The organism is Ornithinibacillus californiensis (genome assembly GCF_001038485.1).
GTDB classification, from domain to species: domain Bacteria; phylum Bacillota; class Bacilli; order Bacillales; family Amphibacillaceae; genus Ornithinibacillus; species Ornithinibacillus californiensis.
This window is the reverse complement of the sequence record NZ_LDUE01000064.1, coordinates 1-51845: the sequence shown is the minus strand read 5'-3', so window position 1 is coordinate 51845 and position 51845 is coordinate 1. Positions and strand designations below refer to the sequence as shown.

The 51845-nt window shown below is 34.4% G+C and carries 49 protein-coding genes, 2 tRNA genes and 1 rRNA gene; 29 read left to right on the top strand and 23 right to left on the bottom strand.

What is annotated here, in order from left to right; translation table 11 throughout:
- Positions 1 to 69 precede the first annotated feature (69 nt).
- Positions 70 to 185, top strand: a 5S ribosomal RNA gene (rrf, locus tag TE34_RS17515).
- Positions 186 to 239: 54 nt separating this feature from the next.
- On the opposite strand, the gene TE34_RS17510 is transcribed toward rrf, so the two are convergent.
- From TE34_RS17510 to rfbF, 5 genes are read right to left on the bottom strand one after another with little or no spacing between them, the layout of a single operon-like run.
- Positions 240 to 1520: a glycosyltransferase gene (locus TE34_RS17510; protein ID WP_047986111.1), complete on the bottom strand. Its 1281-nt coding sequence runs from the start codon at positions 1518 to 1520 to the stop codon at positions 240 to 242.
- Between the two features lie 30 nt (positions 1521 to 1550).
- The gene (locus tag TE34_RS17505) at positions 1551 to 2450 is read right to left on the bottom strand and encodes an NAD-dependent epimerase/dehydratase family protein (RefSeq protein WP_047986110.1); all 900 of its coding nucleotides are present in this window, start codon (positions 2448 to 2450) and stop codon (positions 1551 to 1553) included.
- Positions 2447 to 3004: a dTDP-4-dehydrorhamnose 3,5-epimerase family protein gene (locus TE34_RS17500; RefSeq protein WP_201777707.1), complete on the bottom strand. Its 558-nt coding sequence runs from the start codon at positions 3002 to 3004 to the stop codon at positions 2447 to 2449. The genes TE34_RS17505 and TE34_RS17500 overlap by 4 nt, the downstream gene beginning before the upstream one ends.
- 16 nt (positions 3005 to 3020) lie before the next feature.
- Entirely contained in the window at positions 3021 to 4103 is a 1083-nt protein-coding gene (rfbG, locus tag TE34_RS17495; RefSeq protein ID WP_047986119.1) for a CDP-glucose 4,6-dehydratase, read from the bottom strand.
- A gap of 14 nt (positions 4104 to 4117) precedes the next feature.
- Positions 4118 to 4894 (bottom strand): glucose-1-phosphate cytidylyltransferase, encoded by a 777-nt coding sequence (gene rfbF / locus TE34_RS17490; protein ID WP_047986108.1) that lies wholly within the window; start codon positions 4892 to 4894, stop codon positions 4118 to 4120.
- 198 nt (positions 4895 to 5092) lie between these two features.
- On the opposite strand from rfbF, the gene TE34_RS17485 reads away from it, so the two are divergent.
- On the top strand, positions 5093 to 6295 hold the full coding sequence (locus TE34_RS17485) for a glycosyltransferase family 2 protein (protein ID WP_047986107.1): 1203 nt from the start codon (positions 5093 to 5095) through the stop codon (positions 6293 to 6295).
- Positions 6296 to 6811: 516 nt separating this feature from the next.
- Here the strand turns inward: TE34_RS17485 and TE34_RS21135 are convergent.
- Positions 6812 to 7261 carry a hypothetical protein gene (locus TE34_RS21135; protein ID WP_047986118.1) on the bottom strand — a complete coding sequence of 150 codons (450 nt, stop codon included), beginning with the start codon at positions 7259 to 7261 and terminating at the stop codon, positions 6812 to 6814.
- Between the two features lie 37 nt (positions 7262 to 7298).
- Here TE34_RS21135 and TE34_RS17475 point away from each other — a divergent pair, with 37 nt between their 5' ends.
- Complete coding sequence (locus TE34_RS17475; RefSeq protein ID WP_053075128.1) at positions 7299 to 7739, top strand: hypothetical protein; 441 nt, start codon at positions 7299 to 7301, stop codon at positions 7737 to 7739.
- A gap of 97 nt (positions 7740 to 7836) precedes the next feature.
- On the opposite strand, the gene rfbD is transcribed toward TE34_RS17475, so the two are convergent.
- The 6 genes from rfbD to TE34_RS17445 all read right to left on the bottom strand — a co-directional run bounded on the left by rfbD (position 7837) and on the right by TE34_RS17445 (position 13327).
- On the bottom strand, positions 7837 to 8682 hold the full coding sequence (gene rfbD, locus TE34_RS17470; RefSeq protein WP_047986106.1) for a dTDP-4-dehydrorhamnose reductase: 846 nt from the start codon (positions 8680 to 8682) through the stop codon (positions 7837 to 7839).
- A 10-nt stretch (positions 8683 to 8692) separates the two neighbouring features.
- Positions 8693 to 9667, bottom strand: a complete 975-nt coding sequence (gene rfbB, locus TE34_RS17465) for a dTDP-glucose 4,6-dehydratase (RefSeq protein ID WP_047986105.1) — start codon at positions 9665 to 9667, stop codon at positions 8693 to 8695.
- A gap of 16 nt (positions 9668 to 9683) precedes the next feature.
- Positions 9684 to 10229: a dTDP-4-dehydrorhamnose 3,5-epimerase gene (rfbC, locus tag TE34_RS17460; protein WP_047986104.1), complete on the bottom strand. Its 546-nt coding sequence runs from the start codon at positions 10227 to 10229 to the stop codon at positions 9684 to 9686.
- Positions 10226 to 11110 carry a glucose-1-phosphate thymidylyltransferase RfbA gene (rfbA, locus tag TE34_RS17455; protein ID WP_047986103.1) on the bottom strand — a complete coding sequence of 295 codons (885 nt, stop codon included), beginning with the start codon at positions 11108 to 11110 and terminating at the stop codon, positions 10226 to 10228. The genes rfbC and rfbA overlap by 4 nt, the downstream gene beginning before the upstream one ends.
- A gap of 128 nt (positions 11111 to 11238) precedes the next feature.
- Positions 11239 to 12270 carry a CgeB family protein gene (locus tag TE34_RS17450; protein WP_053075127.1) on the bottom strand — a complete coding sequence of 344 codons (1032 nt, stop codon included), beginning with the start codon at positions 12268 to 12270 and terminating at the stop codon, positions 11239 to 11241.
- A gap of 58 nt (positions 12271 to 12328) precedes the next feature.
- On the bottom strand, positions 12329 to 13327 hold the full coding sequence (locus TE34_RS17445) for a CgeB family protein (RefSeq protein ID WP_053075126.1): 999 nt from the start codon (positions 13325 to 13327) through the stop codon (positions 12329 to 12331).
- Positions 13328 to 13703: 376 nt separating this feature from the next.
- Here TE34_RS17445 and TE34_RS17440 point away from each other — a divergent pair.
- The 8 genes from TE34_RS17440 (at position 13704) to TE34_RS17405 (ending at position 18395) form a co-directional block, all read left to right on the top strand.
- Positions 13704 to 13780: transfer RNA gene (locus TE34_RS17440), tRNA-Met, on the top strand.
- Positions 13781 to 13828: 48 nt separating this feature from the next.
- Positions 13829 to 13905, top strand: a tRNA-Asp gene (locus tag TE34_RS17435).
- 133 nt (positions 13906 to 14038) lie between these two features.
- On the top strand, positions 14039 to 15010 hold the full coding sequence (gene thiL, locus TE34_RS17430; RefSeq protein WP_047986102.1) for a thiamine-phosphate kinase: 972 nt from the start codon (positions 14039 to 14041) through the stop codon (positions 15008 to 15010).
- 4 nt (positions 15011 to 15014) lie between these two features.
- A complete protein-coding gene (tsaE, locus tag TE34_RS17425) occupies positions 15015 to 15470 on the top strand; it encodes a tRNA (adenosine(37)-N6)-threonylcarbamoyltransferase complex ATPase subunit type 1 TsaE (protein ID WP_047986101.1) in 456 nt (151 codons plus the stop codon).
- Positions 15471 to 15498: 28 nt separating this feature from the next.
- Positions 15499 to 16203 (top strand): tRNA (adenosine(37)-N6)-threonylcarbamoyltransferase complex dimerization subunit type 1 TsaB, encoded by a 705-nt coding sequence (gene tsaB / locus TE34_RS17420; protein WP_047986100.1) that lies wholly within the window; start codon positions 15499 to 15501, stop codon positions 16201 to 16203.
- The gene (gene rimI, locus TE34_RS17415) at positions 16196 to 16642 is read left to right on the top strand and encodes a ribosomal protein S18-alanine N-acetyltransferase (RefSeq protein WP_047986099.1); all 447 of its coding nucleotides are present in this window, start codon (positions 16196 to 16198) and stop codon (positions 16640 to 16642) included. The genes tsaB and rimI overlap by 8 nt, the downstream gene beginning before the upstream one ends.
- The gene (gene tsaD, locus TE34_RS17410; protein WP_047986098.1) at positions 16639 to 17649 is read left to right on the top strand and encodes a tRNA (adenosine(37)-N6)-threonylcarbamoyltransferase complex transferase subunit TsaD; all 1011 of its coding nucleotides are present in this window, start codon (positions 16639 to 16641) and stop codon (positions 17647 to 17649) included. Before rimI ends, tsaD begins: the two co-directional genes overlap by 4 nt.
- Positions 17650 to 17939: 290 nt before the next feature.
- On the top strand, positions 17940 to 18395 hold the full coding sequence (locus TE34_RS17405; RefSeq protein ID WP_047986097.1) for a hypothetical protein: 456 nt from the start codon (positions 17940 to 17942) through the stop codon (positions 18393 to 18395).
- Positions 18396 to 18459: 64 nt separating this feature from the next.
- Here TE34_RS17405 and TE34_RS17400 read toward each other — a convergent pair whose 3' ends face one another.
- The gene (locus TE34_RS17400) at positions 18460 to 20382 is read right to left on the bottom strand and encodes an ABC-F family ATP-binding cassette domain-containing protein (protein ID WP_047986096.1); all 1923 of its coding nucleotides are present in this window, start codon (positions 20380 to 20382) and stop codon (positions 18460 to 18462) included.
- A gap of 191 nt (positions 20383 to 20573) precedes the next feature.
- Between TE34_RS17400 and TE34_RS17395 the strand changes: the two genes are divergently transcribed.
- Entirely contained in the window at positions 20574 to 21233 is a 660-nt protein-coding gene (locus TE34_RS17395; RefSeq protein ID WP_407944377.1) for a redox-sensing transcriptional repressor Rex, read from the top strand.
- Between the two features lie 61 nt (positions 21234 to 21294).
- Here the strand turns inward: TE34_RS17395 and TE34_RS17390 are convergent, their stop codons facing one another.
- Positions 21295 to 21495, bottom strand: a complete 201-nt coding sequence (locus tag TE34_RS17390) for a YdiK family protein (protein ID WP_047986094.1) — start codon at positions 21493 to 21495, stop codon at positions 21295 to 21297.
- Positions 21496 to 21501: 6 nt separating this feature from the next.
- Positions 21502 to 22215 carry a CPBP family intramembrane glutamic endopeptidase gene (locus tag TE34_RS17385; protein WP_157037667.1) on the bottom strand — a complete coding sequence of 238 codons (714 nt, stop codon included), beginning with the start codon at positions 22213 to 22215 and terminating at the stop codon, positions 21502 to 21504.
- Positions 22216 to 22467: 252 nt separating this feature from the next.
- On the opposite strand from TE34_RS17385, the gene groES reads away from it, so the two are divergent.
- Positions 22468 to 22752, top strand: a complete 285-nt coding sequence (gene groES, locus TE34_RS17380) for a co-chaperone GroES (protein WP_047986093.1) — start codon at positions 22468 to 22470, stop codon at positions 22750 to 22752.
- A gap of 44 nt (positions 22753 to 22796) precedes the next feature.
- Positions 22797 to 24422, top strand: coding sequence for a chaperonin GroEL (gene groL / locus TE34_RS17375; RefSeq protein ID WP_047986092.1), 1626 nt, complete (start codon positions 22797 to 22799; stop codon positions 24420 to 24422).
- Between the two features lie 82 nt (positions 24423 to 24504).
- Here the strand turns inward: groL and TE34_RS17370 are convergent, their stop codons facing one another.
- Positions 24505 to 25719 (bottom strand): tyrosine-type recombinase/integrase, encoded by a 1215-nt coding sequence (locus TE34_RS17370; RefSeq protein WP_047986113.1) that lies wholly within the window; start codon positions 25717 to 25719, stop codon positions 24505 to 24507.
- 172 nt (positions 25720 to 25891) lie between these two features.
- Between TE34_RS17370 and TE34_RS21130 the strand changes: the two genes are divergently transcribed.
- Positions 25892 to 26041: a hypothetical protein gene (locus TE34_RS21130; RefSeq protein WP_157037666.1), complete on the top strand. Its 150-nt coding sequence runs from the start codon at positions 25892 to 25894 to the stop codon at positions 26039 to 26041.
- A 131-nt stretch (positions 26042 to 26172) separates the two neighbouring features.
- Here the strand turns inward: TE34_RS21130 and TE34_RS17365 are convergent, their stop codons facing one another.
- The 3 genes from TE34_RS17365 to TE34_RS17355 all read right to left on the bottom strand — a co-directional run bounded on the left by TE34_RS17365 (position 26173) and on the right by TE34_RS17355 (position 28770).
- Positions 26173 to 27381, bottom strand: coding sequence for a tyrosine-type recombinase/integrase (locus tag TE34_RS17365; RefSeq protein ID WP_047986091.1), 1209 nt, complete (start codon positions 27379 to 27381; stop codon positions 26173 to 26175).
- A 145-nt stretch (positions 27382 to 27526) separates the two neighbouring features.
- Positions 27527 to 27757, bottom strand: a complete 231-nt coding sequence (locus TE34_RS17360; RefSeq protein WP_047986090.1) for a helix-turn-helix domain-containing protein — start codon at positions 27755 to 27757, stop codon at positions 27527 to 27529.
- Between the two features lie 305 nt (positions 27758 to 28062).
- The gene (locus TE34_RS17355; RefSeq protein ID WP_047986089.1) at positions 28063 to 28770 is read right to left on the bottom strand and encodes a tyrosine-type recombinase/integrase; all 708 of its coding nucleotides are present in this window, start codon (positions 28768 to 28770) and stop codon (positions 28063 to 28065) included.
- A gap of 214 nt (positions 28771 to 28984) precedes the next feature.
- Between TE34_RS17355 and TE34_RS17350 the strand changes: the two genes are divergently transcribed.
- The 5 genes from TE34_RS17350 (at position 28985) to TE34_RS17330 (ending at position 36426) form a co-directional block, all read left to right on the top strand.
- Positions 28985 to 30505 carry a type I restriction-modification system subunit M gene (locus tag TE34_RS17350; RefSeq protein WP_047986088.1) on the top strand — a complete coding sequence of 507 codons (1521 nt, stop codon included), beginning with the start codon at positions 28985 to 28987 and terminating at the stop codon, positions 30503 to 30505.
- 16 nt (positions 30506 to 30521) lie between these two features.
- Entirely contained in the window at positions 30522 to 31778 is a 1257-nt protein-coding gene (locus TE34_RS17345) for a restriction endonuclease subunit S (protein WP_047986087.1), read from the top strand.
- A gap of 12 nt (positions 31779 to 31790) precedes the next feature.
- Entirely contained in the window at positions 31791 to 34946 is a 3156-nt protein-coding gene (locus tag TE34_RS17340) for a type I restriction endonuclease subunit R (RefSeq protein ID WP_047986086.1), read from the top strand.
- Positions 34947 to 34958: 12 nt separating this feature from the next.
- Entirely contained in the window at positions 34959 to 35675 is a 717-nt protein-coding gene (locus TE34_RS17335) for a M48 family metallopeptidase (protein WP_201777706.1), read from the top strand.
- Positions 35676 to 35757: 82 nt separating this feature from the next.
- Positions 35758 to 36426, top strand: a complete 669-nt coding sequence (locus TE34_RS17330; RefSeq protein ID WP_047986085.1) for a hypothetical protein — start codon at positions 35758 to 35760, stop codon at positions 36424 to 36426.
- Between the two features lie 160 nt (positions 36427 to 36586).
- Here the strand turns inward: TE34_RS17330 and TE34_RS17325 are convergent, their stop codons facing one another.
- A complete protein-coding gene (locus TE34_RS17325; protein WP_053075125.1) occupies positions 36587 to 36778 on the bottom strand; it encodes a DUF7695 domain-containing protein in 192 nt (63 codons plus the stop codon).
- A gap of 234 nt (positions 36779 to 37012) precedes the next feature.
- Between TE34_RS17325 and TE34_RS17320 the strand changes: the two genes are divergently transcribed.
- The gene (locus TE34_RS17320) at positions 37013 to 37225 is read left to right on the top strand and encodes a hypothetical protein (RefSeq protein ID WP_047986083.1); all 213 of its coding nucleotides are present in this window, start codon (positions 37013 to 37015) and stop codon (positions 37223 to 37225) included.
- 139 nt (positions 37226 to 37364) lie between these two features.
- Positions 37365 to 37949 carry a hypothetical protein gene (locus TE34_RS17315; RefSeq protein WP_047986082.1) on the top strand — a complete coding sequence of 195 codons (585 nt, stop codon included), beginning with the start codon at positions 37365 to 37367 and terminating at the stop codon, positions 37947 to 37949.
- A 555-nt stretch (positions 37950 to 38504) separates the two neighbouring features.
- On the opposite strand, the gene TE34_RS17310 is transcribed toward TE34_RS17315, so the two are convergent.
- Positions 38505 to 39911, bottom strand: a complete 1407-nt coding sequence (locus tag TE34_RS17310) for a hypothetical protein (protein WP_047986081.1) — start codon at positions 39909 to 39911, stop codon at positions 38505 to 38507.
- A gap of 399 nt (positions 39912 to 40310) precedes the next feature.
- Here TE34_RS17310 and TE34_RS17305 point away from each other — a divergent pair, with 399 nt between their 5' ends.
- Positions 40311 to 40550 (top strand): helix-turn-helix domain-containing protein, encoded by a 240-nt coding sequence (locus TE34_RS17305; RefSeq protein WP_047986080.1) that lies wholly within the window; start codon positions 40311 to 40313, stop codon positions 40548 to 40550.
- A 1-nt stretch (position 40551) separates the two neighbouring features.
- On the top strand, positions 40552 to 40920 hold the full coding sequence (locus TE34_RS17300; RefSeq protein ID WP_047986079.1) for a hypothetical protein: 369 nt from the start codon (positions 40552 to 40554) through the stop codon (positions 40918 to 40920).
- 5 nt (positions 40921 to 40925) lie between these two features.
- Here TE34_RS17300 and TE34_RS17295 read toward each other — a convergent pair whose 3' ends face one another.
- Together TE34_RS17295 and TE34_RS17290 are read right to left on the bottom strand one after the other, a co-directional pair.
- A complete protein-coding gene (locus tag TE34_RS17295) occupies positions 40926 to 41216 on the bottom strand; it encodes a helix-turn-helix domain-containing protein (protein ID WP_047986078.1) in 291 nt (96 codons plus the stop codon).
- A gap of 16 nt (positions 41217 to 41232) precedes the next feature.
- Entirely contained in the window at positions 41233 to 43302 is a 2070-nt protein-coding gene (locus tag TE34_RS17290) for a site-specific integrase (protein WP_047986077.1), read from the bottom strand.
- 607 nt (positions 43303 to 43909) lie between these two features.
- On the opposite strand from TE34_RS17290, the gene TE34_RS17285 reads away from it, so the two are divergent.
- From TE34_RS17285 to istB, 5 genes are all read left to right on the top strand, one after another.
- Positions 43910 to 46858, top strand: coding sequence for a Helicase associated domain protein (locus TE34_RS17285; RefSeq protein WP_047986076.1), 2949 nt, complete (start codon positions 43910 to 43912; stop codon positions 46856 to 46858).
- Positions 46859 to 47424: 566 nt separating this feature from the next.
- Positions 47425 to 48786 (top strand): HIRAN domain-containing protein, encoded by a 1362-nt coding sequence (locus TE34_RS17280; protein WP_047986075.1) that lies wholly within the window; start codon positions 47425 to 47427, stop codon positions 48784 to 48786.
- A 64-nt stretch (positions 48787 to 48850) separates the two neighbouring features.
- Positions 48851 to 49225 carry a hypothetical protein gene (locus tag TE34_RS17275; RefSeq protein WP_047986074.1) on the top strand — a complete coding sequence of 125 codons (375 nt, stop codon included), beginning with the start codon at positions 48851 to 48853 and terminating at the stop codon, positions 49223 to 49225.
- Between the two features lie 252 nt (positions 49226 to 49477).
- Complete coding sequence (gene istA / locus TE34_RS17270; protein WP_047983503.1) at positions 49478 to 51046, top strand: IS21 family transposase; 1569 nt, start codon at positions 49478 to 49480, stop codon at positions 51044 to 51046.
- Positions 51043 to 51807, top strand: a complete 765-nt coding sequence (istB, locus tag TE34_RS17265; protein ID WP_047983502.1) for an IS21-like element helper ATPase IstB — start codon at positions 51043 to 51045, stop codon at positions 51805 to 51807. Before istA ends, istB begins: the two co-directional genes overlap by 4 nt.
- Positions 51808 to 51845 lie beyond the last annotated feature (38 nt).

The window sequence follows — 51845 nt, the reverse complement described above, 5'->3', positions numbered from 1 at the left end:
TTTGATAATCGTTGTTTACTCTTATTTAGTTTTTAGGGTATAAATTAAACTTTATATCTAAACCCATTATCTGGTGATGATGGCGAGAAGGTCACACCTGTTCCCATACCGAACACAGCAGTTAAGCTTCTCAGCGCCGATGGTAGTTGGGGCATTGCCCCTGTGAGAGTAGGACGTTGCCAGGCAAAAGTGAAAAGCTCTAAGAAGATATTTCTTCTTAGAGCTTTTTCTATGCTGATTTATAACAAAGGTTTTAATTGATTTTCCCAAATCCAATCAGGACTATAACGTTTTCTGGACATCGTTTTAGCATGAATTACTGGATTTTCACGCATTAAGTTAACAATAATTTCACCATGTTCTTTATAATATTCTTCCTCTGATGGCTGGTATTTTTCATGAGTATTGTATCCAAAATTTCTTGCATCCCACTTCATAAAGTAGGCATTTAATTGTTTACCTACTTCTTCTAACGCAGGGACTCTTTCATTTAGTACTAGAAAGTTCCCCTTGCTAGCTGCTTCTAATACTGTTAACCCAAATGATTCGGAAAAGGATGGACAAATAAAGAGATTAGATAAGGAAAATAAGTCCAATACCCCTTGTCTTGGAAACCCATATTTAAACTCTTCAATGTTAGAAGTGAAAAACATATCATCACTATCTAGACCAAAAGAAGAACCACTTGCTTTAATGATATGTTTATATTGTTTAGAAGAAATATCACTACTTGGAAAATCACAGAAAATAACTTTTACGGTTTTCTCACTATACCTTTTGATTGTGCCACAGAGGGAAGCTACTTTTTCAAACTTCTTCCCTGTGGTTAACCTTCCAGGATAAACAACTAAAATATCTGGGCTAAATATATCAACTTCCTCAGTTAATCTCTTTACACTTTGATCCAGATAATTTAACAAATCTAGACTATTGTTTACTGCACGGCAATATCCTTCTGCGACGTCATATTGTTTAGATAGTGCAGTGATACCGGATTGAGTAGGATAAACATAAATGGTGTTAGGCATAGGGGAATATCTAGCAGAGAATGGCCATTCGGTTTGAGTTGGACGATTTACAGGAGCGGAATGAGTAAAAGCGATGAATTTCAAATTTGGAAGTTTTTCTTGTGCTTTTCTAACAGCGATATTATGAAGCAGATGCCATCCTTGATAATGAATATCATGCATGATGCAGGTATCAACATCCGAAAGTTTCTTGACTAGATCAGCAGCAATTACGTCTACCTCTTTAAAGAAAGTATCATGTACCTTTCCATTTGCTTGAGAGTAATCCCGCCAATGAATCTGTTCTCCATCAATACTATTAACTACTTTTCTCCATTCAATCCGTTCATCTAAAAAAATTCCATATCTATCAGCAAGTGAGCAGTTTTCACTAACTAGCATAATTGGTTTTACATCGTCGTTAAGCATCATTCGAAGTTGTTCAGCAACTACATTTACGATGGAGTAGGTGCTATCTAACCCATTGAACATGGTTAATAGTGCTATTTTCATAATAAAACCTCGCTTTCTAACTATAAATTCTTAAACTAATCCTCTTAATCCTTCTTCTAAGGATAAAACTGGTTGCCAACTTGGTAGTGTTTTACCGTTATTCCACGGTATCATGACTTCACGGGAACGATATGGACGTCCGCCCCATTCGATTAATAATTGTTTACCTAGTACTGCTTCCACTGTTTTTACCAGATCCTTTAAGCGAATGGGGGAATTAGAGGTAACTGCAAACTCCTCCCATTGGTTTGCCTTTTGGTTAAGCATCCGATGAGCCGCCATAATATATGCCTGCACAACATCGTTGATATGAACGATATCAATTAATTGCTCTCCAGGAGATAATGCTAATGGTTTTTCTGTTCTAGCAGCTTCTAGTAATAGTGAAATTAGTTTAGGTCTGGGATCGTTTGGTCCATATGTGTCAAACAGCATTAGATTGACTACTTGTAAAGAAGACGCTTCTGTATAGTATGCAAGAATTGACTCATAAGCCTGTTTGGTCGCTGCATAAAGACATACTGGACTATAGGGTTTATTTTGATAATGTTGCCAAGATGTTCCTGTGTTGATTAATCGATATACATTATTTTCAAGCATAGCTTCTACTAGCATAGTTCCAAATTCAATATTACTTTCAATTAATGAAGTAACATCTGCTGGTTGATGTTGCGTTTTAACGGTGGAAGCTAAGTGAAACACTACGTCAGGTTTTGCTTTTTCCATAATGTTCATCATATGAGGTATGGATCCATCGTGCCGGTAGATTGAAATATCATCGATAGTAGAAGAGAGTAAATTTAAATTAGAAGAAGGCCTAGTAATGATGGAAACGTCCCAACCTTCTTGAACTAGTTGTTTCGTAAGGTGTGAGCCAACAAAACCTGTTGCACCAGTAATAAGTGCCCTTTGTTTACTAGAATTGCTCATTGTTCTTCGCCCCTATAAAGGAAAGGGCTATTAAATTCATCTAGACTAGGTAGCTCTTTGTCCTTTTTAGATAGTATTGGATTACGATTTGGCCATGGTATATCTAACGAATCCCAGCGGATACCACTATCACATTCTGATGAAAAGGTTGATGTTAATAGACAAACCACAACTGCTTCTTTGCTTGATACGTAAAATCCATGTGCCATACCTTCTGGGATGTAAATCATGTTTTTCTTCTCGCCGTCTAGGTGAAATAAATCGTAGTGTCCATAAGTAGGTGAACCAACTCTTAGGTCCACTACGGCATCTATAATATCACCTTTCATACAGTATACTAGTTTTACATGTTCTTTCGGTGGTGCTTGAAAATGTAGGCCACGTAACACCCCTTTCGTTGATGTAGAATAATATTGTTCCTTAATATCAGTTCTTAAATTATTATCCTTGAAGCTATCAAAATGAAAAGGTTTAACGAAAGTTCCTCGGTGGTCAGTTATTATTTTGGGGAAAATCTGTACACAGTCTACTAGATTTGTTTGGTTAACCTTCAAAACATAACACCTCCACTTACATGTTGCTATATTCATGGATCTGCTCTATACAGACAGAAGTCATATTTTTATTAGATTGGTATGCTTTTACCCAATCTATTGATTTTTCAATTGCTTTATCTAGATTCCATCTCGGGGTCCAGTTTATACGTTGCTTTGCTTTAGACCAATCAAGCTTCAGATATGTGGCCTCATGTTCTGTTGTACTGCTTTCAATCCTATACGAGACGTCATTCCCCCACATATCACAAATACTCATGACAATATGCTCTACACTTTTTGCATCGTTCTCTTGCGGTCCAAAGTTCCAGCTTTCAGCATAATTACTTCCATCTAGGTAAAGCCTCTGGGCTAAGGTTAAGTATCCACTTAGCGGCTCAAGTACGTGTTGCCAGGGTCGGATGGACTTTGGATTTCGTATTACAATCTCATCCCCTGATAGAATGCTTCTGATACAGTCAGGTAACAAGCGATCTTTAGCAAAGTCTCCTCCGCCAATTACATTACCTGCTCTAGCAGTTGCTACAGCAACCCCATGGTTAGTATATGATTTAGGGTTAAAGTAAGAACTCCGAAATGCTTGGGTGACTAATTCTGAACATGCTTTACTACTGGAATAAGGATCATATCCACCTAAAGAGTCAATTTCCCTATAACCCCATTCCCACTCTTTATTTTCATAACATTTATCCGTAGTTACATTTAGAATTACTTTTATATTGTCCGCTGAAGTATTTAGTTGTCTAACTACATCGAGCAAATTCACTGTCCCCATTACATTGACATCGAATGTTTCAATAGGCTGATGATAAGAAGTTCTCACAATTGGTTGAGCGGCCATGTGTATGATAATCTCTGGTTTAGCATCAGATATAGCTTTATAAAGTGAGTCTCGGTCCCTAATGTCTCCAGTCACAGAGTCAATAAGCTTATCTATTTCACAAAGTTTGAAGAGAGAGGGGGTAGTTGGTGGCTCCAATGCGTATCCCGTAACTTCTGCCCCTAAACTATGGAGCCATAAACATAGCCAGGAACCTTTGAAGCCGGTATGTCCAGTGATGAAGACCTTCTTACCTTTCCAAAATTCTGAATCGACCATTTCGTCACCTCGCATTATGTCCATGTTTTCCATGGAGCTTTTTCTTTTTTCCATAATTCTTCTAAATACTTCTTGTCACGGAGAGTGTCCATTGGATGCCAAAAGCTATCATGTTTGAATGCCATTAATTCACCATCATTAGCTAAGCGTTCTAACGGTTCTTTTTCGAAGATGGTGTCGTCTCCTTCTATATAATTGAAGACTTCAGGCTGTAACACAAAAAAACCGCCATTAATCCAACCGCCGTCACCCTTTAATTTCTCTCTAAAGGCTAATATCTGTTGGTCGTTTGATAATTCTAAGGCACCAAATCTGCCACTTGGTTGTGTAGCGGTAAGAGTCGCTAATTTTCCTTTTGTTTTGTGAAACTTCACTAACTGAGAAATATCAATGTCTGCTACTCCATCTCCATACGTAAGCATAAAGGGTTCGTTTCCTATATATTCTTGAATCCTTTTAATTCGCCCACCAGTCATCGTTTCTAATCCAGTTTCTACTAAGGTTACCTTCCATGGCTCCGCATTATGGTGGTGGATAATCTTTTCATTCTGTTTATTAAAGTCTACGGTTATGTCTGAACGATAGAGATAATAGTTAAGAAAATAATCCTTTATTTTATATCCCTTGTAGCCAAGACAAATTACGAAATCATGGTAACCATAGGAAGAGTAAATCTTCATAATATGCCAAAGTATAGGATAGTTTCCTATTTCTATCATCGGCTTTGGTTTTAAATAAGATTCTTCACTAATACGAGTTCCAAATCCTCCTGCAAGAATTACAACTTTCATAGATACACCTCTTTTTAGACTTAATACACACTTTTTCCTATAACGTATGTGAAGGCTAGGTGTTATGTATGTGCGATTGAATTAATAACGGACATTTGTAAGGAAGAAAAAATGATGTACTTGATATAAACGCCTTTCCAAAGAAGTTTGGGTTACATATATTAATTAATACAGTTACTTAGAGAGGAAGGTAATAGAATGCCATATTATAGCTTTGTTCTACTCTGTCATAATCAGTGGAATCTTACGAAACAAGCAATTACCACATTAAATCAATCACTTAGTAACTCCCATAAAGAGAAGGGGATTGAATTAATTGTTATCAATAATGGATCAGAAGATGAAACGAAAGTAGAACTAATGAATTTGAAGGATGAATTGAAAAGTGATATGGAAATTGTTCCAGTTCACTTAGAGAAGAATAAGGGATTTTTAATGGCTTTGAATCTAGGTTTTTCAAAATGTCGAGGGGGGATTATTACTATATTAAACAATGATTTAATTTTCCCTGAAGACTGGTTCGATGGAATAGTAGCTACATTAGAAAGTGACCCTGCTATAGGTGCTGCTGTACCACATTTATCGTATGCCTCTGGAGAAGCGAATGTAGGCGTTAGATTTCAATCAGTCGAAGAAATGAAGAAGTTTTCGAAGGAATTTATGGAGGAAAATAAGAACAAGATTGTTTTTACAGAAAGAGTAATAGGGGCATGTGTAACGATAAAACGAGAATTATTTCAGGCAATAGGAGGAAATGATTTTTGGTTTGGGTTTGGATTCTTTGATGATGATGATTGGTCATTGCGTACATGTATTGCTGGATATAAGATTGCAATTGTCGGAGCATCATTCGTTGATCATATAGGAAATGTAACGTTTCATCAGCATTCAGAAAATGTAGCTGCAGCCATACATGCTAATGGAGAGAAATTCGCAAAGAAATGGGATGTTGTTTCTGGATTTGATCGGAGAAAGCTTGTTGATGGTATTGCCTATAGGAAAGAACAACACTATTTCCCTGTAAAGAAGGAACATTTCAATTATCCTTTTGAGGAGGAAACAAGAGATACCTCAGAGAAATCATATGTCTTAGTAGCAGATTGGAACAATGAACGTTCTTTGTGGAAAAATCGGTTAGTAGAACTAAGGGATAAGTTATTGGCTGAAGATTGCCAGCTTTATCTGTGGATTCCAGAATTATATTATTATAGTCAGGACATTGCCAATGAAGCAATTAATATATTTGGTAACCAACCGAATATCCACTATTTATTTAATGAGATTCCTCCAATTGATGTTCTTAGGTTTTTAACTGGATTTAACTATTTTGTTCATGTGGATAATGATTTTGTAAATATGCAAATGAAGAACGTGGTGGATGGGAAAGTTGAAGTTATTTAAAGATTGCACACTATAATTTTACAAATAGACTGGTCTACCGTGTAATCTGTCCAAACACCTAAGTTTTCTATTAATACAATGATAGAGAATAAATCATAAAGGAGTGATAATATATATGGTATGTCCAAGTTCGGTCTTTCTTGCCACACAAGGAAGCAATGGTTGGCAAATAACTTATAATGCTGGAGCGTCCGACCCATCTATGAATAGGTTTTGCTATGATGTGGAACCAGTGGGAAACCCTCAAGGTCTTAGTCACTTTACTATTGGGTTGGATTGTCCAGATACTGTACTTGATTCACTTGATGACGAAGACCTTGACTGTACACGATCTGATGAAGGACCAGTGACCTGTGAAGTTTCACGAAATCCTCAGCCTAACGAGATACCTGGTCTTATGTTTACAGATATTGAATTGGAAGATGAAGAGTTAGATTTCCCAATTACCTTTTGTATAACAATTGATACAGATGTTCCATTATTTTTAGGATGTGTATTCGTAAGCGGTCAAGCAGGTCAAGGCTCTGTAACGGGCCCTAACCAAATACCAGGACCATCTTGTACGCCACCTGCTACAACAACATCAACATCGACATCAACATCAACGTCGACATCAACATCAACATCAACATCAACATCGACATCAACATCGACTTCAACGTCAACTTCAACATCAACGTCGACATCAACATCGACTTCAACGTCAACTTCAACATCAACGTCGACATCAACATCGACTTCAACGTCAACATCAACATCAACATCAACATCAACATCAACATCAACATCGACTTCAACGTCAACTTCAACATCAACGTCGACATCAACATCGACTTCAACATCAACATCAACATCAACATCGACTTCAACGTCAACGTCAACATCAACGTCGACATCAACATCGACATCGACTTCAACGTCAACATCGACATCAACATCAACATCAACTTCTACAACTACCAGCACTACTTCTACTTCTTCAACAACTACCGCAGCACCTATCGTGTGCCCTATCGCAAATCTAATTACCTGCTGCCAACACGTTATAGAATTTAAAACGCAGCTTGTACCTCCAGCATTAGCTGATGTAGAGAATGTTAGCACAGAAGTATTTTTAGATGAACCAGTGATTGAAGATGTTTGTCCAGAAAAAGTAATTGTATGTGGTGTGTTAAAGAAAAAGATTCACTATACGGCAGTTATGGACGATGGTAGTAAAGTACCAAAAACTATTGAAGACCAACGCGCCTTCCAATGTGTTATTGAAAGAGAAGATGCTAATGAAGGTGATGAATTCGAAGTTATAGGATATGATGTTCTATGTGAAGGTACTCCAAGACTAATGAACCGTGGTTCAAGACCAAGTTCAGGTAGCGTATTTTGGAGATTAGTAGAAAAAGATATTATCAAAGTTTGTATTAGAAAATCTGATACAATCGGTTAACCTAACCAATACCTCTTTGTCACAGATGAAGAGGTATTTTTTCATGGAAAAACTAAGCACTTGTATTTAAGTGCTTAGTTTTTGTCATTTGTATTCATTATAATTGTTTTACGAAACGATCTAGTGCATCCTTCCAATGTGGTAACGTATCAAATCCATTCAGACGTAGTGCCATATGATCAAATACAGAGTAGATGGGACGTTTAGCGGGACTTGGAAATTCTTCTGTCATACAGGGAATAAGTTTTACACTTGTATTTGTTAATCGAAATAGCTCTAATGTCAACTCATACCAAGTGCAACTTCCAGAATTGGAAACGTGATAGATTCCATAGCGATTTGTTTCCATAATCTGCATGATAGCCCTAGCAAGATCCACTGTGTAGGTTGGACATCCGGTTTGGTCATTAACGACGGTGAGTTCTGTATTTTGTTCGGAGAGATGTAGCATTTTTTTAATGAAATTTTCACCATTAACACCAAATACCCACGAGGTTCGGATGATATAATATTTAGAATGAAAATCCCGAACAAATTGCTCTCCGGCTAATTTGGATTGGCCATATACATTTAATGGATTAACTTGGGAAAATTCATGGTAAGGTTCATTATCCGCCCCATCGAATACATAATCCGTACTAATATAAATGAGTTTAGCTTCTATACTTTCTGCTGCAATTGCTATATTACGTGTTCCAATACCGTTAATGAGGAAAGCTGTATCCTTATGTTGTTCTGCTTGATTGACATTGGTATAAGCAGCACAATGGATAATAATATCTGGCTTAATTTTTGATACCTGACTCATTATTTGTTCAAAATCTGTAACATCTAACTGTCTTTTTCCAATCCCATAGACTCGATAGTCAGCCTGGTTCAAAGCCGACACCAAGTCCATTCCCAATTGACCTTTTGCGCCGGTTACTAATACTTTCGTAATCATAAACACCCTCTTACGTGTAGTTCTTAAGCTTTTTCCACCAATCTTGATGCGTTAAATACCATTCAATGGTTTCACGTATTCCATCCTCAAAGGAATAGGTAGGCTCCCAACCTAGTTCATTTTTTATTTTCGTAGAATCAATCGCGTAACGATAATCATGTCCTAATCGGTCCTCAACAAAAGTGATTAATTCTTTTGGAGCGGATAAATAATCTACTATTTTTTCTACAATTTCTATATTTGTATACTCATTATTTCCACCGATATTATAAACCTCACCGGAAACTCCTTTTTCAATCACTAAGTCAATTGCTGAGCAATGATCCTTTACGTGTAGCCAATCTCTAATGTTTTTCCCATCACCATATACAGGCAGTTTCTGACCATCTAATGCGTTTGTAATCATTAGGGGAATTAACTTTTCTGGGAATTGGTATGGACCGTAATTATTAGAACATCTAGTTATATTAATATTCATCCCATATGTTTCTCGATAGGATCTAACAAGGAGGTCTGCAGCAGCTTTACTTGCAGAATAGGGACTGTTGGGAGCTAGAGGAGTTTCTTCAGTGAAGTAACCATCATCTCCAAGTGAACCATAAACTTCATCAGTTGATATCTGGATAAACTTCTTGATGTGATTATTTTTCGCTACTTCTAAAAGGGTTTGTGTTCCTTGGATATTTGTATGCGTAAATTTGGTAGATTCTACTATACTTCTATCGACATGGGACTCTGCAGCAAAATTTACAATGACATCTACTTGATAAGTATTCACTATATGATGAAGGAGTTCATAATTAGTAATGTCCCCTTTGATAAATGAGTAATTGAGGTTGTTCATAAGTGGTGCTAAGTTCTCTAGATTCCCTGCATATGTTAATTGATCGTAGTTTATTATGTGGGAGTTAGGGTGTTCATTTAAATAGTAATGAATAAAATTACTTCCAATAAAACCGGCACCACCGGTAACAAGAAGCTTCATTTTTCATACTCCTTTATTAAAAATTATTTTCAGCATGCTTTAGTAGAGGAAGGTTACTATCTTTTTCAGATAAGATGGGGTTCGAAACAGGCCAATCTATATTTAATTGCGGATCATTCCATAAGATTCCTCGCTCTAAGTCAGGATCATAATATTCGTCGACTTTATATAGGACACTTGTATCTGGTACTAGGGTACAGAATCCATGAGCGAATCCTTTTGGAACAATTACTTGGCGTTTGTTTTTTTCGCTTAAAATAATCCCAAACCACTGTGCAAATGTGTTCGATTCAGGTCGAATGTCTACAACCACATCCCAAATAACCCCACTACCTACTCGAACTAATTTTGATTGGGCTTTCGGATTTAATTGGTAGTGTAACCCCCGTATAACACTAGCCTCCGTAGATAATGAATGATTATCTTGAACGAAGTTATACTCTAGACCTGACTTTTCTAATGATTGCTTATTATAACTCTCCATAAAGAAACCTCTATGATCCTCATAAACTAGTGGCTCCAAGATATAGACACCTTGGAGCTTCGTATGAATAATTTTCATATTTCACCTCTTTTTGAACCATTCGCAAGCTCCATTAAATATTTTCCATAGTCGTTTTTGCTTAATGGTCTTGCTAACTCAGTTAATTGTTTCCTCGATATATACCCTTTTTTAAAGGCTATCTCTTCTACTGAACCAACTTTTATCATATGGTTTTCTTCAATCGTATTAATATATTGTGAAGCTCTGAGTAAGGATTGGTGGGTCCCAGTATCGATCCAAGAGAACCCCTTTCCTAGAAGTCTAATCTTTAATTCCCCTTGATTAAGGTATACTTTATTAACATCCGTAATCTCCAGTTCTCCTCTGGCAGACGGTGTTATGCTTTTAGCAATGTCTACTACTTGGTTGTTGTAAAAATATAACCCAGTCACTGCGTAATTAGATTTTGGATTCTTTGGTTTTTCCTCAATTGAAGTCACATTACCATTCTTAGAAAAATCAACAACACCGAAGCGCTCTGGGTCTTTTACATAATAACCAAAGATTGTTGCTCCTTGGTGATTATTCTTTGCTGATATTAATAGATTTTCAAGCTCATGACCGTAGAAGATATTATCACCTAGAATGAGAGCAACATCGCTATCACCAATAAATTCCTCTCCAATGATAAACGCTTGTGCTATTCCGTTTGGTTGTTCTTGGGCTTCGTAGTGAATGGAAATACCAAGGTTAGAACCATCACCTAGCAATCTTTTATAATTTGGTAGATCGAAGGGGGTGGATATAACTAGAATTTCTTTTATCCCTGCTAGCATTAGTGTTGAGAGTGGGTAATATATCATTGGTTTATCATAAATTGGTAATAATTGTTTGGATATAGCCTGTGTTAATGGGGAAAGTCTTGTGCCACTTCCACCTGCCAATATTATTCCTTTCATTTGTAATCCTCCAATTAAAACTAGGGTAAAGTATCATTTCTAGGTTAGTATATGGTAGGGTGCAGTAAAATGAGTGGGTAAGTGAAGCTGTAGAGGCAAGAGCGCAATAAAATTGGCGGTTACCTAGCTTAAGAAACTCGAAATACAGTATCTAATAGTTTATAAACCCTATTTTCGTATAAATGATAATCTATCGTTCTTTGATAACCATTTTCTGCGATTGCTGCTCGTTCTTTTTCGTTATTTAGATAGTATTCTATTTTGTAGATTAACTCCTGTGTAGAAGAAAAGGTCTCTATTTCTTTTCCAATCTCATATTGATTCTTTAAATCTTCTCGTAAATCGGTGATTTGTAATGTTTTGCAGCCATTTATTTCAAAGGTGCGATTATTTACAGAAAGTGCGGGTATGTTTTCACTATTGGACTGCCCCTCAATGGGATAATCATAGGATGGTAATCGATGGAAATTGAGAACGATTTTTGCCCTATTGTAGTAATAGGCAGTCTCTTGAGGTGGTATCCAGTAGTTTTTGTGGTCAATTTTACTTTTTAATAAATCGTAGTTTTTTAGACTCTCCCACCATTGTCCCGTAATAATGACATTTTTATCCTTTAAGTAATCTGCCATTTTATCAAAAATCTCTAACCGATTTGGAAATCCGGATCCGACAAAACAAATATCTACTTCTTCCTCCTTTTTTACAGTTTGTGGATAGAAGATATTAGTAAAGCAACCTAATGGTAAATTAATTGAATTTGGACAGCCTAACTTCCTGTAAAAATCCACACAAGCTAATTCCACGGTAAAAACATAATCGAAATATCCGAATTCCTTTGTTGCATCCGTATAGTAGGGATCGTCAGTAGTCCAAATAGCGATAGGAGTACCTAATTGTTTAATTTCTTTCATTTGGGAATGATTGATAAAAAACTCTTGAAATACTAAGACGATATCAGGTTTATACATTTTCGTCTCAACTACTAAATCCTGAGAGGGATGACAAACCTTTAATTGTACAAATTTCGTAAGGCTGTTGACTATTCCTTCTTCTAAAGGTGGATAAGGACCACCAACACCTGATGTTATAAAGATAACTTTTTTATCTTTATATTGCTCTTTATTCATTGAAATAAATTCTCTACTATAATTGTTAATCACTTACATATCCTCCTAAAATAATTTATTGTGGAAAGAGGATGAACGGTCTTGAGAATTATTAATCAAATATCGTATTTAATAGTTTTTTAACACGATGTTGATACGTATGGTGGGTTAACGTTTTTATAAATCCACTTCTCGCAATACGATATCGTTCTTCTTCATTTTGTAGATAATACTCTATATTGTTGATTAGTTCCTCACTGGTTGAGAATGTTACAATCTCCTTCCCATTTTCATAATGGTTATTGATGTCTGCCCTAAAGTCAGAAATCTGAAGTGTTTTGCAACCATTAATTTCAAACGTACGATTGTTCATGGACAATGCTGGGATACTTAAGCTGTTAGATTGACTGGCTTCAGGATGCTCATAAACTGCTAGGCGATGAATGTTTAAGACGATTTTTGCACGATTGTAGTAATAGGCAGTACTTTCTGGTGTTTGCCACTCATTGTGAATCTTACTTTTCAACTTGTTATAATTATTGAGGCGTTCCCACCATTGACCAACTATCATAACATTTTTATCTAATAAATAATCTGCAATCCCATCAATTAGATCTACACGATTTTGAAAGGCAGACCCAACAAAACAAATATCAATTTCATCCTCCTTAGGTACAGGTAATGGACGAAATATTTCTTTTCGACAACCTAAAGGTAAATACGTAACTGATGTGTGACCCAAATTTTTATAAAAGTCCACACAAGATAATTCAACTGTAAAAATATGATCAAAGTAAACAAAGTCTTTTGTTACGTCAGTATAATAAGGATCATCTGTAATCCAGATTGCAATTGGAATTCCTGATTTTTGGATTTCTCTCATCTTATGGTGATGTAGAAAAAGTCCGTGAAGTGCTAATACCATATGTGGCTTAAACTGTGAAGCAATGGTAACAAGGTCATCTATTGGATGACAGACTTTTACAGTTACATACTCTGATAAGCTACTAATAATAGCTTCTTCTAATGGGGGATATGGACCTTGAACCCCTGTTTTAACAAATATCACTCTTTTATCATGAAGACTTTCTCTTCTTGTTTCCTCACTCACATTTGTCCCTCCATCTATTACGTGATGTGCTCTATAATATATTCATAAGGAGATACAATGGTAAGTTAAGAAGCCTAGCTTGGCCCCGGGTCCACAACGAAATAGTAGTCAGAATGAGTAATTATCTAAAAAGTATTGACTAATTACATCAATTAGTGGTATATTAATAAACGTTGCTGATGAAGAAATTCAACAAAAATAATTTTGTATATGTCTTGCATTTAGATTCTAGATTAGATATAATAAATTTTGTCTCTATAGCAACGAGTAACCCCGAAGCATAAACATCTTCGAGTAAGCTAGTAGATGCAGGGGTCACTAACAACAAGATTGCACTCAAAAATGTGCATGAGCTTAATTTAATACTTTTTACTATCGCGGGGTGGAGCAGTCTGGTAGCTCGTCGGGCTCATAACCCGAAGGTCGTAGGTTCAAATCCTGCCCCCGCAACCAATTTAATCCAACTCACTACTTCAAGTTGGAAAACAATTTCAACCAAATGGTCCGGTAGTTCAGTTGGTTAGAATGCCTGCCTGTCACGCAGGAGGTCGCGGGTTCGAGTCCCGTCCGGACCGCCACTTAAATTTCATACATACATACACATGATTTCTACGGAGATCATGTTTTTTTGTTTTTAAGGATTGCTAAATAGTATCTCACCTATCTTTTTGCTATCATGGATATAGCGTTTTATAGAATGGTGGAGATATAATGGACGAGTTTTCATTTATCAATTCAATTCAGCAATCGTACTATCGGCAATCTTCTTTATTAAAAGGGATTGGTGATGATGCAGCCGTAATCCGTTCCAATAACCAGGATATAGTAATAGCGAAGGATATGTTTGTGGAAAATGTTCACTTTAATAAAGAAACCATGACACCGTATCATATTGGTTATAAGGCACTGGCAGCTAATCTTAGTGATATGGCTGCTATGAGAGCAAAACCAGCATTTTACTTAGTAGGAATATCTATCTCTGATAACTGGTCTACAGATGACTTAAATGAGATTTATGAAGGAATGCAAAGCCTTGCGAATCAATATAACGTTGATTTAATCGGTGGTGATACCGTGTCGGGAAGTGAACTAGTCATTTCCATAACGGTGCTAGGGTTTACAAATAAAGATAATGCTTCGTTGAGGAGTTTAGCACAAGAAGGAGATATCATATTTGCTACTGGTACCTTGGGAGATTCGCAGGCAGGGTTGCATATGCTATTCCACCCTGACAACTATAAAGATGAGAAATACTTTAAAAGAAGACACCAAATGCCTAGCCCCCGTGTTGATTTCGCTTTAGGCCTACAAAGTATATCAAGGGTTGCTTTAAATGATATTAGTGATGGTATTGCTAGTGAAGCACACGAAATTGCGGAGGCTTCGAATGTATCTATCGTCTTACAGGATGAAAAACTACCAATCCATCCTTATTTGAGCCAATTTGACACAGATTTACAATATAAATGGAAATTATTTGGTGGCGAAGATTATGAATTGCTAGGAACCGTTTCGAAAAGAGAATGGGAAACGGTCAAACAAGTTGCATCCCAACAAAATGTACGTGTAACAGAAATCGGGTATGTAACTGCAGTACAACCAGTTAGTCGAGTGCTATTCCAACAGAAAAATGGTAAAATGGTACGGCTAGAGAAAAAAGGATATAACCACTTAAGCAGGTGACATGATGAGTAAATATATAGTGGAAACAAATGACGTAGAAGAAACCTTACAAATAGCAGAAAAGCTTGCAAGACAGTTAAAACCAGGTGACCTCTTAACTTTAGAAGGTGATTTAGGTGCCGGGAAGACGACCTTCACCAAAGGGATAGCAGCCGGATTAGGGATTAGTAGAACATTGAGTAGCCCGACTTTTACGATTGTAAAAGAATATGAGGGTACCATTCCGTTGTATCACATGGATGTTTACCGGTTAGAACATTCTGATGAAGATATTGGCTTTGAAGAGTATTTTGATGGGAATGGCGTATCGGTTGTTGAGTGGGCTCAATTTATTGAGGAGTACCTCCCCATAGAGCGGTTAAATATAACCATTAAATACTTGGATGAACAGTCAAGAGCAATCGAATTCGATCCAGTTGGGGAACATTTTGAAGAAGTAGTCAAAGCAATAGTTGAATGAGTAAGGTTAGTAAAAAGGAGTTACTTAGATGTATATTCTTGCAATAGACACATCCAATCAAGCTTTAGGTGTAGCCTTGGTTAAGGACAATGAAATAGTAGGAGAATTAGTTACGAATATAGCTAAGAATCATTCTGTGAGACTAATGCCTGCAATTGAGCACCTTATGAAAGAAGTTGATGTGAAGCCAGAAGAGTTAAGTAAAGTTGTGGTAGCGAAAGGCCCAGGATCATACACAGGTGTTCGGATAGGACTTACAACTGCTAAAACATTAGCCTGGTCTCTAGGAATACCGGTAGTGGGTGTTTCTAGTCTGGAGGTACTAGCGTATCGTGCTAAATTAAGTAATAACCTTATCTGTCCATTTTTTGATGCACGGAGAGGGCTGGTCTATACAGGCTTGTATGAAAATAACCATGAAAAACTAGTGCTTGTTAAAGAAGAACGAAATACGTTATTTGCAGATTGGTTAGATAAGCTTTCTGCCCTAAGTAAGCCAATTGTATTTTTAAGCCCAGATATTCAAAAAAATAAAGAAATCATTACAGAGAAATTAGGATCAAATGCTGTTATACCAGAGATGACCTATCATATTCCGAAGCCATCTGACCTGGCATTAGCCGCACAAGACAAAGAAATCGATGAAACGCATATGCTGACACCGAATTATTTGAGGCTAGCGGAAGCGGAAGCAAACTGGTTAAAAACACAAAAGGATATGCAGAATGGCTGAATTAACGATACGTAAAATGGAACTAGAAGATATAGAACAAGTTATGTTTGTAGAGCTAACCTCATTTTCATCTCCTTGGAATGAAGATGTATTTAAACAGGAATTAACACAAAACCTTCATGCACATTATTTTATTATGGAATTAGATAAAAAAATAATAGGTTATGTAGGAATGTGGATTGTTATAGATGATGCACAAATTACTAATATAGCTGTACTCCCTGGATACCGAGGTCAAAAACTAGGGGAGAAACTCTTCCGATTTGCGCTTCAGCAAGCTTTACAGCGCGGAGTAACAAGGCTATCTCTAGAAGTTAGAGTAACTAATTCAGTTGCACAGAATATGTATCGCAAATTTGGACTAGTATCTGGTGGAATTAGAAAAAATTATTATACAGATAATAATGAAGATGCTGTTGTAATGTGGGTGAATTTATGATGAAGGATACATACATATTAGGAATTGAAACAAGTTGTGATGAGACAGCTGTGGCGATTGTAAAAAACGGTAGGGAGATAATTTCCAATGTTGTCGCTTCCCAGATTGAAAGTCACAAACGCTTTGGTGGAGTAGTTCCAGAAATCGCTTCTAGGCATCATGTGGAACAAATTACACTAGTTTTAGAAGAAGCAATTGCGGAGTCTAAACTAGATTGGGACGATATCGATGCGATTTCAGTTACGGAAGGACCTGGTTTAGTTGGTGCGCTTTTAATTGGTGTTAATGCAGCAAAGGCATTGGCCTTTGCCAAAAGCAAACCGTTAGTTGGAGTCCATCATATTGCAGGACATATTTATGCGAACCGTTTGGAAGAAGAATTTCAATTTCCATTGTTAGCTTTAATCGTTTCTGGGGGTCACACAGAGCTAGTTTTAATGAAAGAGCATGGCAGCTATGAAGTTATCGGTGAAACGAGAGATGATGCTGCTGGTGAAGCATATGATAAGGTTGCAAGAATGTTAAACCTTCCGTATCCAGGTGGACCTCATATTGACCGATTAGCAGCAGAAGGTGAGGTAACTATTGATTTCCCAAGAGCTTGGTTAGAAGATGATAGTTTTGATTTTAGTTTTAGTGGATTAAAATCAGCAGTTATTAACAAAATTCACAATGCAAAGCAAAAAGGTATAGAGTTGAAGCAGGAAGATATTGCTGCAAGCTTTCAAGCGAGTGTAATTGATGTATTGGCAACAAAAACCGTAAAGGCCGCTAAGCAACATAATGTAAAGCAAGTAATTGTAGCTGGTGGTGTAGCTGCAAATAGAGGGCTGCGAGCAGAACTTGAGGCTAAGTTCTCTGAAACGGATATACCATTGCTAATCCCTCCATTAAAGCTTTGTACGGATAATGCAGCAATGATAGCAGCTGCTGGAACGATTAACTTTGAACAAGGTAAACGTTCTGGTATGGACCTTAATGCAAATCCTTCTTTAATATTACGTTGACAAAATATCCACAGAGATGTGGATATTTTTTTATATCCTTTATAAAGTAAAGCTATCCATTGTTAATAACATTTGTGGATAAAATTGATAGAAATTGTGGATAATGTGCATAACTTTGTTGATAAGTTGATTTATAAAGGTTTAATACGTTTACATTTTTGTGGATAATGAAAATCTGCTTTTATATATAATGTTTGTCTCTTTTGCTACAAACTATTATGCTAAAATACAACTAATGAGGTATCTATTCGTCTAATAATAATATTAGTGAATTTTTGGGGGGAATGTGTGTGAAAAAAATTACGTTTGTGATGTTATCCTTGGTACTTATGACTTTGTTATCATTTGGTTGTCAACCAAATGAAAGTACTGACATAAATATAAATCAAACTTCTGAGTCAGAACTTAACAACCATTTTTCTATAAATAAGGATACTATAGGAATTAGTTTTTCTAAGCCAAATGGTAAAAGTAAAGTTAATTTCAATGATAAGGAAACCTTTCATGCCTTCCAAGAAGTCTTTTCAAGTGCAGTAAAGGAAGATGGCATAGTTAATATGGCTAACCCGGAATTTTATATGGATATCGTAAATGAAGAAAATGAACAATCAAGACTTTATTTATGGATTGGTGAAAAAGGGGAAAGAAGCACTATTATGAAACCAAACGATACCAATACGATTTATACTGTTTCACCTGAAGAAACGGATAGGTTAATCCTTTTAGTCGAAAACACTTTTAATTGAGACTTCCTTTAGATACATACAAAAAAGCAGATTGAAATAATCGTTTCAATCTGCTTTTTTGAAGTTAATCATCCTGAAGTAATGTCCATTCTTCCATCAATTTTTCGACGTGTTGTTTCACTTCATTCGTTTTATTCGTATATTCCAATGCTTTTTCATGATTTTCATAAACTTCAGGTTTGGTCATTTCCTCTTCAAGCATGGCGAGTTGTTCTTCCATTTCTTCAATTTCTTCCTCTAGCTTTGCAATTTGTCGTTCGCGTTTTCGTTGTTCACTCTGACGCTTTTTTTCTTCTTTAAAACTTAACTTCTTTTCATTCACGGAAGAGGTTTGTTCCGTAACAGCCTCTAACCGTTCCAATTCTTCTTGTTCTTGCTTTTTCTCGATATAGTAATCATAATCACCAAGATAAACTGTAGACCCGTCTGCTAGCATTTCAACTACTTTATCTGCAATTTTATTAATAAAGTATCGATCATGAGAAACAAAGATAATCGTTCCTGGGAAATCAATTAAAGCTGCTTCAAGAACTTCCTTACTATCAATGTCTAAGTGGTTGGTCGGTTCATCTAGTATTAATAGATTTGCTTTTTGCATCCTTAGTTTTGCAAGTGCTAAGCGGGCTTTCTCCCCACCACTAAGTGACGAGACAGGCTTTAACACATCATCACCAGAAAATAAGAAATTACCTAAGACCGTTCGGATATCTTTTTCATTAACACCTGGATATTCATCCCATAATTCAGTAAGTACGGTTTTGTGAGAACTTAAGTTAGCTTGCTCTTGATCATAATAGCCAATCTGTACATTCGTTCCTAACTGAATCGTTCCTTCACTGGGTTGGAATCTTCCGAGGATATTCTTTAGTAGCGTGGTTTTCCCAACACCATTTGGACCGACTAAAGCAATACTTTCCCCACGTGATACATGAAGGGAGAGATTCTCAAAGATTGGGCTTTCTCCTTCTTCATATCGGAAGGCAAGGTCTTGAATTTTTAATACATCATTGCCAGTACGTTTCGTAATTTCAAAAGTAATCGAAGCGGATGATTCATCACCTAATGGACGATCCATTTTATCCATTTTTTCGAGTTGTTTCCGCCTGCTTTGCGCGCGTTTGGTGGTGGAAGCTCGTACGATATTTTTCTGGATAAATTCTTCTAATTTTTTTATTTCCGTCTGCTGTTTCTCGAACTCTTTCATTTCTTGTTCAAAGTTAATCGCTTTTTGTTCCAGAAAATTACTATATGTGCCATGATACTTCTTCGTTCGATGGCGTGATATTTCATAAACAATCGTTACTGTTTTATCAAGGAAATAACGGTCGTGGGATACAATTACTACTGCACCTGGATATGCTTGTAAGTATTTCTCAAGCCAGGATAACGTTTCAATATCTAAATGGTTGGTAGGTTCATCTAAAATAAGAAGATTTGGTTTCTTAAGTAACAGTTTCCCTAAAGCCAAACGTGTTTTTTGGCCGCCACTTAATTCATTGATAGGCGTTTGGTCATCGTAATCAAGAAAATTCAACCCCGATAGGACGGCTTTAATTTCGGATTCATAGCTGTAACCGCCATTTGTTTCGAATTCCTGCTGCAAGCGGTCATATTCTGCTAGAAATTTAGTCGATTCAGTGGGATCCATCTGACTGACATCGGCCATTTTTTCTTCCATGGAACGGATCTTTCTTTCCTGAATAATTAGTTCTTCAAATACCTCTAGCATCTCATTCCATATCGTGTTATTCGATTCGAGTCCAGTATGCTGAGATAAGTAACCAATCGTAAGGTCCTTTGGCTTAATTATTTCACCTGTATCATAGGTCATTTCACCGGCCATGATCTTAAGGAGGGTTGATTTTCCAGCACCATTTCTACCGACTATGGCAACTCGATCTCTATCTTTTATTTCTAGTTTTATATTTGCTAATATCTCCTCTGCACCGAAAGACTTGGAAATATCATTTAATTGCATGCTTATCATATTTGTCACCTCTAGTAGTATAAGTTTATCCAAATCTAGGCTTTCGGGCAATAATATTGTGTATATGTGAAAATAATCACGACTTAAGATAGAAAATCTGATAAAATAGACTTTGTAATCGTTATTATACTTTTTTTGGAAACGTGTTTCCGGTTTTAATATAGCACCTGAAGGGTAAGGAGGAAATCAGCTTGGATCAAAATAAAATACCACAAGCTACAGCAAAAAGACTCCCATTATATTATCGGTTTTTAAACAATTTACAAATGCAGGGAAAAACCAGAGTTTCATCGAAGGAATTAAGTGAAGCAGTTAAGGTTGACTCGGCAACGATTCGAAGAGACTTTTCCTATTTTGGAGCACTTGGTAAAAAGGGATACGGCTATAATGTCGAATATTTACTTGGATTTTTCCGAAAGACATTAGATCAAGACGAAATGACTGATGTGGCTTTAATAGGAGTCGGTAATCTAGGAACAGCATTCTTAAACTATAACTTTACGAAAAATAATAATACAAAAATTAAGCTAGCATTTGACGCTGACCCAAATAAAGTTGGGACAAAAATCGGTGGAATTCCCATTTATCATATTGATGATCTAGAGGAAAAATTGGATGATGTGAAAGTAGCCATTTTGACTATACCAGCAAATGAGGCGGATCGTACTACAGAACGCTTAGTAGCTAAAGGTATTAAAGCCATCTTAAACTTTACGCCAGCACGTATTACGGTACCAGATGATGTTCGTGTACATCATATTGATTTAGCAATTGAATTGCAGGCACTAGTTTATTTTCTGAAGCATTATCCACTAGACAATCTGGTTCCATCTAAAGAAGAAGTGCATTAAGCTACTTTAATACTTAGTTATGAACATACTAAAAGCCCCTATTTAAGTAGGAGCTTTTTTGTTATTTCTTCTTCATATGTTTAATTTTATTGTGTAAACGCAAGTAACGAATACCAGCACCGAAGTCTAATGTGGCTATTAGTGCTAGTAGAATGGTAATAAAGTTCCACACCGTATCTTCTGCACTTTGAATTGCTGCATATATAAACAAGATGCCCATAGCAAAATAAATGAAAGCCATGGTTCTAGCGGTAATCCTCATAACATGTTAACCTCCGATTAATATCATCTGGACCTGATTCCACTGTTGTTCAATTTTCTCCATATCTTCTGGGGTAAGGGAAAATTGTACAATAACCGAAATAGAATTTAAGGTCATGTGCACCAGAATAGGAACAATGATTTTCTTTGTCTTGACATATAAATAAGCAAAGACAAAGCCCATCGATGCATAGATTAGTATGTGCTCTGGTTCCCCATGAATAATCCCAAAAATGAGGGCTGAAAGTAAAGCCGCAACAAAAAAGTTTGTTCTCTTATATAATGAACCGAAAATTATTTTACGGAAAATAACTTCTTCAAGTATAGGTGCTATTACAGCAGGTATGATTGCAAATAACGGTATGGTACGTGTGATTGCCATAATAGATTGTGTATTTTCTGACCCAATTTCAATGCCAAGTACTTTCGCTTCAATCATGGTTGCAATTCCTTGGGCAAAATAAGCCATAAATAACCCTACAAAAGTCCACAGAATGACATCACCTGAAATCCGGCGATCACGTGTTTGGGACATTTCTATATCAGGCTTCATTAACATTAAAACAATAATTAAGGCAATTGTAAAACTAAAGATGGAATAGTAGATGGCAGCCTCGACATAATAATTCGGGAATAGTTGACGGAGAATTGGTAAGAAGAGTCCTCCTGATAGCTGCATGATAATATAGGTAAGAATTACCCACCAGTAGCGATTAGGCAATTATTTCAGCTCCTTAAGTTCTTCGTAGTTTGCATGTATTCGGACAAAATCGATTCCTGTGTATTTTATCATATTCATGCAGTCTATAATAATAGAATCAACTTGGACAAGAAAAAATAAAAAAATGTGAAACACGATACTTGCAAATCAGAAAGAAATTATTTATTATATTAATTGGAATTAGCACTCGGATACATCGAGTGCTAACAAATCAAAAAAATATATGGAAAATGAATTAAGGAGGTTGTCTACATGATTAAACCACTAGGAGATCGTGTTGTTATCGAGCTTGTTGAACAAGAGGAAAAAACTGCAAGCGGTATCGTACTTCCAGACTCTGCAAAAGAAAAACCACAAGAAGGACGCGTAGTAGCAGTAGGTACTGGACGAGTTACTGATAGTGGGGAAAGAGTTGCACTTGAAGTTTCAGAAGGAGACCGTATTATCTTCTCTAAATTTGCTGGAACAGAAGTAAAGTATGATGGAACTGAATACTTAATTCTACGTGAAAATGATATTTTAGCAGTCGTTAATTAATAAAAACAATTAATAAATAATGAATTTTTAAGGAGGGCATTTCAATGGCTAAAGAAATTAAATTTAGTGAAGACGCACGTAGCGCTATGCTTCGTGGGGTAGATACATTAGCAAATGCTGTAAAAGTAACATTAGGACCTAAAGGTCGTAACGTTGTTTTAGATAAGAAATTTGGTTCACCGCTAATCACGAACGATGGTGTTACTATCGCTAAAGAAATCGAATTAGAAGATGCATTTGAAAACATGGGTGCAAAATTAGTATCCGAAGTTGCTTCTAAAACGAACGATGTAGCAGGGGACGGTACAACAACTGCAACAGTTTTAGCACAAGCAATGATCCGTGAAGGACTTAAAAACGTAACTTCAGGAGCAAACCCTGTAGGAATTCGTCGTGGGATTGAAAAAGCAGTAGCAACAGCAATTGGAGAGCTACAAGCTATTTCTAAACCAATCGAAGGTAAAGAATCTATTGCACAAGTTGCTGCAATTTCTTCTGCTGATGATGAAGTTGGTAACTTAATCGCTGAAGCAATGGAACGTGTTGGTAACGATGGTGTTATCACAATTGAAGAATCTAAAGGATTCACTACTGAATTAGAAGTAGTAGAAGGTATGCAATTTGACCGTGGATATGCTTCCCCTTACATGGTAACAGACCAAGATAAAATGGAAGCAGTTCTAGAAAATCCTTATATCTTAATTACAGATAAGAAAATCAGCAATATCCAAGAGATTCTACCTGTACTTGAACAAGTTGTTCAACAAGGTAAATCATTACTACTAATTGCTGAAGATGTTGAAGGTGAAGCTCTTGCAACATTAGTTCTAAACAAACTTCGTGGTTCATTCAATGCGGTAGCTGTTAAAGCTCCAGGATTTGGTGACCGTCGCAAAGCAATGCTAGAAGACATCGCTATCTTAACTGGTGGTCAAGTCATTACAGAAGATCTTGGACTAGAGCTTAAGACTGCTTCTATCGAACAATTAGGTACTGCTTCTAAAGTTGTAGTAACAAAAGAACATACAACAATTGTAGAAGGTTCTGGTAACCCAGAAGCAATCTCTTCTCGTGTATCTCAAATCCGTGCACAAGCAGAAGAAACTACTTCTGAATTCGATAAAGAAAAATTACAAGAACGTCTAGCTAAACTAGCTGGCGGTGTAGCAGTAATCAAAGTTGGTGCTGCAACTGAAACAGAATTAAAAGAACGTAAACTTCGTATTGAAGACGCACTAAACTCAACTCGCGCTGCAGTTGAAGAAGGTATCGTAGCTGGTGGTGGTACTGCACTAGTGAACGTATACAATAAAGTTGCTGGCTTAGAGCTTCAAGGCGACGAAGCAACTGGAGCTAAAATCGTACTTCGTGCTCTAGAAGAGCCAGTACGTCAAATCGCACATAACGCTGGTCTAGAAGGTTCAGTAATTGTTGAACGTCTAAAAGGCGAAGCGGTTGGTGTTGGTTTCAACGCTGCAACTGGCGAATGGGTAAACATGGTTGAAACTGGTATCGTTGACCCAACTAAAGTTACTCGTTCTGCATTACAAAATGCTGCATCTGTAGCGGCTATGTTCCTAACTACTGAAGCGGTAGTAGCGGACATTCCAGAAGAAAACCCAGGTGGCGGCGGAATGCCGGATATGGGTGGCATGGGCGGCATGATGTAATAAGCCGTCTGAACCCTTGATATGAGTGGGTTTTATGTAAGATGAGAGTGTGATGTTAACATTTTGTTAACATTGAGGATAATTAATCGAGGCTTCTCATAAGTTGAGCAAACTTTTGAGAGGCTTCTTTTTTCATTTCTTGCGTTACGTGGAGATAGACATCTTTGGTAATTTGGTCATCTGAATGCCCAAGTCTATCCATGATTTGTTCGAGTGCTACCCCCGCTTCTGCTAAGAGTGATGTATGCGTATGTCTTAGAGAATGTGGTGTTAGCTCTGGATTTAGACCTGATAACCTTAATAGCCTTGCCATTCTATTTTGAACGGTCTTAATGACAATGGGATAACCATATTGACGTTCCATTTTTGCAAAAATGAAGTCTTTGTTATAGTAAGCATCTCCTAATTGCTCGATGACTTTCTCTTGAGCTTCTTTATGTTCTAGCAATGTTTTTATTACATCTTCGTCAACAATAATTTTCCGTCGAGATCTTTTAGTTTTTGGTGTGACTAGCATATATTCTAACGTGTTATTACTTGGATTGTAATAGGTTTTGGTAATGCTAATTGTATGATTAATAAAATCTATATCTTTCCACTTGAGTGCAACTAATTCTCCAACTCTGATTCCTGTATAGGAGAGGATGAGAAACATTAGGTAGTCATGCTCAAGTCCATGATTCTTTGCTGTCTTTAAGAACAATGCAAGTTCTTCTTTTTCAAGATACTTTGGAACTTCTTCCTCTTCCAACTGTTCAATTGTTTTCTTAGCTTTTTTGAGATAGGCAAACTCAGTAGGATCCTTCTTGATTAACTCTAACTCTAATGCCTTTCGGAAAATCATCCTTCCAGTACGATGGATACCATCCATTGTGCTATCAGAATATCCTTGTTCTTTTAAATCGTTTAAAGCATCTTGATAGCTCTTTCTTGTAATGTCCTTTAATTTTAATTGAGCAAAATAGGGCATTAACTTGTCAATCTCATGAAGCCTGACACGAATCGTTCCGGGTTTCACATCTTTTGAATCCTTGTATATAGTTAGCCACTCTTTTGAAAAGTCACTGAATGTCTGATTTGTTTCTTCTACATACAAACCTTGTTCTACCTCATAAATGAGAGCAGCCGCAGCTGATTCAGCTTCTTGTTTTGTCTTAAATCCTCCTTTCCCTTTTTGCTTGCGTTTTCCGGTTAATGGGTCAATTCCAATATCAACGAGAAATGCCCACCTAGAGCCACAAGTACACTTTTTCTTCTTTTTGCACTTGCAACCACGTCTGTAAAAATGTCCTTTCATTTCATTCAAAAACCTCACTTTCATTTATTTTTTGTTACAAATATCCATTATTCCCACTTGGAAAGTGAATAATTCGTTTCGTATGGATATAATGTAGATAACACCATCTGGTCTAGGTTTCAATGAGCATATTCGAATTAAGATGTATGTACAGTAAAGGGGGATTCGGAAAGTGAATAATAAAGAAGAAGCTGTATCTGAAGAGTTTAAGGTGGCTGTAAACAGACTCTGTAAGAAGTTAGAACCAGAAAATAAAGAAAGTAACGCTTTATGGCAATTAGTTACAGAAATATGTAATGAAGGGGATGAGGATGAAGACTAAATTTATAAGTTCATATCTTGAAAATCTTGGGCTAATGGGTCTTTTGTTGACGAAGAAAAGCGGATTTTAAATGGTTATATGTAAGTTGAAAGCAAAATAATCACATTCTGCTTTCAGTATAATGATAAATGTTAACTACGCATAAAATCGCCAAATTTATCACGAGTATCTATTTTCCTTTTTTGCGTAATATGAAGATATACCTTATTAGTAACTTCATCATCTTTATGGCCTAAACGATCCATGATCTCATCTATATCTGCTCCAGCTTGGGCAAGAAGAGATGTATGTGTGTGACGAAACGAGTGGGGAGTAAGGTTAGCGTTTAATCCACCAAGCTTTAGCAATCTTTCCATTCTATTTCTAACTAATTTTATCAGTATTGGATAACCGGGATGTTTATCTATATTAGCAAATATAAATCCCTTGTCAACGTAAGAGTTCCCAAGTCGAGTAATAATCTTTTCTTGTTCCATCTTATGTTTCCTCAACGTTTCAATTACTATTTCATCTACCACAATTTTACGTCGAGACTTTTCTGTCTTAGGTGGAACTAATTGATATTGGGTAGTGTTACTCTTAGGATTATAATACGTTTTTGTAATACTAATGGTGTTGTTAGCAAAGTCGATATTATTCCACTTGAGTGCAACCAATTCACCTATACGCATTCCTGTATAGGCGAGCGTTAGGAAAATAAGATAATCCATATACAAGCCTTTTTCTAAAGTAGTATCCAAAAATTTAAGGAGTTGTTCTTTTTCAAAGAAGTTTGGTAGTTCTTCTTCATCTGTTTCAACAATAACTTTTTGTTCTTTTTTTATATAGGCAAATTCAGTAGGATCACGTTTAATTAATTTTTTCCTAGTAGCCATTATAAAAATCATTTTTCCAGTCGTGTGAATACCTTTTTTTGTACATCTAGCAAGATTTTGGCCTTTTTGGTTTTTTAGATTATCCAATGCTGCTTGATACATTTCTTCCGTGATATTTTTTAGTTTTAAGTGAGCAAAAAATGGCAATAACTTTTTAATTCCATACTCTCTTAAACGTATAGTACCGGGTTTTGATCCATTCCTGTCCTTGTAAATACTCAACCATTCCTCAGCAAAATCCTTAAATAATATATCAGATTCTTTAATATAATTCCCTTGCTTTACATCCGAAAGTAGAGCTGCCGCTGCTACTTCAGCATCTCCCTTTGTTTTAAAGCGACTTCCAGAACGTTGTCGTCTTTTACCTGTTTTGGGATCTGGCCCAATGTCTATAATAAATGACCATTCACAAGTGCAATTTTCCACATCACACTTGCAACCTCTCTTATAATAATGTCCTTTCATAATGTTTCGTTAACCTCGCTATCATACGTATTTTTAGTTTTAATTCCTTCTATAGTTAGAAAATTGTAGGAGGAAGAAAGGTAATTTATTCCCCCAAAAAATTAATGTCCTTCATCATCATCAACTCAATATGCAGTCTTCTAATTTAATTTCTTCTTTTTTCTTCTTTTTTCTTAATGATCCACTGCTTTAAATCTGCCTTATCTACTCGTTTCGATAAGCCGATTTCATAGTTTGGAATACCTCCGTACTCAACATGAACTTTAAATAACTCATAGACTCTTCTTCTTGAAATCCCAAGAAATTCAGAAATGTGTTGTGCGGTTAAAATGTCTGGTAGTGATTCCCAAGTTGTGTGTTTATTTGTGTTTTCCATAATCGATTCCCTCTCCTTGTTTTAATGATATTGAAATAACCGGTTAGATTCTGAAACATTATAGCCTCGGTTATGGAGGATTTTAAGTATCTGAAGAAAAAAATAATATTTTTTTCCTTCTTGGAAACTTATATAAATAGTTAGTAAAGTCTAGTTACAACGCTTACTTTAAATTGACTGTAACGTATATATTGTCTAATAATAAAACCCCTTGTTTTTAAACAAGAGGTTTTGAAGAATCCAACGGTATAAGAGGTAAATTAATGCTCCTATAATGTTGAAACTATATTTTGATGGTTTAATCGTTACTTAAAAAAAGGTTTGTTTAATGTTTTTTGTATCATGAATCTATTGTGAGTACGTCTTAATCCATGAAAGGAAATTTTCCTTACTCCTGCTTTTTTAATTAGTAATTCAAATTGGTTATTTAAAGAAATTGGTTTCATTAAAGTACCGTTCTTGTTAGGGAAAACAAGGCTGAACCCGTTATTGTAGGCATCACCCATGTCAATTTTCCATTGTTCTTGTTTCTTCATATGGGTATCCAACTTATTAATAATATGGGCTGGTAACTGAATAGTTCGTGGTATTCGGTACGTAAAAGTTTTGTATTGGCCACTTCCTATGCGTTCAATATATCTTTTAACTGTTAATGTTCCTTCCATTAAGTTCACATCGTCCCACGATAATGTGCAAACCTCACCTAATCTTAAACCAGTGTAAAGTACAGTATCATATAGTACATCCTTATTTTCTTTTTCGGCTAACTCAAGAAATTGCTTCGCTTCGGTATAGCTCCAAGGTTCTTTTGATTCCATTTGATTGTATTTTGATTTAACTTTCAAACTTTTATTGAAGAGAGTATCTTCGTTTTGTAGTAAATTTGCTTTAAATTCCTCTGCTTCTTTTAATGTATTAAACACTTTGCTTCTTAGCATCCGCTTCCCAAATTGATTTTTACCCTGATCGTAAATAACCTGATATTTATTCTCTTTTACTATTCTTATTGTCATTTTAATGACCTCCTGTTTATTATGATAATTTACCTAACCCGTAAGTTTCTGAAACATTATAGCTACTGTTTTTTAAAGTTTTAAGACCTTTGAGTATATTTTTTAAAAATATTTTACGAGATATTTCTTATCGTCATAATAAATAGCAGCTGGGGCTTCAATATAGGAATATGATATATTATTAAGTAAGAAGAAAAATTTTGGGGGTCATATAATGAGCAAGTTGACATTACAAGAGCTAGAAAAAACGTTATGGGATGCGGCTGATATTTTACGTGGGGAATTGAACGCCGCTGTATATAAAGACTACATATTTGGGTTAATGTTTCTAAAACGAATGAACGACCAATTTTCAGTTGAACGGGAAAAGAAAAAAGAAGAATTTGTTTCACAAGGAATGGACTTAGAAGAAGTTGAAATGTTATTGGAAGAACCAACAATGTTTGAAACATTCTTTGTACCACCTGCTGCTCGCTGGGAAAAACTCAAGAATCTTACATTAAATATTGGACCTGAGTTGGACAAGGCATTTAAAGCTATAGAGGATGAACCCAAAAATGCTGAATTAATAGGCGTATTAACTACAGCTAATTATAACGATAAAGAGAGAGTACCAGATAAGAAATTATCTCAACTCTTGCTTTTATTTGATAAACATAACCTAGCATATGAAAACCTTGAGAACCCTGATGTTCTTGGAGACGCGTATCAATACCTTATTAAACAATTTGCAGATGACGGTGGAACTAAGGGTGGGGAATTCTATACTCCACGTGAAGTGGTAAAGGTTTTAGTGAATATATTAAAACCACAAGAAGGAGATCGTATTTACGACCCAACAGTTGGTAGTGGCGGTATGTTAATTGAGTCAATGCACTACATTAAAGATCATGGTGGAAATGACCGAAATGTTTCCTTATTTGGCCAAGAAATTAATTTAAGTACATGGGCTATTTGTAAAATGAATATGTTGTTCCATTTTGCTAAGGGTGCTGATATTCGAAAAGGCGATACAATCCGAAACCCAATGCACACGGAAGGCGGAGTACTAAAAACATTTGATGTTATTTTAGCTAATCCTCCTTTCTCTCTTAAAAACTGGGGAGTGGAAGAAGCAGAGAGCGACGCATATAATCGTTTTTCTTATGGGATTCCACCAAAGTCATATGGAGATCTTGGATTTGTATCACATATGGTAGCTAGTATGAATCAGAAGGGAAAATTAGGTACAGTAGTTCCTCATGGCGTGTTATTCCGTGGAGGTTCTGAAAGGAAAATTCGAAAAGGATACTTAAAAGATGATCTTATCGAAGCAGTAATTGGATTACCGTCTAATGTGTTTTACGGGACAAGCATTCCAGCCGCTTTAATTATTATAAATAAAAATAAGTCTGTAGAACGTAGAAATAAAGTGCTGTTTATAGATGCTAGTCAAGGATTTGTAAAGGATGGAAATAAGAATAAACTTCGGGAAGAGGATATAAAAAAAATTGTGGATGCCTTTGATAAATATGAGGACATGGAAAAGTACTCGGCTATTGTTGAGTTAGAATTAATAAAAGAAAATGATTACAATTTAAATATAAGTCGCTATGTAGATACGACTGAGGAAGAAGAAGAAGTTGCTATTGCGTCGGTTATTAACGAAATTAACAATATTAAACAAAAGTACGTAGCTACCGAGAAAAAATTAAATAATTTTTTAAAAGAGTTAGGGTATGAAACAATAAAATAAGAAAGGAGATATAGAATTGGAGATTGAGTTTCAAAGAACAGGTATTGGTGAATTACCAAGTGAGTGGGGAATTGGAACTATGAAAGACATAGCAGAAATAAACCCGGAATCTCTTTCATCTAATACCCCTGCAAACCAGATAATTGAATATATTGATATTGAAAGTATAAAAGAAGGAAAAGTACAAGGCACAAAACTGTTAGAGTTTAGTGATGCTCCAAGTAGGGCGCGTAGAATTACAAGAAAGAATGATGTTATTGTTTCAACAGTCAGACCCTATTTAAAGGCATTTGCATTGATTAAAGAATCAAAAAAGAATTTAGTTTGTTCAACTGGATTTGCTGTTATACGTTCTAAAGAACAGCAAAGTGCTGAGTTTATTTACCATTACACCTTTAGTCACACATTCCTTAGTCAATTATTACGAAAAATGGTAGGATCAAATTATCCTGCTGTAAATAAATCAGATATCGCTGAAGTTTTAGTTCCCATACCTACTTTGGAGGAACAACAAAAAATTGCTGAAATACTTACAACTGTTGATGAGCAAATTGCTCAAACTGCTCAACTAATTGAAAAAACTTTAGAACTTAAAAAAGGATTACTGCAAAGATTATTATCAAAAGGCTTAGATCACAAGGAATTTAAGGATAGCGAATATGAAGAGATTCCTATTAATTGGGACTTAGTACCTTTAGAATCTTTGTGCGAAAACATTACATACGGATTTACTAACCCTATGCCTGAAACAAATAATGGTCCATATATGATTACTGCTAAAGATATTGTTAATGGAAAAATAAACTATGATACTGCTAGAAAAACAGATATAAATAAATTCAATAGTGAATTAACACCTAAGAGTAAGCCATTATTAAATGACTTGCTAATAACAAAAGATGGTACTCTTGGTAGACTCGCAATTGTAGATAGAGAAGAAATATGTATAAATCAGTCTGTAGCAACTCTTAGGTTGAAACATGACTTAATAGATGCACGTTTTATTTACTATTTATTATCATCTAATAAAATGCAACAAAGAATACTATTTGATGCTGGGGGATCTACAATAAAACATATCTATATTACTAAATTAGCTAAGATGAAAGTTCCAATTCCCCAATCTATAGAAGAGCAACGGGAAATAGTGGAAATACTTTCAACTGTTGATGTAAGTATAGATTATTATAATAAAAATCAGCGTAGTCTCCAAGTATTAAAAAAAGGTCTTATGCAACAACTTTTCACCGGAAAAATTCGCGTGAAAGTATAACGGGGGATCATTATGGCTAATTATCTAGGAAACGAAGAAACGCTTGTTGAGTTACCCGCCATAGATTATCTTCAAAACAAGCTAGGTTATAAGTTCGTTCATGGTGAAAAATTGACACCTGAACATAATGAACGAGAATCAATGAATGAAGTGATTCTTATTAAGCGTTTAAGAAATTCAATTAAACGATTAAACCCTTGGATAGATGAAACAAATTTGAATAAATCAATTCGTTTTTTGTCTAGGGCTGAGCAATTAGGCACTAACTTGTTAGAAATTAACGAGCGGATTTACGATGCACTCGTTAATCTGAATTATGCAGTTGGCCAAGATTTAGATGGAACTGGAAAAAAGAATTTCCATACTGTGGAGTTTATTGATTGGGAAAACGTTGAAAACAATGATTTCTTAGTGACAAGGCAGTTTGTCCTTCAAGGACCTAATGAAAAAATCATTCCTGATATTGTGATCTTTATTAATGGAATTCCAGTTGTTGTTCTAGAATGTAAATCTCCTTTTCTTGAAAAGGGTAAGAATGAGAATATCGGAAAGAAGGCTGCCTTTGAGCAACTACGTCGATACATGGATTTAAGAGATTCAGATCGTATTGAAGGTGCGCCTCGTTTATTCTATACAAACTTTTTCACTGGTATTCTTAATAAATACAGAGCCTATGTTGGTACTATCAGTTCCCAATATACTCATTATGTGGAATGGAAGGATCCATATCCATATACTAAGGAACAAATTGAAGACGTAGGAAATAACGGTCAAAATGTTTTCTTGCAGGGGCTATTGGAGAAGCATAACTTGTTAGACATTCTTCAAAACTTCTTATTATTTGAGGTGGATACAACATCTTCGAAAAAAATCAAGAAGGTATGTAGGTATCAGCAATTTCGTGCAGTAAATAAAGCATTAGATCGTTTAGTGTATGGAAGAGATTCTGTTTCCCGTGGTGGAGTAATTTGGCACACACAAGGATCTGGTAAGTCACTTACTATGGTTTTTTTAGCTAGAAAAATTAGACGAATACAAGAACTATCAGATGCTACAATTGTCGTCGTAACGGATCGTGTGGATTTAGATAAGCAAATCTATCAAACATTCCTTAGAACTTTGTCTACCATTACCACACCAGTACGAGCAGATAAAGTCAGTGTAATGAAGGAATTACTTTCAAATGCTCAACCACAAATAATTATGACTACGATACATAAGTTTCAAAGTGATGAAGAAGAGCAGGAGATTTTAAAAGACTCAACACAGCAATCGGCTCTGGTTCTCGAAAAGGAGTTTCCAGTTCTCACATTGAAATCAAATGTAATTGTCATGGCTGATGAAGCACATCGTAGTCAGTATAAAGGTTTTGCGCGAAATATGCGTCATGCTTTACCGAATGCTGCCTTTATTGGTTTTACTGGTACTCCGATTGAGAAAGAGGATAAGTCAACACCACGTACATTTGGATCATATATTGATAAGTATGGCATTCAAGAAGCGGTTAACGATGGTGCAACAGTCCGAATTGTATATGAAGGCCGTAGACCAGATTTACAGGTTAAAGCCGATACGTTGGAGCAATTATTTGATAAGGCTTTTGAAAATCGCACTGATGAAGAAAAGGAAGCAATTAAGCAAAAATATGCAGATAAGAAAGCGATTGTTGAGGCTGATGAAAGAGTAGATGATATAGCAAAGGATATGTTGCGACACTATAAGGAATCTATCTACCCAAATGGTTTCAAAGCTCAAATTGTATGTGTATCCCGTGAAGCAGCAGTTAAATACTACAATGCATTAAAAAAATATATGAAAGAAATTATGGGGGAAGATTTGGATGTTAAAGTCATTTTTTCAGGAAATCTAAATGACCCACCACATTTAAAAGAACATTTTACAACGAAAGCAGAACAGGAAGATATCATAAAGAAGTTTACAAAACCAATCTCAGAAAGTAAGTTATGTTTTATTATTGTAAAAGATATGCTGCTAACCGGATTTGATGCTCCTGTTGAACAAGTTATGTACTTAGATAGACCATTAAAGGAACATAATCTACTTCAAGCTATTGCTCGTGTTAATCGCACATACGGGGATAAGAAGAAGTGTGGTTATGTAGTAGATTACTATGGGATTTCCAATCACTTAGAAGAAGCCCTAAAGGTTTTCGATAAAGAGGATTTGGGCGAACCGATGGAGTCGTTAGACGGTGTTCATAAACAGATGCTATCCTACCGTGAAGCGGTTATGGGAATGTTTAAAGGTATTGAGAAAGATAACTTAGATGAACTCGTAAAACAATTAGAACCAGAAGATAAGCGAGCAGAATTTGAACTTGCATATAAACGATTTGCAGGAACGATGGAGCAACTTATGCCCGGCCATGTATCTACTGATAATACGAATGATTTAAAGTGGCTTTCTTATATTCGTGCAGCAGCCAAGGCTAGATTTGAACCAGATACAAAGCTTGATATAGCGGACTGTGGAGAAAAGGTGCGTCAGATTATTAATGAACACTTAACTTCTCAAGGTGTTCAACAATGGATAAAACCAATTACTTTGTTTGACCAAGATTATCAGGCAAAACTTGAAACGTTAAAGTCAGATGAGGCAATAGCTTCTAGTATGGAACACGCTGTTAAACACGTAATAAGTGTTAAGATGGATGATAATCCTGTCTACTACACATCCTTATTAGAAAAACTTCAACAGATTCTTGAAGAGACAAAGAATAACTGGGAAGAAAGAAAGAAACAATTAGAAGACTTTATTAATAAAGATGTAAAAACGGGTGAGACTGAAGAAGCGGAAGCATTAGGACTATCCAAAAAAGAGTATGCCTTTTTTGAGGTAATCAAAAAACACCTTCTTGAACCGGAAGAGGTTTCTCAAGCAAGTCACATTAAAGAATCTTCAGAAGTATATATTAGCCAAGATATAATTGATTTATCAAAAGAAATGGCACAAAATGTTGCTGATATAGTAGCTAGCACATGGGTAGTTGATTGGACTACCAACCCTTCTAAGACTGCAGATATTGAAAGATCTATCTTTATGATGTTAACGACTAAGTATTTTAAAAAAATCAAATTAGAAGTAAGAAAACAACTGGTAGGTCCTCTTTTACAATTAGCGAAAAAACACTTTGCAACAAGAGAATAAGAGGTTGGGAATATGATGATTCGTTCTATTGAATATGGTACAAGGACAATTGAATTTTCAGTAGAGTTTCGTAAACGCAAGTCTATGGAGATTAGTGTTGAACCACCAAACATTGTAAATGTAGTGGTCCCCTTAGATACAACTGTAGAAATGATAGACCAAAAGGTGAAAAAGAAAGCACAATGGATTGTACAAAAGTTATTTCTATTTAAGGATATGGAGTATCAAAAAATTAATAGAGAACTAGTAAATGGAGAATCCTTTATGTATCTCGGACGTAATTATTCTTTGCAACTTATTAAGGATGAGAACATTAAGGAACCAAATGTGAAACTCTTTCAAGGGAAATTCTATATAACCACGCCCAATATGAATCAAGACCAATTAAGAGCAGCATTAGAGAAGTGGTACAGAGAAAAGACTCTTGAGAAAGTATCAGAAAAAGTTAGTTATTTTCAGCATCTATTTAAGAAAAAGCCCAATGGAATAAAAGTAAAGGAACAACATAAACGTTGGGCGAGTTGCACTTCTAAGAATGAACTGTTATTTAATTGGCGTTGTGTAATGGCACCTTCTCACGTGATTGACTATATTGTTGTCCATGAGATGTGCCATATGTATCATCCGAACCATTCACAAGAATTTTGGGATCTACTTTCTTCTGTCATGCCGGATTATGAGAGAAGGAAGGAATGGTTGAAGAATTTTGGGGTTAGGATGGATTTATAATTTGTTGAGGGTTTCCTAAAAGATGGAAACCCTATTAATATTAATTTTTATAATGAATTTGGAGTGAAAGGTAGGAGGAATTATGCAATCACCTGATCTCATTACTATGAGTTACAAAGAAAAACTAAAGGAAATAGTTGAGAGAAGTTATAGCATACTATTAGCACAGATTTCAAATGGTAGAATTACTATTGATAATGAGGCTTCATTTCAATTGCAATTTTCATACATATTAAAAGTAATAGGTGAACTGCACCAGTTTTCTCCAAATGATTTGTTTACGATTAAATTAGAAACACCTTTTATATCCGAAATTGAATTAGCCAAAAGTAAGTCGAAAAAGGCAAATATTGATATAACAATAGCGTTAGAGGATCGTTTGCAACCTGCGAGTAAAACTTCTTGTGCAATAGAATTAAAATACTTTCAAAAATCAAATCATCGGGAACCAAATAATCGATATGATGCATTTATAGATCTTGTTAACTTGGAAGGATATGTATCCTCTCGCCAATATAACTTTGGTGTCTTCATTTTAGGCACAGATCACACACACTATTTTAGTAAAGAAAGTTATTCTGATTTAACGAAGGATTTTGATATGAGAGATGGGAAGACTTATAGTGCTAATACAGAATTAGTATATAGAACAGAAACACCTCATGGTCCACCTATTAGGTTAAAGAATGACTACTCATTTAATTGGGACCAAACTAATGAAGGATACTTTTTGAAGTTGCTTATAGATTAGTTACATAAGAAATTGTAAGAATTGGGTATATACATTTGACGCTTACGATATGCAGATTAAGTTTTGTATAGTCGGATATAATAGTTAATGTCGTATGAATTGCAACAAGGGCATTAAATTGAAAAAATCCAGTACTAATTAAAGTGCTGGATTTTTCTACTTAGTCAAATTCGGATAAGTCTTCATAATGGTCTTCTGCACGTCCAGCGGGATATACACGTTTTGGATATTCAAGCCCACCATCAACCGCTACCTTTCCGCAATCACACCTAATAAAATCGTATGTGTTTTTAGACTCAATCACAGTTCCGCAATGTTTACAACGAATACGATTTGTCTTTAATTTTTTCACCACGTATCCCCTTGTCATGTTACTATTTTACTTCCTAGTATATCATGCATACGCAACAGGATTTATTGTATAAGTTCAAAAAGTCATTTAGAAATATAAACAATTTGATACTTTATCAAATTAATCCATAAATTGTTGGTATATTCTTCTTCTATTCATCACATAATGGTATACGAATTTTAAATTAATTTAAAGGATGAAACAACGACTGCTATATATAAAAGGAGTTAAGATATGGACTTCTTTAAAGTACTGTTTTATATAAATACACTAGCCATTAGTCTTAATATTGGTGTAACATATATGGTTATTGTTAATCTGATTTTTAGCCAACCCATTCATCCATTTACTATTGCAGGCTTAGCCTTTGGTTATGCAGTTATGATTAAACACAACTTCGTCTTTCATGAATTATGGGACAAGTGGTTTAAAGACAAGGAGAAATAACTATATATTTGGTTGGCTAAAAATTAGCTTTGGGTAGAAAGATTTGTAAAAGAACAATATTATCCCTTCACAGACGGATGCAATGAATAATGTTGAAATTGTAAATCAGACTTCCTGCTACTTAAAAGAGGTGAATCATATGCACTATTTCAATAATAATATTAATAATTATATTGAAGAACTAGAAACAACCACTAAACAACAAAATCAATTACTACAAAAACTAACTCAATCCATTCAAAAAGAAGAAAAGCAGAGCCTTTCTTTAATTGGAACAGTAGGAAAGTTAATTGAATACGGATTAAATAAGAAAGAAATTATGGACATTACCAATCTCTCTTCGGAAGGATTCGAGAATCTTGTAACAGAAAATAGACGTTTCCAACTTCCTTACATTCATTTGAATGAAGAAGAAACAATAGCATTTCAACAATTTCTTCGTGAGATTCATGAAGCAGAAGATATCCATGATCTTATTAACGGAGAGAAAGAACATTATCGAATCAAGTTCATCCAAAGCATTCTTTATCGTTATCAACAAGAAGCAACAAATGTTTTACCAGAAAGTGATGATAATATCGACATGATGGTGTCATATGTAGAAAAAGAATCTAAAATGCAGAAAGCAAGGGAGGCTTGCTACTCCATTCTCCGTATCTTTGGAAATGAAATTAAAATGAAGCGAGAAGAAGTGCTAATGCATGATTCTAAAATCATACGGTAAAGAAGTTAGCTTCACCTGATGTTTACATTATAGTTTGATTTAATTATTAATCAAATGATCATTTTATTTTTACCAATATATTAAGATAAATAGTAAGGATAATAATAGATTAGTAATCTAAATCATAATATGATTCATTAGTGAACATGAAAACCTTTAAGAATCCTTTACACAGCAATGTTTTTAGTGGGATGTTTGAAAATTAATTTCAGGTAAACTATAAAACGTGCGTTGAAATTATACTATTTTCTAGTCTAAAGTGAAAGATACCGGTAAAATATAAAAGTTTAATAGATACTATATAATTTTCCTAATATAAACTGGGACTTTTTATGAATTTCATTCACTTATTGAAGGTGAAACACATGCAGTAGCAAGTAAATTACGAGAATCCACTTTATAAAAATTTATAATAGAAAAACTAGGCATGACAAATAACCTTTCTCCATGTGGGCAGAAAGGCAGAATTTTTATTTTGTTGTTTTAAAAAAGTATTGATCCAAGTTTTCGAAAGCGAAGGTCTTAAAAATAAATCATACTTAAAAAAGCCTTAGATCAATAGCTAATTGTTTTATAAGGATTATAGAGTAGTAGTTCTCTATGGGATTTATTGTTTTGATTGGCTTTAGAAACTGTATCACGCTCTTTTTGTGATAATTTCTTTTGTATGGCAAGATAAACTACTTTATTCCGACTATTACCATGAGTTTCAGCCTCATCTCTAAAGATTTTCTCCACTTTTTCTTTAAATTCATACCATGTCTTGTCTAGCTGAGTTATTTGTTCATATATGAAACTATTTGCCGCTTCAAATTCACGATCTAATAAGATAAGGTTGTCATTAAATGATTCTTCGGTAATGTAAGAAACAAGTGATTTACTGTCTTTAAGAGCATGTTTTAAGTTTAAAGATTGATATGGAAGAGTATTTACTTCATTAACATATTCATTTGTCACTTGATCAAAAAATGCCCTTATTTTTTCTTCAACTCTAGGAATTACATAATAGTTTTTAATTGTATTAGCAAATTCACCATTTTCCATTAAATATTGAAAGGCATGGCTTCTATTACTGAAAAATTCCTTTAAACTGTCACGATATAATTGTATTCCCACATTCCCAAATTCTTTATATATTTTCGCTTTTACCATATGAACTTTTTCAAGTACTTTTACATCAAAACTATCTAAACTGCAGCCATATTCTTTTGCGATAGATTTTAAATCCTGTAAAGTTGACAATCTTGTCATATCGTAAATATCACAAATCTTATCTTTTGTAACTAAATCCTTTGAGATACGGATATGAATGATTTTATGTTTTTCTTCCTTATGACTTATACGCTGCTTTCTTTTACCTTTTTTGCCGGCGAAAGTATATAATCTATCTTTAATTGTTTTAGTATCCTTATTGATCACCTCACTGCTATTTCCAAGCCGCACCTCAAATAAGCCTTTTTCTATTAATTCTAAAAGGTTATTCATCATATCTTCGAAGCTTATAAAGAAGCTTAACTTTACATTTTTTGCATTAGAGCGATTTTGATAAAGGTGTTCCAACGCCACGGAATGCTCTGTACCGGGTAACTTCGCTGTTAAAATATAGTACAGAAAAAGTAATTGTCTTTTATATGTCTTTTTAAATTCACTAGATTGAAAGAAATTATATATATTAATATAGTGAAAGCTGTGGTTATCAGCTTTTGAGATAGTATTAAGATTACTATATAAATATCCATCTGCATCTTTATGAATCAATCCAACACTTTCCAATTTGTTTAGTGCTTCATTGATCAAGCGTGGAGTCATAATATTCGCTTCTTCAATTTGTTCTTTTGTAACGTTAATACGTCCATCTAAATCTGTATTACCTGCTAAGTAAGGAATTAGACGTAGAGAAACAGATGATAGTAGTTTTAGTACCTTTTGTTGTTTTAACACTTCTCGATTTAACATTGTCATGATTTGTCCTCCGTAAAATTACACAAAAAGAAAACCCCAAATCTAAATACGCCTTTGTAGTTCCAAAGACTTATTTAAGATTTGGGGTTTTCCCTTTATATTATTTAATTTTATCTTTTGCTAGTTATTTTTTAATATTATTTTAAGAAACTAATACTAGTATATATCAATAATAGATTTTTTTCTAGTCTTAAATCTTTTTTGATATAGTTTATAGATTTGATTTTTCCCTTGCAATGCATACTTTATCGAGTGCATTTTAAATCGTTAAACATCTGTAAAGCTGTTCTTATATTGTACCTTTTTCATTCGGAAATTTAAATATTGAGTTGTAAGTGAGTAAAGTATAATAACTATCTATTTTGTCTAAAATGTCTAATGTTGAAAGGAGTGGGTGATATGTCTAAGAATCAATTAACCAATTATGATATACATGATATTTTTAAGATAACAGATGAAGAAATCTTGCAACCAGAAGATATAGCAAATTTGATTAATATGCATGTTGAAAGCGTGAGAAGATGGTGTAGACAAGGAAAACTACCATCATATAATTTTGGAAATAAGTATATTATTGTTGGGGAAGATTTTAAAAACTTTATGAAGCGGGCAAAAGTAATACCAAGTTGGGAGCGTTAAAATGGGAAAGGAAAATGCCATTCTATCATTTTTTAAAGAACAAAAGGTGGATTATATTTATAGTTCCAAGGAGCAGGTTATTATCATTCCTTGCTTCGAGTGTTTAAATGAGGTTAAAATGTGTTCAAATACAACGAATTGGAAATGCTCCCATTGTAATAATAATGGAAATCTACTAAGTCTTATTAGATTTCTTAGTAACGGCCATATTTTAAAGGCAAAAGTGTATAATCCAAAAAGGGAGAAAAAGAAGATTAATAATATGATGCAAAATCTAATCAAGCAATCCCCAGAAATGACAGATAGGTTAAGTAATATTGAATGTAAAATCAATGAATTATTGCAGTATTATGAGAAGAAGACCTCGTAGAATGTTCACGAGGTCTCTCTATCGTTTTGGTTTTTATTAAAATACCACCGAAATAAAAATTCTTTAAGATCTTTTCCAAGTATTTTATAATGTCCAGCTGGAGCAATTATCCGTAACTTCTTATTACGACACCATCTTCGTACAGTTTCAGGATGTACTCCTATTAGTTCACTAATATCTTTTGGTGTCAAAAATAAATCGTCATCCAAAAGTTCAAATATTCTTGGCAAATTTGTCTCTTTATATTCAATTGAATTATTGGTTAGGTGTTTGTCATCATTTGTATTTGTATTCATTGATTAATTCCCCGCCTTATATCGTAAGTAATGCGCTTTGCTCTCTTTTTAGTTTATTAACTTCAATAGCCCATTCTTTAACACTCATCGTTTTTGGTCTTGTCTTTAACTCTACTAGACGATTTTCTATCTGATTAACACGATTAGATTTTTCTTTTGATTGCTCTTCTAAAGTAGGTGCTTCTGGAACTGATTCATTATTTTTTGGTTTTTTATGTCCCTGTTTTATTTCCCATAAATCTAATTGCTCATGATTCCACGGGAAATTAATTGTTAAATCTAGTACCTTATAAAAATCATCTTCTCCGATTAATGCAGAGTAATAATCATCACCAGTTGTTGAATCTTTAGGTTTATGCCTCATTTGATATTGTGCTGCTATTTTTTGTATTTCTCCATTAAGTCTCGGTATAGGTAAATAAGTTTTAGATATAAGGTTATTCATAGAATGACGAGATGATTTTAATAGAAAGTTTTCTCTTTGTTCAATGCTTAGAAATTCTAATAAAGGTCTAATTCTATTAATGAATTCTTTGACAATTATGTTATAAGGGATATCTGGAAAGCCAGTATTTGGTCTAAAAAGGTAACCATATCCCTGTTTGTTTGCAGAACCTTGTTTTGAATAAAGCTTTTGTAAATACTGATTAATTAATGCTACGGTGTCTTTTGGTATAGGGGTTCCAAAAACAACATGAGAAGGTGAATTTTCATGCTTGGATGCTTCAACAGGTAGTCTTAAAACTCCCCAACCTCTATCATTTAGTTTTAATAATCCTTTTTCATCTAATAGAAAATGCTCAATACGGACAAGTACCATTTCTTCTGGTCTTAAACCAGTAGTACATCCTAATTGCCATATGGCAGCATTTTTAATTGGATTTCTAGCAATGGGATCCGATAATATTAAATCTTTTACTTTTATCATTTGTTCGGGTGTAAGAAATGACTTCTTTGTTTTAGATTCATCGAGAGTAAACCACTTTTCCCCCTCTCTAGGAAATTGATTTAAAAATTGTTTAACTCGTAGATTCAAGGCTAAAAACTCCCGATGCTTTTCTTCACTTATGACTGCTTCTAATTCTAGTTGTTGCAAATAGTAATAATAGAATTGTTTTAAGTTTAATAAATAATTCTTTAGAGTCGCTTTCTTTCTCTTTGAGGATAAATAAAAATAATCGTCTACTGTAATGGAAAGAAAGTCGAAAACATCTGGGTCAAATCTATCTATTAGATCTTTATTGATTCTTTTATTCACAATAACTTCCTCATCTAGTCCACAACGTCCACTAATAATTAATACAAAGGCACTTGAGATTATCTCTTTCATGTTTTTAAGAGTTTTATCTATGTGTGCAATATTATCTTTAGAACGGAATCCATTAAAATCAATAATCCCATTATTTTTTCTAAAGTTAAGAAATTTATCAATAGCTTTTTTTTGGTTGTTATTTAAAAGGCTATATCTTGAAACTATACTCTCCTTTATCTTATTCTTGTCAGCTAATATTTGGTTTCCTCTTATCTTAGGTAATGCAGCCAGCACTTCTTTCTCATCGTATAAATTTGTTCCCTTTAAATGATCAGGTTGAGGTAGCCATCCTTGTCTTGCATATCTAAATACTGTTTCTCTAGTCACTATAATATCTATATTTTTTGTACATATCTCGTTAATAGTTTTATAATTTCCGACGGTCAAAGATCGAATAAAAAAGTAGTTAAAATGATTTTGATCTTTTTTGACAGGTGGGGTGATTTTAGGGATACTAACATATTTTCCTTCCCACTTTCCATCTTGAATTTGATTCATTAGTTCACCAAAGGTAATGCCTAAATATCTAGACATAAGTAACGCGTTTATATGCTCATCACTTTCATTGTATTTTTCGAAGAGAGCCTTATTTTCTTCATAATAATCCTCAATCTGCTTTAATAATCTTCTGGGAATTAGAGTCAAATTCTTAGAAACCATTATTTGCGATGAAAATACTCCTTTAGAAATGATATAAGCAATGTTGCGTCTATCAGGTTTTATTAACTTTACAGCTTCACTTATGCTTAGGTACTCATCATTAGACTTTCTCAATTTAAAACCTCCGTAACATATTTGGTATTAATATTCTCTCCAGAATAAATGTAAGACAAACACACAATACGCATAAACAGACACAAATTAAGGTTCAATGTTGGCGGGCATTGGATGCTGATGTATGTGTGCTTGTGTGTTTTGTGTGTAAATATATTAGCATCTGAATTGACATATTCTAACCCTATTTTTATAAAAACTTTATCTGCAATAATATGTATATCAAAAAGGTTGGATAAGTAATAATGAAAAGGGGGAAATGTCTTAAAACATATTGCAAGCGGTATTTTTATAAAGTTAATTTTGGAAGAATACGCATTATTTTAAAAAAATCAATAGTCTTATAAATATGTCGGTGGAACTAGATACTACTGACTTTTTTTATGTAGTTTTATAGAAAATTACTTGAGGTTAGAATATTGGAATTGGAAGTGAACAGCTGTATCTGTAATTAAACGCATTATGAAGAAGGTATATTTTTTAGTTTTTATGTTCAAGTTTTAGTTAGGTACCAATGTACATCTGAATAATTATGCTAAAAGGTTCTTTTATCGGAACTTATACACCTGTTGCTTTAACTTATAAAACCCTAATAAGGATGATTAAGGTGAATAATAATGATACTTATAACGATATTATTATTGAAGAATTGCTGGATCTGACTTTAAAGCGGAGAACAAGTGAAATAAAAGAATTGTTAACAAATATAGACAAAAATAGAAAGGGAGTCATATTCGAGGAATACATGAAAAAGTTATATGAAGGTAACGGATGGATCGTAAAATCAACTAAACACCTCAGATATGACTTTGGGGCTGATTTGCTCATTTACCACCCGAAGAATCAAGACCAAAGTAGTAATACTACATCTGTTTCTATGGTTGTACAATTAAAAAATCAAACAAAACCATTGACAGTGACAAAAACACGTGAAGAAATAAGAAGGTTTGAAGAAGAATCTAGTAAACAATATAATTGTGGCAACTTTATTTTGGTGAGTATCGAAGGATTTACTAAGGATGCATACAGTTTGTTATTTGAGTTTAACACAAAGCTATACAACTGGGATTATATTGAAATTTTGATACTTAGTTATGATGAACGAAAGTCTGTGCCGGAAATTGATTTATATAATCATAATGAAAAGACATATAAGAAAGTGGTTGAATTATTTGATGAATTTAAAAGGGTCTGTGTTATTCAAGCTACTGGTACTGGAAAGAGCTTGTTAATCGCGAAGTTGTTAACAGATATGTTTGAAGAAAATAAGGTTGTGTTAGCACCAAAGCAATTTATTTTAGATCAGCTTCAAAACCACGCTATCTGGTCTACTGATAATACAATTTTTATGACATACTCAAAAGCAATGAATCTATCTACTGATGAAATAAAAAAAATAAATCCATCTTTGTTAGTTCTAGATGAGTTCCATAGGGCTGGTGCAGAAGAATGGTCTAAAGGCGTTGAGAGAATTATTGGCCTTCAAGAAAATATGAAAATATTTGGTACATCAGCAACCCCTAAACGATATCTCGAAGGAAGGGATATGTCCATAGAGCTATTTGACTCAATTGTGGCGACAAAATTGAGTCTATCCGAGGCCATTTCAAGAAAAATATTACCCCCGCCACGTTACATTTCAGCTATTTATACTCTAAAAGAAGTGACAAAAGAATTAATGGGAAAAATCGAGACTTCTCATAATACTGTCGATGATAAAGCTGATAAATTAAGAAAACTGGAGAACTTAAACCTTAACTTTGAGAAAGTCTATGGGATACCAAATATTATAAGAAAGTTTGTTAAAAGTGATGATAATAAGTTTATAGTGTTCTGTCGGGATAAAGATCACCTTAGAGAAGCGGAATGGATGGTTAAAAGCTGGTTTCAAAAGTCTGGCTTAGATAAAAGAATCGAAACACTTTCGATATACTATGAAGAACCCAATAGCGAGAAAACGCTAGATAACTTTAGAAATGCTAAAAGGAAGGATGTAATTTACCTTTTATTTAGTATTGAGAAGTTAACCGAGGGAATACATATAAACGATTTGTCAGGTGTAATTTTACTAAGAAAAACTGCTTCTGGAAATGTTTATCTCCAACAAATTGGGAGGGCCTTTAGTGGAGAATACAGTAGAAGACCAATTATTTTTGACTTTGTTAATAATTATAAAGATTTAAAAGGAAATTTCATTGCTGGCTTAAATGATGCAATTGAAAAGGAAAATATTAAACGGGCAAAAGCTGGCCTACCTAGCTATCATCCAGATGTCTTAATTCATGATCAACTACAAGAAATTAAAGAGTTGTTTACGAGTATAGAAATTAGTCTGTATGACCTTTGGGACGCGAAGTATCAACAACTTATTGAATATAAAGAAAGAAACGGAGACTGCTTAGTTCCTAGTACATACAGTCAAAATCAGCAGTTAGCTCACTGGGTAAATGCACAACGAATGGCCTACCAACGTAATCAACTTGAGGAAGAAAAGATAGATAAACTTGAGCAAATTAACTTTGTCTGGTCTGCGCGTGACTATTATTGGGAAACAATGTTTAAAGAGTTGTGTTTGTATAAGGAAGCAAATGGTGATTGTTTGGTCCCAGATAAATACGACTCTTGTCCCAAATTAAGTAACTGGGTTAGAGTACAAAGAAGTTTGAAATTAAGAGGTGTACTTTCTGATGATAAACAAAAATTACTAAATGACGTTGGATTTATTTGGGACGTCTTAGATACAAGATGGAATGATTTGTATGAAAGATTAAGAAAGTATATGGAGCAGAGTATTCAAAACAAGTTTGATGTATCCATCATCCCAAACGATATAGAATTAACTAAGTGGATAAAACAACAGCGAGTTCACTATAGGGAAAAGAAACTTTCCGATGGAAAAATTAGCAGATTGAATTTATTAGGCTTTGTATGGGACCCATATAAATCTAGATGGGAAAAGGCCTTTGAAGAACTGATAGAATATAAAGAAGTAAATGGTAATTGTTTGGTACCCCAAAGCTTTGAGAACAAACAACTTGCTAATTGGGTGTCAGTCCAAAGGGAGAATTATAAGAAAGGAAAATTGTCCAATGAAAAAATCCAATTACTTAACGAAGAGGGATTTGTATGGGATCCATACACTTTAAACTGGGATAGAATGTATAATCGTTTATTGGAATACATTAAAAGAGAAGGGGATACTTTAGTGCCACGAAGATATAAAGAAGATGCAGAACTAGGAAATTGGGTTTCAGTGCAAAGAGAAGCTTACAGGAGAAGGAAACTTGCAAAAAATAAAATCATAAAACTAAATGAAGTTAAATTTATTTGGGAACCTAACGATTACAAGTGGAACTTGATGTATCAAAAATTATTACACTATGTAGAACAGAATGGAAACGTAAGCATACCTAGACGTGGCGAATTCTATAGATTAGCCATGTGGTTAAAAAAGCAGAGAGCCTTATTTAAAGATGGTTCGCTAAAAAGTAAGCGATATTTAACGCTTAAAAATATAGGGGTGAATTTTACCGAAAATAAGAAAAAAGGATCCTAAAGGGATCCAGATTATGAAATGAAACAAGGATATTAAACAGAAAAATCCAGAACTAATTTGAGTGCTGGATTTTTCTGTTTTCTTTCTACAAAATTATATTATAAAAGCCTCAGTGAGTACTACTTACGTCTATTAAACTATTTAATCCCTATCCCATTGTTGGCGATAGTCTAGACATGCCCATTTTGTCACTTTATCTTTTTTAAACTAGATATTCTGCAAGTATTTGAGTTGAGTGATTGGTTAGTTTAAGTTTACAAAATAACAACAACCTTTTAAATATCTTGTCAAAATATGAGTATTATTGACAATTCTAACCAATAGATACAAAATGGTATTAAAGTATCATTCTTATTTTCCCGCTTTAGTAATAAATATGCATATTTACATAATTTAGGTCAAATTGAATTCAACTAAGAAAAGCAGAAGTAAATCCTTTATTTGGAGACTTCTGTTTTTTTATTAAACAATACTTATAAGACAAAATAGGATTGTAGATTTCTTCACTATGATACCCATACGAATGTAGATAAATTAATATAAGTAATTTAGTAGGGGGAAGCAAAATGTACGTTTCTAATAATGAAAGACCGGAATTTGAGCTTTTTATTTATGAACATATTGGTAGATATTTGAAGTCTCAATCTGTGAAAATGCACGGATTCATACATACATTTACTTTATATAAAGAACAACTTCAAGCTACTATAGATTTGTTAAAAGTAAATAATATTAAGAGTTACAAGATATTAGAGACGGATGAAGCTGACTTTGATAAAGACATAATAAAAGTAAAATATTTAGAACAATATCCAATTGATGATGAAAGAGAACGAAAAAGGTTCTCAGAAATTAGAAGTAGGATAATGGAATGGCATTTACATTGGTCCTCAGTAAATATTTACAATGGTAATTTAGATGATTTTAATGATATTGATACTGGCGAGAGGTTTTCTTATTTTATCTTGGATAGAAAGCATCTAGACGATGTGAGAAATATTGTAAGGCATGTTCTCAAGATTGAAATTGATATTAATCATGTAGATGTAAAAAACGATGATTATGGGATTAATGGACTAATTTGGTTTAAAGTTCCAAATATAAATTATTACCCTAAGAAGAGTTATACTTCTACTTATGAAATCCTCTGTTTACTAGGAGAAAGTCAAATTAATCATTGTATTTACAATGATAGAGATGGCAAATTCACATTAGATATTCGCATGAAGGAAAAGGATAATAGGCATTCTGAAGTTAAATTTAGAACTGATTTAGGATTAGTGTTTAGATCTACTTGGGAAGCTAACTTTGCTAGATTATTAAACTATCTTGACATTAACTGGGGGTATGAGCAAGATTCGTTTTTAGTTGAGTCTGACTATTTGACTACTAATTACCTTCCAGATTTCTTTTTAGAGGGTAATACAATTGTTGAATTAAAAGGATTTTGGGATACAGATAGTTTAAAAAAAGTTAGTTTATTTAAAGAACAATATCAAGATTATAGACTGATAACAATAGATGCTGATATGTATTATACATTAGATAAACTGTATGGTGAAAAGATAAAAAAGTGGGAAAACAGTACAATAAATAGGAACAAGGAAAGAGTTGCAGTGGTCGGTATAACAAGACCGGAGAGAAGAGAGTATGTCAGTAATATAAAAATAGGTGATGAACTACTTCTTATTAGAGATGCTTCAAACCCTTATGATCAAAATGCAATTTTAGTAGTTAATAATGAAGGAAACTCTATTGGTTTTATTTCTAAAGACTGGGCTTCTATTTATACTGATAAAATAGATTTAGGAATGAAATTTAAAGCAACAGTAAAGGAGAAAAAAACAAAGGTAATAAAAATTGATTTGGAAAGGGTTAACTATGAAGAAAATTCACTTTACACATTTTTAATGCCTCAAGATGCTTAATATATATACTAGTCTTGTCTAGAACGTTGAAATAAATCCATTCTCACGGGAAGGGGAAGCCTTTTTGAATAGAATTGAAAAGCTCCATTGGGAAAAATATAAAGAGATTCAAGAAGTAACAGAATTAGAAATAATAGATACAGAGTATTATAACGAGTCACAAGTTGGATTGAAAAAAAGAAGTGGACGAAGAGTAGGCAACGATGTAGCAAGGTATAACATCAAATATCCTAAGAAAATCCTAGTTTATGATAAATCTATTGATAAAAAGCATTGGATTAGTGTGGTAAGTGAAGAATCCTTTAAATATGTAACCGGAGAATATGACTATAGTGAATATATAGAACATAGAAGACGCGCAGTATTTATCCGGATTAGTAGTCTATTATTGCTTATAGTTTCCCTATTTGCGTTTGGCTTATGGATAGAATATTTTTGAAAAACTCTTACTATATTAAACTGCGGAAGAGTCTAATATACATAACTTATACTAAATTTTTTATTAATGTATTAAAAGCCTTTTTTATTATATTTGAAAGTAAAAGCACTTTTGTGACTGCTAAACTAGAGTAGACAGTTATTGCTAGATAAAAAGAAACACTTATTTACCCAAATATACCAATAAAATATAGGTACTTTCCATTGTAAAATGTTTATATCCTAAAACATACAACAGTGGAGGTAACAGAAGGTGGATAAGTGGGAAATGTATATGGAAATTAGTCAGTTAATCAAAAAGGGATTCAGTAAGACGAAGGTGGCAGACAAGCTAGGAATATCACGTTCAACAGTATATCGTTATCTAAAAAAGTCTCCTTCGGATATGTCTGAGTGGGTAGAGTCACTTCAGACGAGGAGTAAGAAATTAGATGCTTATAAAGAGCTGATATTATCTTGGTTAAGGGAACATCCAGATATGTCAGCTGCACAAGTAGAAGATTGGCTAAAAGAGAAATACGAAGATTTAAAAGTAGGTGAAAGTACAGTTCGATTATATGTTAGAGAGCTTCGAGAGGAATATAAAATAAAGAAGGAAACTTCACCACGAATATATGAGGCTATACCTGATTCACCTATGGGTGAACAAATACAAGTTGATTTTGGTCATACGAAACAGAAGGCAGTCGATAATAAGGAAGTAAAACTAAACTTTATAGCTTTTGTATTATCTAATTCTAGATATAAATATAAAGAATGGTTAGATAGGCCTTACACTACCCAAGATGTCATAAAAGCACATGAAAATGCATTTAGGTGGTTTGGGGGGATTCCAAGTGAATTAGTATACGACCAAGACAGTTTAATAGTCGTCAGTGAGAATGGTGGGGATTTAATATTAACGCAAGAGTTCCAACAATATAAAGAATCTAGGAATCTAACCCTTCGTGTTTGCCGCAAGGCTGATCCAGAGAGTAAAGGAAAAATCGAAAATGTAGTTGGTTTTATTAAACATAACTTCGCTAAACATCGGGTATTTCATAACATTGATTCTTGGAATGAACAGGGTTGGGAATGGCTCAATAGAACTGGAAACTATAAAGTTCATCATACAACAAAAAAGAGACCGGTCGAAGTGTTTTCCCTGGAAAGACAACACTTAAGACCAGTCACCAAAAATCTAGATATAAAATATAACTATGAAAATAGTATAACAAGATGTGTCCATAAGGACAATACTATTCGTTATTTATCTAATCGTTATTCTCTTCCGTTGGGGACGTTTGGCAAATATGAAACTCTCTGCATTAAGGAAACCGAAGAAAAGGCATTAATCATTTATAGCCCTGAAACAGGTGAAATCATCGCAAAGCATCATATCCCTGACGGGAAGGGATTATTGATTAAAGATAGGAAGCATAGCCGAGATAGGACAAAAGGTATCGATGCATTTATGAATACCGTTTCCCAGCAATTTAATGACAATGGGATAGCTTATGATTATCTACAAACAGTAAAAGAAAAGTACCCTCGATATATTAGGGATCAGCTCCAAATGATATTAAAAGAGACAAAAATAAATAACAGGGAAATTCTATCGGCAGCATTGAATGAGTGTATCAAAAGGAACCTTTATGGTGCAACAGATTTTAGCGATGTCGTTGCCTATATAAAACGACACCGACAAATAGAAGATACAGTGAATGATACCGATGAGAATGTAACACGAATAATAGGAGTTTCTGGATGGGTTGTAGAGACGGAGGCTCAAAAAAGGGAATTAGATGCCTATACTTCCATACTGGAGGGTGAACCAGTATGAGTCAGCTAAACCAATTACAAGAGTTGATGAAGACATTACGTTTAACGGAAACAGCAAATCACCTTCCTGCATTAATTAGAGAAGCTGAGCAAAAGGATTCCTCCTTTACTCAGTTCCTCTTAGATGTAGCAAAATATGAACAAACTCGCAGAGAAGAAAAGCAATTAGAAAAACGATTTAAATGGGCTACATTTCCCTTCCAAAAGACACTAGAAGAATTCAATTTAAAAGAACAGAAATCTTTAAGCAACAAACAATTGAATAGATTGAAAGATTTAACGTGGATAGAACAGTTGCACAATATCATTCTATTAGGACCACCAGGTAGTGGGAAAACTCATATATCAATCGGGTTAGGCATTGAAGCGTTAAACCAAGGTTACAAGGTTATCTTTACTACGATGGGAGATCTTGTCCACGTGCTGAAAACGGAGGAAATCACACGTAAATCGCAAACCAGAATGAAAAGAATAAGAGAAGCTGATTTAGTCATTATTGATGATTTGATGTTTATGGCGATGGATCAACAGGAAGCTAATATGTTTTTCCATTTGATCAATGATTTATATAATCAATCATCTATCATTTTAACATCAAATAAAGGCCCAAAAGAGTGGGGAGAATTATTAGGTGACCAAGCAATTACTACAGCTATATTAGATAGAATTTTACATCGAGTTGAAATCATTCATTTAAATGAAGATAGTTATCGAATGAAACATAGATCGACTATATTTGGGCAAGAAAGTGTTTCAAATTAATGAGCATAAATTGTGTCTTTTTACTTGACGGTCACAAC

Excerpts from the sequence above, each read along its gene's own strand:
- TE34_RS17510 (WP_047986111.1), bottom strand. The coding sequence starts at position 1,520 with ATGAAAATAGCACTATTAACCATGTTCAATGGGTTAGATAGCACCTAC.
- TE34_RS17505 (WP_047986110.1), bottom strand. The coding sequence starts at position 2,450 with ATGAGCAATTCTAGTAAACAAAGGGCACTTATTACTGGTGCAACAGGT.
- rfbG (WP_047986119.1), bottom strand. The coding sequence starts at position 4,103 with ATGGTCGATTCAGAATTTTGGAAAGGTAAGAAGGTCTTCATCACTGGA.
- rfbF (WP_047986108.1), bottom strand. The coding sequence starts at position 4,894 with ATGAAAGTTGTAATTCTTGCAGGAGGATTTGGAACTCGTATTAGTGAA.
- TE34_RS17485 (WP_047986107.1), top strand. The coding sequence starts at position 5,093 with ATGCCATATTATAGCTTTGTTCTACTCTGTCATAATCAGTGGAATCTT.
- rfbD (WP_047986106.1), bottom strand. The coding sequence starts at position 8,682 with ATGATTACGAAAGTATTAGTAACCGGCGCAAAAGGTCAATTGGGAATG.
- rfbB (WP_047986105.1), bottom strand. The coding sequence starts at position 9,667 with ATGAAGCTTCTTGTTACCGGTGGTGCCGGTTTTATTGGAAGTAATTTT.
- rfbC (WP_047986104.1), bottom strand. The coding sequence starts at position 10,229 with ATGAAAATTATTCATACGAAGCTCCAAGGTGTCTATATCTTGGAGCCA.
- rfbA (WP_047986103.1), bottom strand. The coding sequence starts at position 11,110 with ATGAAAGGAATAATATTGGCAGGTGGAAGTGGCACAAGACTTTCCCCA.
- thiL (WP_047986102.1), top strand. The coding sequence starts at position 14,039 with ATGGACGAGTTTTCATTTATCAATTCAATTCAGCAATCGTACTATCGG.
- tsaE (WP_047986101.1), top strand. The coding sequence starts at position 15,015 with ATGAGTAAATATATAGTGGAAACAAATGACGTAGAAGAAACCTTACAA.
- tsaB (WP_047986100.1), top strand. The coding sequence starts at position 15,499 with ATGTATATTCTTGCAATAGACACATCCAATCAAGCTTTAGGTGTAGCC.
- rimI (WP_047986099.1), top strand. The coding sequence starts at position 16,196 with ATGGCTGAATTAACGATACGTAAAATGGAACTAGAAGATATAGAACAA.
- tsaD (WP_047986098.1), top strand. The coding sequence starts at position 16,639 with ATGATGAAGGATACATACATATTAGGAATTGAAACAAGTTGTGATGAG.
- TE34_RS17400 (WP_047986096.1), bottom strand. The coding sequence starts at position 20,382 with ATGATAAGCATGCAATTAAATGATATTTCCAAGTCTTTCGGTGCAGAG.
- TE34_RS17390 (WP_047986094.1), bottom strand. The coding sequence starts at position 21,495 with ATGAGGATTACCGCTAGAACCATGGCTTTCATTTATTTTGCTATGGGC.
- groES (WP_047986093.1), top strand. The coding sequence starts at position 22,468 with ATGATTAAACCACTAGGAGATCGTGTTGTTATCGAGCTTGTTGAACAA.
- groL (WP_047986092.1), top strand. The coding sequence starts at position 22,797 with ATGGCTAAAGAAATTAAATTTAGTGAAGACGCACGTAGCGCTATGCTT.
- TE34_RS17370 (WP_047986113.1), bottom strand. The coding sequence starts at position 25,719 with ATGAAAGGACATTTTTACAGACGTGGTTGCAAGTGCAAAAAGAAGAAA.
- TE34_RS17365 (WP_047986091.1), bottom strand. The coding sequence starts at position 27,381 with ATGAAAGGACATTATTATAAGAGAGGTTGCAAGTGTGATGTGGAAAAT.
- TE34_RS17360 (WP_047986090.1), bottom strand. The coding sequence starts at position 27,757 with ATGGAAAACACAAATAAACACACAACTTGGGAATCACTACCAGACATT.
- TE34_RS17355 (WP_047986089.1), bottom strand. The coding sequence starts at position 28,770 with ATGACAATAAGAATAGTAAAAGAGAATAAATATCAGGTTATTTACGAT.
- TE34_RS17350 (WP_047986088.1), top strand. The coding sequence starts at position 28,985 with ATGAGCAAGTTGACATTACAAGAGCTAGAAAAAACGTTATGGGATGCG.
- TE34_RS17340 (WP_047986086.1), top strand. The coding sequence starts at position 31,791 with ATGGCTAATTATCTAGGAAACGAAGAAACGCTTGTTGAGTTACCCGCC.
- TE34_RS17335 (WP_201777706.1), top strand. The coding sequence starts at position 34,959 with ATGATGATTCGTTCTATTGAATATGGTACAAGGACAATTGAATTTTCA.
- TE34_RS17330 (WP_047986085.1), top strand. The coding sequence starts at position 35,758 with ATGCAATCACCTGATCTCATTACTATGAGTTACAAAGAAAAACTAAAG.
- TE34_RS17320 (WP_047986083.1), top strand. The coding sequence starts at position 37,013 with ATGGACTTCTTTAAAGTACTGTTTTATATAAATACACTAGCCATTAGT.
- TE34_RS17315 (WP_047986082.1), top strand. The coding sequence starts at position 37,365 with ATGCACTATTTCAATAATAATATTAATAATTATATTGAAGAACTAGAA.
- TE34_RS17310 (WP_047986081.1), bottom strand. The coding sequence starts at position 39,911 with ATGACAATGTTAAATCGAGAAGTGTTAAAACAACAAAAGGTACTAAAA.
- TE34_RS17305 (WP_047986080.1), top strand. The coding sequence starts at position 40,311 with ATGTCTAAGAATCAATTAACCAATTATGATATACATGATATTTTTAAG.
- TE34_RS17300 (WP_047986079.1), top strand. The coding sequence starts at position 40,552 with ATGGGAAAGGAAAATGCCATTCTATCATTTTTTAAAGAACAAAAGGTG.
- TE34_RS17295 (WP_047986078.1), bottom strand. The coding sequence starts at position 41,216 with ATGAATACAAATACAAATGATGACAAACACCTAACCAATAATTCAATT.
- TE34_RS17280 (WP_047986075.1), top strand. The coding sequence starts at position 47,425 with ATGTACGTTTCTAATAATGAAAGACCGGAATTTGAGCTTTTTATTTAT.
- istB (WP_047983502.1), top strand. The coding sequence starts at position 51,043 with ATGAGTCAGCTAAACCAATTACAAGAGTTGATGAAGACATTACGTTTA.